Annotated in this window: 55 protein-coding genes (1 of these 55 running past the window's edge); 34 read left to right on the forward strand and 21 right to left on the reverse strand. The window is 67.9% G+C overall.

Annotation, left to right across the window (positions count from 1 at the left end):
• The first annotated feature begins 93 nt into the window (after window positions 1-93).
• From SLQ33_RS01895 to SLQ33_RS01915, 5 genes are read left to right on the forward strand one after another with little or no spacing between them, the layout of a single operon-like run.
• On the forward strand, window positions 94-1566 hold the full coding sequence (locus tag SLQ33_RS01895) for a sugar porter family MFS transporter (RefSeq protein WP_319452074.1): 1473 nt from the start codon (window positions 94-96) through the stop codon (window positions 1564-1566).
• 45 nt (window positions 1567-1611) lie between these two features.
• Window positions 1612-1893, forward strand: a complete 282-nt coding sequence (locus SLQ33_RS01900; protein WP_319452075.1) for a phosphoribosyl-ATP diphosphatase — start codon at window positions 1612-1614, stop codon at window positions 1891-1893.
• 5 nt (window positions 1894-1898) lie between these two features.
• Window positions 1899-2750: an ATP phosphoribosyltransferase gene (hisG, locus tag SLQ33_RS01905; protein WP_319452076.1), complete on the forward strand. Its 852-nt coding sequence runs from the start codon at window positions 1899-1901 to the stop codon at window positions 2748-2750.
• Between the two features lie 54 nt (window positions 2751-2804).
• Complete coding sequence (locus tag SLQ33_RS01910) at window positions 2805-3287, forward strand: DUF4126 family protein (protein ID WP_319452077.1); 483 nt, start codon at window positions 2805-2807, stop codon at window positions 3285-3287.
• The gene (locus SLQ33_RS01915) at window positions 3288-4667 is read left to right on the forward strand and encodes an FAD-containing oxidoreductase (RefSeq protein WP_319452078.1); all 1380 of its coding nucleotides are present in this window, start codon (window positions 3288-3290) and stop codon (window positions 4665-4667) included.
• Here SLQ33_RS01915 and SLQ33_RS01920 read toward each other — a convergent pair.
• From SLQ33_RS01920 to SLQ33_RS01940, 5 genes are read right to left on the reverse strand one after another with little or no spacing between them, the layout of a single operon-like run.
• Entirely contained in the window at window positions 4618-5271 is a 654-nt protein-coding gene (locus SLQ33_RS01920) for a flavodoxin family protein (protein ID WP_319452079.1), read from the reverse strand. The two genes, SLQ33_RS01915 and SLQ33_RS01920, sit on opposite strands and share 50 nt — an antisense overlap.
• Window positions 5268-5777, reverse strand: a complete 510-nt coding sequence (locus SLQ33_RS01925; protein WP_319452080.1) for an SRPBCC family protein — start codon at window positions 5775-5777, stop codon at window positions 5268-5270. The genes SLQ33_RS01920 and SLQ33_RS01925 overlap by 4 nt, the downstream gene beginning before the upstream one ends.
• On the reverse strand, window positions 5774-6091 hold the full coding sequence (locus SLQ33_RS01930; protein WP_319452081.1) for a metalloregulator ArsR/SmtB family transcription factor: 318 nt from the start codon (window positions 6089-6091) through the stop codon (window positions 5774-5776). The genes SLQ33_RS01925 and SLQ33_RS01930 overlap by 4 nt, the downstream gene beginning before the upstream one ends.
• A gap of 49 nt (window positions 6092-6140) precedes the next feature.
• The gene (locus SLQ33_RS01935) at window positions 6141-6923 is read right to left on the reverse strand and encodes a thioesterase family protein (RefSeq protein ID WP_319452082.1); all 783 of its coding nucleotides are present in this window, start codon (window positions 6921-6923) and stop codon (window positions 6141-6143) included.
• Window positions 6920-7771, reverse strand: a complete 852-nt coding sequence (locus SLQ33_RS01940) for a RecB family exonuclease (RefSeq protein ID WP_319452083.1) — start codon at window positions 7769-7771, stop codon at window positions 6920-6922. Before SLQ33_RS01940 ends, SLQ33_RS01935 begins: the two co-directional genes overlap by 4 nt.
• Window positions 7772-7844: 73 nt before the next feature.
• Here SLQ33_RS01940 and SLQ33_RS01945 point away from each other — a divergent pair, with 73 nt between their 5' ends.
• The gene (locus SLQ33_RS01945; protein WP_319452084.1) at window positions 7845-8669 is read left to right on the forward strand and encodes a tRNA (adenine-N1)-methyltransferase; all 825 of its coding nucleotides are present in this window, start codon (window positions 7845-7847) and stop codon (window positions 8667-8669) included.
• A gap of 22 nt (window positions 8670-8691) precedes the next feature.
• Here the strand turns inward: SLQ33_RS01945 and SLQ33_RS01950 are convergent, their stop codons facing one another.
• Both SLQ33_RS01950 and SLQ33_RS01955 read right to left on the reverse strand, forming a co-directional pair.
• Window positions 8692-9219, reverse strand: a complete 528-nt coding sequence (locus SLQ33_RS01950; protein ID WP_319452085.1) for a hypothetical protein — start codon at window positions 9217-9219, stop codon at window positions 8692-8694.
• 7 nt (window positions 9220-9226) lie between these two features.
• A complete protein-coding gene (locus SLQ33_RS01955) occupies window positions 9227-9733 on the reverse strand; it encodes a hypothetical protein (RefSeq protein ID WP_319452086.1) in 507 nt (168 codons plus the stop codon).
• A 147-nt stretch (window positions 9734-9880) separates the two neighbouring features.
• Between SLQ33_RS01955 and arc the strand changes: the two genes are divergently transcribed.
• Window positions 9881-11713: a proteasome ATPase gene (gene arc, locus SLQ33_RS01960; RefSeq protein WP_319452087.1), complete on the forward strand. Its 1833-nt coding sequence runs from the start codon at window positions 9881-9883 to the stop codon at window positions 11711-11713.
• Here arc and SLQ33_RS01965 read toward each other — a convergent pair.
• Both SLQ33_RS01965 and SLQ33_RS01970 read right to left on the reverse strand, forming a co-directional pair.
• Window positions 11710-12870 carry a hypothetical protein gene (locus SLQ33_RS01965; protein WP_319452088.1) on the reverse strand — a complete coding sequence of 387 codons (1161 nt, stop codon included), beginning with the start codon at window positions 12868-12870 and terminating at the stop codon, window positions 11710-11712. The two genes, arc and SLQ33_RS01965, sit on opposite strands and share 4 nt — an antisense overlap.
• A gap of 28 nt (window positions 12871-12898) precedes the next feature.
• Window positions 12899-14041, reverse strand: a complete 1143-nt coding sequence (locus SLQ33_RS01970; protein ID WP_319452089.1) for a hypothetical protein — start codon at window positions 14039-14041, stop codon at window positions 12899-12901.
• An 83-nt stretch (window positions 14042-14124) separates the two neighbouring features.
• Here SLQ33_RS01970 and dop point away from each other — a divergent pair, with 83 nt between their 5' ends.
• The 12 genes from dop (at window position 14125) to SLQ33_RS02030 (ending at window position 29673) form a co-directional block, all read left to right on the forward strand.
• Window positions 14125-15621 carry a depupylase/deamidase Dop gene (gene dop, locus SLQ33_RS01975; RefSeq protein WP_319452090.1) on the forward strand — a complete coding sequence of 499 codons (1497 nt, stop codon included), beginning with the start codon at window positions 14125-14127 and terminating at the stop codon, window positions 15619-15621.
• Between the two features lie 92 nt (window positions 15622-15713).
• On the forward strand, window positions 15714-15908 hold the full coding sequence (locus SLQ33_RS01980; RefSeq protein WP_319452091.1) for a ubiquitin-like protein Pup: 195 nt from the start codon (window positions 15714-15716) through the stop codon (window positions 15906-15908).
• Window positions 15905-16798: a proteasome subunit beta gene (gene prcB / locus SLQ33_RS01985; RefSeq protein WP_319452092.1), complete on the forward strand. Its 894-nt coding sequence runs from the start codon at window positions 15905-15907 to the stop codon at window positions 16796-16798. The genes SLQ33_RS01980 and prcB overlap by 4 nt, the downstream gene beginning before the upstream one ends.
• The gene (gene prcA / locus SLQ33_RS01990; RefSeq protein ID WP_319452093.1) at window positions 16795-17535 is read left to right on the forward strand and encodes a proteasome subunit alpha; all 741 of its coding nucleotides are present in this window, start codon (window positions 16795-16797) and stop codon (window positions 17533-17535) included. Before prcB ends, prcA begins: the two co-directional genes overlap by 4 nt.
• A gap of 188 nt (window positions 17536-17723) precedes the next feature.
• Window positions 17724-20171: an FAD-dependent oxidoreductase gene (locus SLQ33_RS01995; RefSeq protein ID WP_319452094.1), complete on the forward strand. Its 2448-nt coding sequence runs from the start codon at window positions 17724-17726 to the stop codon at window positions 20169-20171.
• Between the two features lie 5 nt (window positions 20172-20176).
• The gene (gene solA / locus SLQ33_RS02000) at window positions 20177-21325 is read left to right on the forward strand and encodes an N-methyl-L-tryptophan oxidase (RefSeq protein WP_319452095.1); all 1149 of its coding nucleotides are present in this window, start codon (window positions 20177-20179) and stop codon (window positions 21323-21325) included.
• Window positions 21322-22473 (forward strand): aromatic ring-hydroxylating dioxygenase subunit alpha, encoded by a 1152-nt coding sequence (locus SLQ33_RS02005; protein ID WP_319452096.1) that lies wholly within the window; start codon window positions 21322-21324, stop codon window positions 22471-22473. The genes solA and SLQ33_RS02005 overlap by 4 nt, the downstream gene beginning before the upstream one ends.
• Before the next feature lie 3 nt (window positions 22474-22476).
• A complete protein-coding gene (locus SLQ33_RS02010) occupies window positions 22477-23958 on the forward strand; it encodes an aldehyde dehydrogenase family protein (protein WP_319452097.1) in 1482 nt (493 codons plus the stop codon).
• 35 nt (window positions 23959-23993) lie between these two features.
• A complete protein-coding gene (locus SLQ33_RS02015) occupies window positions 23994-25532 on the forward strand; it encodes an APC family permease (protein WP_319452098.1) in 1539 nt (512 codons plus the stop codon).
• Window positions 25525-27048 (forward strand): GMC family oxidoreductase, encoded by a 1524-nt coding sequence (locus SLQ33_RS02020; protein WP_319452099.1) that lies wholly within the window; start codon window positions 25525-25527, stop codon window positions 27046-27048. The genes SLQ33_RS02015 and SLQ33_RS02020 overlap by 8 nt, the downstream gene beginning before the upstream one ends.
• Before the next feature lie 52 nt (window positions 27049-27100).
• Window positions 27101-28873 (forward strand): putative nucleotidyltransferase substrate binding domain-containing protein, encoded by a 1773-nt coding sequence (locus SLQ33_RS02025; protein WP_319452100.1) that lies wholly within the window; start codon window positions 27101-27103, stop codon window positions 28871-28873.
• Between the two features lie 11 nt (window positions 28874-28884).
• The gene (locus tag SLQ33_RS02030; RefSeq protein ID WP_319452101.1) at window positions 28885-29673 is read left to right on the forward strand and encodes an IclR family transcriptional regulator; all 789 of its coding nucleotides are present in this window, start codon (window positions 28885-28887) and stop codon (window positions 29671-29673) included.
• On the opposite strand, the gene SLQ33_RS02035 is transcribed toward SLQ33_RS02030, so the two are convergent.
• From SLQ33_RS02035 to SLQ33_RS02045, 3 genes are all read right to left on the reverse strand, one after another.
• The gene (locus tag SLQ33_RS02035; RefSeq protein ID WP_319452102.1) at window positions 29670-29897 is read right to left on the reverse strand and encodes a hypothetical protein; all 228 of its coding nucleotides are present in this window, start codon (window positions 29895-29897) and stop codon (window positions 29670-29672) included. The genes SLQ33_RS02030 and SLQ33_RS02035 overlap by 4 nt on opposite strands.
• Before the next feature lie 64 nt (window positions 29898-29961).
• Window positions 29962-31344 carry an MFS transporter gene (locus tag SLQ33_RS02040; RefSeq protein WP_319452103.1) on the reverse strand — a complete coding sequence of 461 codons (1383 nt, stop codon included), beginning with the start codon at window positions 31342-31344 and terminating at the stop codon, window positions 29962-29964.
• Between the two features lie 33 nt (window positions 31345-31377).
• Window positions 31378-32316, reverse strand: a complete 939-nt coding sequence (locus tag SLQ33_RS02045) for a dihydrodipicolinate synthase family protein (RefSeq protein WP_319452104.1) — start codon at window positions 32314-32316, stop codon at window positions 31378-31380.
• Window positions 32317-32487: 171 nt separating this feature from the next.
• Here SLQ33_RS02045 and SLQ33_RS02050 point away from each other — a divergent pair, with 171 nt between their 5' ends.
• Window positions 32488-33525, forward strand: a complete 1038-nt coding sequence (locus tag SLQ33_RS02050) for a LacI family DNA-binding transcriptional regulator (protein WP_319452105.1) — start codon at window positions 32488-32490, stop codon at window positions 33523-33525.
• Window positions 33526-33539: 14 nt separating this feature from the next.
• On the opposite strand, the gene SLQ33_RS02055 is transcribed toward SLQ33_RS02050, so the two are convergent.
• Window positions 33540-34268 (reverse strand): SDR family NAD(P)-dependent oxidoreductase, encoded by a 729-nt coding sequence (locus SLQ33_RS02055; RefSeq protein WP_319452106.1) that lies wholly within the window; start codon window positions 34266-34268, stop codon window positions 33540-33542.
• Window positions 34269-34322: 54 nt separating this feature from the next.
• Between SLQ33_RS02055 and SLQ33_RS02060 the strand changes: the two genes are divergently transcribed.
• Window positions 34323-34880, forward strand: coding sequence for a helix-turn-helix domain-containing protein (locus SLQ33_RS02060; protein ID WP_319452107.1), 558 nt, complete (start codon window positions 34323-34325; stop codon window positions 34878-34880).
• On the opposite strand, the gene SLQ33_RS02065 is transcribed toward SLQ33_RS02060, so the two are convergent.
• Together SLQ33_RS02065 and SLQ33_RS02070 are read right to left on the reverse strand one after the other, a co-directional pair.
• Window positions 34841-36304: an alpha/beta hydrolase gene (locus SLQ33_RS02065; RefSeq protein WP_319452108.1), complete on the reverse strand. Its 1464-nt coding sequence runs from the start codon at window positions 36302-36304 to the stop codon at window positions 34841-34843. The genes SLQ33_RS02060 and SLQ33_RS02065 overlap by 40 nt on opposite strands.
• Window positions 36301-36576, reverse strand: coding sequence for a hypothetical protein (locus SLQ33_RS02070; RefSeq protein WP_319452109.1), 276 nt, complete (start codon window positions 36574-36576; stop codon window positions 36301-36303). Before SLQ33_RS02070 ends, SLQ33_RS02065 begins: the two co-directional genes overlap by 4 nt.
• 138 nt (window positions 36577-36714) lie before the next feature.
• Between SLQ33_RS02070 and pafA the strand changes: the two genes are divergently transcribed.
• The 7 genes from pafA (at window position 36715) to SLQ33_RS02105 (ending at window position 44893) form a co-directional block, all read left to right on the forward strand.
• The gene (gene pafA / locus SLQ33_RS02075) at window positions 36715-38073 is read left to right on the forward strand and encodes a Pup--protein ligase (RefSeq protein ID WP_319452110.1); all 1359 of its coding nucleotides are present in this window, start codon (window positions 36715-36717) and stop codon (window positions 38071-38073) included.
• Window positions 38074-38108: 35 nt separating this feature from the next.
• Window positions 38109-39101, forward strand: a complete 993-nt coding sequence (locus SLQ33_RS02080; RefSeq protein WP_319452111.1) for a YafY family protein — start codon at window positions 38109-38111, stop codon at window positions 39099-39101.
• Complete coding sequence (locus SLQ33_RS02085; protein ID WP_319452112.1) at window positions 39098-40051, forward strand: YafY family protein; 954 nt, start codon at window positions 39098-39100, stop codon at window positions 40049-40051. The genes SLQ33_RS02080 and SLQ33_RS02085 overlap by 4 nt, the downstream gene beginning before the upstream one ends.
• 31 nt (window positions 40052-40082) lie before the next feature.
• Window positions 40083-40340 carry a Sec-independent protein translocase subunit TatA gene (tatA, locus tag SLQ33_RS02090; protein WP_319452113.1) on the forward strand — a complete coding sequence of 86 codons (258 nt, stop codon included), beginning with the start codon at window positions 40083-40085 and terminating at the stop codon, window positions 40338-40340.
• A gap of 65 nt (window positions 40341-40405) precedes the next feature.
• Window positions 40406-41356: a twin-arginine translocase subunit TatC gene (gene tatC, locus SLQ33_RS02095; RefSeq protein WP_319452114.1), complete on the forward strand. Its 951-nt coding sequence runs from the start codon at window positions 40406-40408 to the stop codon at window positions 41354-41356.
• Window positions 41340-44087, forward strand: coding sequence for an RNA helicase (locus SLQ33_RS02100; RefSeq protein WP_319452115.1), 2748 nt, complete (start codon window positions 41340-41342; stop codon window positions 44085-44087). The genes tatC and SLQ33_RS02100 overlap by 17 nt, the downstream gene beginning before the upstream one ends.
• 38 nt (window positions 44088-44125) lie before the next feature.
• The gene (locus SLQ33_RS02105; RefSeq protein ID WP_319452116.1) at window positions 44126-44893 is read left to right on the forward strand and encodes a DUF4333 domain-containing protein; all 768 of its coding nucleotides are present in this window, start codon (window positions 44126-44128) and stop codon (window positions 44891-44893) included.
• Between the two features lie 3 nt (window positions 44894-44896).
• Here the strand turns inward: SLQ33_RS02105 and SLQ33_RS02110 are convergent, their stop codons facing one another.
• A complete protein-coding gene (locus SLQ33_RS02110; RefSeq protein WP_319452117.1) occupies window positions 44897-45889 on the reverse strand; it encodes a 5'-3' exonuclease in 993 nt (330 codons plus the stop codon).
• Here SLQ33_RS02110 and SLQ33_RS02115 point away from each other — a divergent pair.
• Together SLQ33_RS02115 and SLQ33_RS02120 are read left to right on the forward strand one after the other, a co-directional pair.
• Window positions 45888-46283 carry a VOC family protein gene (locus SLQ33_RS02115; RefSeq protein ID WP_319452118.1) on the forward strand — a complete coding sequence of 132 codons (396 nt, stop codon included), beginning with the start codon at window positions 45888-45890 and terminating at the stop codon, window positions 46281-46283. The genes SLQ33_RS02110 and SLQ33_RS02115 overlap by 2 nt on opposite strands.
• An 11-nt stretch (window positions 46284-46294) precedes the next feature.
• Entirely contained in the window at window positions 46295-47425 is a 1131-nt protein-coding gene (locus SLQ33_RS02120) for a Xaa-Pro peptidase family protein (protein ID WP_319452119.1), read from the forward strand.
• Window positions 47426-47440: 15 nt separating this feature from the next.
• Here the strand turns inward: SLQ33_RS02120 and SLQ33_RS02125 are convergent, their stop codons facing one another.
• The gene (locus SLQ33_RS02125; protein WP_319452120.1) at window positions 47441-47860 is read right to left on the reverse strand and encodes a F420-dependent biliverdin reductase; all 420 of its coding nucleotides are present in this window, start codon (window positions 47858-47860) and stop codon (window positions 47441-47443) included.
• A gap of 35 nt (window positions 47861-47895) precedes the next feature.
• Here SLQ33_RS02125 and SLQ33_RS02130 point away from each other — a divergent pair, with 35 nt between their 5' ends.
• From SLQ33_RS02130 to SLQ33_RS02145, 4 genes are read left to right on the forward strand one after another with little or no spacing between them, the layout of a single operon-like run.
• Window positions 47896-48648, forward strand: coding sequence for an SDR family NAD(P)-dependent oxidoreductase (locus SLQ33_RS02130; RefSeq protein ID WP_319452121.1), 753 nt, complete (start codon window positions 47896-47898; stop codon window positions 48646-48648).
• Window positions 48648-49832 (forward strand): precorrin-6y C5,15-methyltransferase (decarboxylating) subunit CbiE, encoded by a 1185-nt coding sequence (gene cbiE, locus SLQ33_RS02135; protein ID WP_319452122.1) that lies wholly within the window; start codon window positions 48648-48650, stop codon window positions 49830-49832. Before SLQ33_RS02130 ends, cbiE begins: the two co-directional genes overlap by 1 nt.
• The gene (cobM, locus tag SLQ33_RS02140; RefSeq protein WP_319452123.1) at window positions 49829-50584 is read left to right on the forward strand and encodes a precorrin-4 C(11)-methyltransferase; all 756 of its coding nucleotides are present in this window, start codon (window positions 49829-49831) and stop codon (window positions 50582-50584) included. Before cbiE ends, cobM begins: the two co-directional genes overlap by 4 nt.
• Complete coding sequence (locus tag SLQ33_RS02145; protein ID WP_319452124.1) at window positions 50584-51309, forward strand: cobalt-precorrin-6A reductase; 726 nt, start codon at window positions 50584-50586, stop codon at window positions 51307-51309. The genes cobM and SLQ33_RS02145 overlap by 1 nt, the downstream gene beginning before the upstream one ends.
• Here SLQ33_RS02145 and SLQ33_RS02150 read toward each other — a convergent pair.
• From SLQ33_RS02150 to SLQ33_RS02165, 4 genes are all read right to left on the reverse strand, one after another.
• Window positions 51293-52399 (reverse strand): aminoglycoside phosphotransferase family protein, encoded by a 1107-nt coding sequence (locus SLQ33_RS02150; protein WP_319452540.1) that lies wholly within the window; start codon window positions 52397-52399, stop codon window positions 51293-51295. The genes SLQ33_RS02145 and SLQ33_RS02150 overlap by 17 nt on opposite strands.
• 17 nt (window positions 52400-52416) lie before the next feature.
• Entirely contained in the window at window positions 52417-54090 is a 1674-nt protein-coding gene (locus SLQ33_RS02155) for a transposase (protein WP_319452125.1), read from the reverse strand.
• A gap of 343 nt (window positions 54091-54433) precedes the next feature.
• Window positions 54434-55918, reverse strand: coding sequence for a precorrin-2 C(20)-methyltransferase (locus SLQ33_RS02160; protein WP_319452126.1), 1485 nt, complete (start codon window positions 55916-55918; stop codon window positions 54434-54436).
• Window positions 55915-56462, reverse strand: the 3' portion of a protein-coding gene (locus tag SLQ33_RS02165; RefSeq protein WP_319452127.1) for a precorrin-8X methylmutase. Its footprint extends 79 nt past the window's final position; only the last 548 of its 627 coding nucleotides appear in the window; its start codon lies beyond the right edge, outside the window — the gene reads right to left on this strand; its stop codon occupies window positions 55915-55917. Before SLQ33_RS02165 ends, SLQ33_RS02160 begins: the two co-directional genes overlap by 4 nt.

A 56462-nucleotide genomic window follows, 5' to 3' on the forward strand; every position in this document is an offset into this window, starting at 1 on the left:
GATAAACCCGCACTTGGATACGGCCCTATCGGTTGCCTGACTGTGCCAAGGTTGATGTGACTCACATCACGCAGCGCTGCGGAAGGAAGCCACATGGCTGGTCAGGGACCCCCCGTCGACGACTCGTCGTCCGTCATCTCCGACGAGGACTTCTCGTCGGGTGGCACCGCCATCCGAATCGCCTCGGTCGCCGCGTTGGGCGGCCTGCTGTTCGGCTATGACAGCGCCGTCATCAACGGAGCAGTCGACTCGATCCAGGAAGACTTCGGCATTGGCAACGCCGAACTTGGTTTCGCCGTCGCCTCAGCGCTCTTGGGTGCGGCGGTCGGCGCGATGACGGCAGGTTGGATCGCCGACAAGATCGGCCGTATCTCGGTCATGAAGATCGCCGCCGTGCTGTTCCTCCTCAGTGCGATCGGAACGGGCTTCGCCCACGAGGTCTGGACCGTGGTGCTGTTCCGCGTCGTCGGCGGCATCGGGGTCGGCGTGGCCTCCGTCATCGCCCCGGCATACATCGCCGAGACGTCCCCGCCGCGCATCCGTGGCCGACTGGGGTCCCTGCAACAGCTGGCCATCGTGTTGGGCATCTTCGCCTCATTCGCCGTCAACTGGCTCCTGCAATGGGCGGCCGGCGGCCCGAACGAGCCACTGTGGTTCGGTGTCGACGCGTGGCGCTGGATGTTCCTGATGATGGCGATCCCCGCTCTCGTGTACGGGGTGCTGGCGTTCACCATTCCGGAGTCACCGCGGTATCTCGTTGCCAGTCACCGCATTCCAGAGGCCCGCAAGGTGCTCAGCATGCTGCTCGGGGAGAAGAACCTCGAGATCACCATCACCCGCATCCACGACTCGCTGGAGCGGGAGGACAAGCCGTCACTGCGCGATCTGAAGGCGCCGACCGGCGGCATCTACGGAATCGTGTGGGTTGGCCTGGGGCTGTCGATCTTCCAGCAGTTCGTCGGCATCAACGTGATCTTCTACTACTCCAACGTGCTGTGGCAGGCGGTCGGGTACAGCGCTGACGATTCCGCGAAATTCACGGTGATCACGTCGGTCATCAACGTGCTGACGACGTTGATCGCCATCGCGCTGATCGACAAGATCGGGCGCAAGCCACTGCTGCTCATCGGTTCGTCGGGTATGGCGGTCACGCTCCTCACGATGGCGGTCATCTTCGGCAACGCGACGTTGAAGCCCGACGGCACGCCGGACCTGCCCGGCGCGTCCGGGATGATCGCCCTGGTCGCGGCCAACCTGTTCGTCGTCGCATTCGGTATGTCCTGGGGCCCGGTCGTCTGGGTGCTGCTGGGCGAGATGTTCCCGAACCGCATCCGGGCCGCCGCTCTTGGCCTGGCCGCGGCGGGCCAGTGGGCGGCCAACTGGCTGATCACCGTCACATTCCCCGGACTGCGTGAGCACTTGGGCCTTGCGTACGGCTTCTACGGAGTCTGCGCGATCCTGTCGGGCCTGTTCGTGTGGAAGTGGGTCATGGAAACGAAGGGCGTCTCGCTAGAGGACATGCACGGCGAGATCATGAAGCACGAGTTACCCAAGGCCAGCACCTGAGCGGCGGAACCGCGGCGTAACTGCCGTGACTTCGCTCGCGGCGCCGTGACACAATCGCGTCCCGTGAAGACCTTCGACGCGCTGTTCGCCGAACTCAGCGAACGAGCGCGCACCCGACCTGCAGGAAGTGGCACCGTCAAGGCGCTCGACGGCGGCGTGCACGGGCTGGGCAAGAAGGTCCTCGAAGAGGCCGGTGAGGTGTGGATCGCCGCCGAGCACGAGGGCGACGAGGCCTTGGCAGGCGAGATCGGCCAGCTGCTGTACTGGACGCAGGTGCTGATGATCTCGCGTGGGCTCACCCTCGACGACGTGTACGCGAAACTATGAGTGCCATGTTGCGGGTCGCCGTACCGAACAAGGGCGCGCTGAGCGAGTCGGCCGCCGAGATCCTGTCGGAGGCGGGCTACCGCAAGCGCAGGGACCAGAAGGACCTGACGGTCATCGACCCCGTCAACAACGTGGAGTTCTTCTTCCTGCGGCCCAAGGACATCGCGATCTACGTCGGCTCCGGGCAGCTGGACCTCGGCATCACCGGGCGGGACCTCGCCGCCGATTCCGACGCTCCCGTGCGGGAACGCCTGGCGCTGGGCTTCGGCAATTCGACGTTCCGGTACGCGGGTCCGGTCGGCCAACAGTGGTCGGTCGCTGGCCTTGCGGGCAAGCGCATCGCCACCTCCTTTCCCAACCTTGTTCGTAAGGACTTGGCGGCCAAGGGGATCGAGGCGACGGTCATCCGGCTCGACGGCGCCGTCGAGATCTCCGTGCAGTTGGGGGTGGCCGACGTCATCGCCGACGTCGTCGGTTCGGGTCGCACGCTTGGGCTGCACGACCTGGTGGCGTTCGGAGACCCGTTGTGCGACTCGGAGGCCGTGCTGATCGAGCGCGCCGACGCCGACCCGGCGACGGTCGCGTCCCGCGAGCAGCTCGCCGCCCGGGTCCAGGGTGTCGTCTTCGGCCAGCAGTACCTGATGCTGGACTACGACTGCCCTCGCACGGTGCTCGAGCGAGCGACCGAAGTTACCCCTGGACTCGAATCGCCGACGATTGCACCCCTGGCCGACCCCGCCTGGGTCGCCGTCCGCGCACTGGTGCCGCGCCGCGACGTCAACGCGATCATGGACGAGTTGGCCGCCATCGGGGCGAAGGCAATCCTGGCCTCGGACATCAGGTTCTGCCGCTTCTGACCGCCTCCGAGGTGCTAGGTTCCCAGTCATCACTGGACCGCTCGGAAGGTCGTCATGTCGCAAGTCCTCATTCTGCTGCTCGCCCTACTCATCGGTGTGGTCGCAGGGCTGCGCGCACTGACCCCGCCTGCCGTCGTCGCATGGGGTGCCGCGCTCGGCTGGCTGCCGCTGGACGGAACGTGGGCGCAATGGGTCGGGCATCCCATCACCGTGACGGTGCTGACCATCTTGTTGGTGGTCGAACTCGTCACCGATCAGTTGCCGTCCACCCCGCCTCGGACGGTGACGCCGCAGTTCGCCGCCCGGCTGCTCACCGGCGCGTTCGCCGGTGCGGTGATCGGCGCGGCGTCGCACCACACGATCAGTGCGCTTGGTGCGGGCGTCATCGGTGCGGTGTTGGGCACGCTGGGTGGTTTTCAGGCCCGTCGCAAGTTGGTCGCAGCCAACGGCGGACACGACCTGCCTATCGCGTTGAGTGAGGACGCGATCGCGGTGTTGGGCGGGTTTGCCGTCGTCGCACTGGCGTCGGCCGTCTAGATGGGTTCTGAACCAACAAGATTCGACGCGATCATCATCGGCGCGGGCCAGGCGGGCCCGCCGCTGGCTGGTCGGCTGACCGAGGCCGGTCACACCGTCGCCGTGATCGAACGCAAGCTCGTCGGCGGGACCTGCGTCAACTACGGCTGCATCCCCACCAAGACCCTGGTGGCCAGTGCTCACACCGCCCACGTGGCGAGGCGGGCCGCCGACTACGGGGTTGGCACCGGCTCGGTCACCGTCGACATGTCAAAGGTCAAGTCCCGCAAGGACAAAGTCATGCTCGATGACCGCCACGGGGTCGAGGGTTGGCTCGAGGGGATGCCGCGGTGCACCCTGATCCGCGGCCACGCCCGCTTCGAGGGGCCGCACACCGTTCGGGTCGACGATCAGCTGCTGGAGGCCGACAAGATCTTCCTCAACGTGGGCGGCCGCGCCGTCGTCCCCGACATCCCAGGACTCTCGGACGTCGACTTCCTCACCAACGTCGGCATTTTGGACCTCGAGACCCTGCCAGAGCATCTGGTGATCGTCGGTGGCAGTTACATCGCGCTGGAGTTCGCGCAGATGTACCGGCGGTTCGGGGCCAAGGTCAGCGTCGTGGAGAAGGGGCCGCGGCTGACCGCGCGGGAGGACGAGGACGTCTCCGCGACCGTGAAGGAGATCCTCGAGGCCGAGGGTATCGACATCCACGTCGGGGCGACCGACATGCGGGTAGCCAAGCGGGACAACGGTTTCGACCTGTATCCACGCGACGGCGCCGAGCCAATCTCGGGTACTCACCTGCTGGTCGCGACGGGCCGGCGGCCCAACACCGACGACCTGGGGCTGGAGACGGCGGGGGTCGAGACCGACGCTCGAGGCTTCGTCACCGTCGACGACCAGTTGCGCACCACCGTCGAGCACATCTGGGCGATGGGCGACTGCAATGGCAAGGGCGCGTTCACTCACACGTCGTACAACGACTTCGAGATCGTCGCCGCCAACCTGCTCGACGACGACCCGCGCCGGGTCAGCGACCGAGTCACCACGTACGCGCTCTACATCGACCCGCCGCTGGGCCGCGCGGGTATGACGGCCGACGAGGTGCGGGCATCGGGGCGCAAGGCGCTGGTGGGCAAGCGGCCGATGACGCGCGTCGGTCGGGCCGTCGAGAAGGGCGAGACGCAGGGCTTCATGAAGGTGGTCGTCGACGCCGAGACGGAGCAGATCCTCGGCGCGTCGATTCTCGGTGTCGGTGGTGACGAGGTGATTCAGGACATCCTCGACGTCATGACCGCGAAGCTGCCGTATACGGCGATCTCGCGGACCATGCACATCCACCCCACGGTCAGTGAGCTGGTGCCGACGATGCTGCAAGAGTTGAAACCACTGGATTAGCCTGCGCGGCAGCGCGTCCCGCGACGAACTGCCCCGTGACCGTCGCCATCCGGCGGCCGAGGTGCTCACACGTGCGGACGTCGGCCGGATGCACCTCGTCGGGGTTGGCGTCGACGTCGGTCTGCGTGCCCGCACCAAGCCAGAATCCAAGTCTGTTCAGGTCGTGCTCGCTGCCGGTGGCGCTGTTCCAGCCCGCGCCGAGGCCCAGGTTCACCCAGTGCATGTGGTGCTGGGCGGCGAACACCGCCAACGACATCAGCGAAGCGAGTTTGTCGCCGCTCTTGGCGCCGGAGTTGGTGAAGCCCGCGGCGACCTTGTCGCGCCAACTCCCGTTGAGGCAGCGGCGGCCGGTCTGCTCCGCGAATGCCTGAAAGCCCGCCGAGACGTTTCCCATGTAGGTGGCGCAGCCGAAGACGATGCCGTCCACGCGATCGAGCACGTCCCACTCGGTGTCCGTCATCGAGTTCACGGCGATCACCGTCACGTCGGCACCACCCGAGCGGGCACCGGCCGCCACCGCTTCGGCCAGGGTCGCTGTGTGGCCGAAGCCCGAGTGATACGCAATGGCCACCGTGGGTCGGACACCGAAACCGTTGTCGGTCATGAGAATTCCCTTTCGCTCGGTGCGACGCCGCTGATCGCGGTGACGCGCTGCGCCCAGTTGGGCAATGGTTCGCCGGCCAACAGTGCCTCGAGCCGGTCGAGGAACGCGTGTGTGCCCGAACGGAATCCGGTCGCGTTGGGCACGCTCAGCCCGCGGTGGCTGAACCGCAGCAGCGTTCCCGGTCCGTCCGGCTGCAGTTCGTAGCGCACCACCCCTGGTTCGACGATGGGTTGGTTCCATTCGTGTTCGAAGACGTGCGGGGGCTCCCAGACGAGGATCCGGCCGGTCATCCGCTTCCGGTCCGGGGGAAGCGGTGGACCCGATGCCACCGTCTCGATGGAGCCGCCTGTGCGGGGGTCGAGCTTCGTGGGGCCCATCCAGCGGTTGCGATGCGCCGGGTCGGTGATCGCCGCCCACACCGCCTCGACCGCGAACGGCAACCTGCGCTCGAAGACGAGCGTGGCGTGGTCGCCGTCGATGACGAGCCGTCCGTCGTGGTCGCTCACGAGGTCTCCTCGAACGTCGACTTCATGTGCTGCTCCAGGGCATCCAGATGACTCGTCCAGAAGTGGCGGTAGGAGTTGATCCAGTCGTCCATCTCGACGAGCCCGTCGGCCCGGAGCGCGTAGATCCGGCGCTGCGCGTCGGAGCGGACCTCGACGAGCCCTACCTCGCGCAGCACCCGCAGGTGTCGCGACACCGTGGGCTGCGTCAGATCAGGGAGGGTGGCGACCAGTTCGCCCGCGGTGCGTTCACCGCTCCGCAGGGCGTCCAGCAGCGTGCGTCTGCTGGGTTCGGCGACGGCTTCGAAGACGTCCATGCTCCCAATATTGCACCTGAACTATATAGATGCAAGTGCATATTCATGGTCAGCGCCGCAGCACCAGCAGGGTCTGGGCGCAGGTGCCGATGAAGCCCCGACGATCGAACAGGTCGGCGGTGGTGACGCCGATGCCGTCGGGCCCGATCGATGCTTTGGCCCGCAACCCGAAGTCGGTGCCGGTCGGTACCCGATGCAGGTGGACCGTGGTGTCGGTGTTCATGAACAGGAACTCCTCGGGGTCAAGGGCGGCGCCGGCGCCGTTGGCCGAGTCGACAACCAGGGCGAGGCGCTGGACGTCCGTGACGGGTTCGGCGTCGACGAGGGGCACCAGCGGACTGAGCCACACCTCGGCCGACGCTCCCGCAGGCGTGGCCTGCTTGCGCCAACGCACCGTCTCCAGATACCCAGGGGCGCCCACCCAGGCGTGGGGGTTGGGCAGCGATTCCCCTTCGGACAGCGGCCGATGGCGGTCCGACGCGACGTCGGCGGTGTCGCTGGTGGCCAGCAGCCACGCGGTGACACGGGCCACCGGACGCTCGCCGCCGACGGGCGTCAGCTCGGCACACATCAACGCGATGCGGGCACCCGGACGCACGGTCCACGCCCGGACCTTCACCGGCGCAACGGGTATGGCGCCGAGGATGTCGAGCGTCAGGCGGCCGATCCGCAGCGCAGGGGCGGCCAATTCCTCGATGGACTTCGTCATGAGCGCCAACGGTGGTGAGCCGTGCTGAATCTCGGCATCCCAATTGCTGCGGGTGCCGTCGGTGGACTCGAAGACCTCGAAGTCCCCGTCGGCGGGCAGCCGACGGTACAGACAGTCGATCACGCTGCGGGCTCCGCCGACTTCCCGGGCTCCGGCCAACCGGGATACGGCGGGGGAGTGCCACCGAAGACGGGACAGTGCTCGTGGTGTGCACACCAGTCGCACATTCGCGACGGGTGTGGGCGGAAATCGCCTGTGGCCCCGGCGTTCTGGATGGCCCGCCAGATGGCCATCAACGTCTTCTCGAAGCGCAGCAGCTCGTCGAGCTCGGGGGTGTAGTCCAGCACCTGGCCGTCGGCGAGGTACAGCAGGCGTAGCCGCGAAGGCAGTACGTCCCGCGACCGCAGCAGCGCCACCGCGTAGAACTTCATCTGGAACATGGCCTTGGCCTCGGCGAGTTCGCGCGCCGCTGGCGGCGCCTTGCCGGTCTTGTAGTCGACCACCCTGAGCTCACCGGTGGGCGCGACGTCGATGCGGTCGACGAACCCGCGCAGCAGCGTGCCGTCGGACAGCTCGACCTCGACCCGCTGCTCGCACGACTCCGGGTCGAATCGGGTGGGGTCCTCGAGCCGGTAGTAGCCGGTGAGCAGTGCCCTGGCCTCGTCGAGCAGCTGCCTCTGCAGCTCGGGCGCGAACTCGGAGGCGAGCTCGGGATGTTCGGCGACGATGCGCTCCCAGGCCGGGTCGACGAGTGTGACCGCGGTGTCCGCGTCGCGGTCGGCCGCAGGCAGGGCGTAGAGCCGTTCCAGCGCGCCGTGTACGACGGAACCGCGCACCTGCGCGGTCGACGACGGCTCGGGCAGGCGGTCGATGGCCCGGAACCGGTAGAGCAGCGGGCACTGTTTGAAGTCGCTGGCACGCGACGGCGACAAAGCGGGCCGCCGTACGGGCGCTACCGGTTCGTCAGACACGTCTGCAGCCTATGGTCCGGGTCCGACAGCCCCGCGCACCCGCTGCGGCGCGTCTGCTGGCAGGCTGACGTCCGTGCCCATCACCGGTCCGTTCGTCGTCGGTGATCGTGTGCAGCTCACGGACCCCAAGGGGCGGCATTACACGATGGTGCTCGCGGCGGGCGACGAATACCACACCCATCGCGGTGGGATCGCCCACGACGACATCATCGGCCAGCCCGAGGGATGTGTGGTCAAGGCCGCCAACGGCGACTCGTTCCTGGTGCTGCGGCCCTTGCTGATCGACTACGTGCTGTCGATGCCGCGCGGCGCACAGGTGATCTACCCGAAGGACGCGGCGCAGATCGTGCACGAGGGCGACATGTTCCCCGGCGCCAAGGTGCTCGAGGCCGGCGCAGGCTCCGGAGCCCTGACCTGCTCGCTGCTACGCGCGGTCGGGCCCACCGGCTCGGTGACCTCCTATGACGTCCGCGCCGACCACGCCGAACACGCGGTCCGCAACGTCGTCACGTTCTTCGGCGAGCACCCGCCCAACTGGCACCTGCGCGTCGCGGACGTCGCCGACTACGAGGGCGAGCAGGTCGATCGGGCCGTGCTCGACATGCTGGCGCCGTGGGAGGTGCTCGACGCCGTCGCCAACGCGCTCGTCGCAGGCGGCGTGCTCATCGTCTACGTCGCCACGGTGACGCAGCTCTCGCGCACGGTCGAGGCGCTGCGCGAACAGCAGTGCTGGACCGAACCGCGATCATGGGAGTCCCTGCAACGCGGCTGGGACGTCGTTGGGCTGGCGGTGCGTCCGCAGCATTCCATGCGCGGCCACACCGCGTTCCTCATCAGTGCGCGCAAGTTGGCGCCCGGCACGGTGACCCCCGCCCCGGCGCGCCGCAAGCGAACCTGACCGGCGCGGCGCCGGGATGGGCTCAGCCCGGCGGCGTTGGCGCGGGCGCCGAGCCCAACTGCAACAGCTGATCGGCCGTGCGCCGGGTGAGTTGCCAGCCGCTCCTGATCGGACTGAACTCCATCGGGAACGTGAATCGCCTCGCCGGATCGTCCAATGTGCCGATGCTCACCGTGGCGAACACGTTGTTCGGCTCGGCCGACCACTTCAGGTCGGTGGCCGCAACGGTCAGCTGGCGAAAGCCGCCGTCCTGCAGCGCCTGCCCGAAGTTGCCGAGCGCCGCCTGGTCGTCCGGGGTCGCGTACTGCACCAAGCCGAGTTTCTGCTCAGCGGGAATCGAAGTGTCGGCAAGCCGGTACAGCACGTCGGTGAGCGCCTCGGGGGCCGGCAGTGGTGCGGCCGTCGGCGAGGCCGTCAGTCCCGTCGTGCTGGTGGCGCGCGGGCTGGGAACCGCCGCGGGCCGATCGTCGGAAGCGCAGCCAGAAAGCCCGAGCGCCGCCACCAAGGTGATGGTGACGGCGCTCAGAGCTACGGCCGGGCTACGACGCAACGGTGGATCAGCCCACCGAGGAAAGGAGCGCCAACGCGGAGTCCTTCGAGATCTGCCAGCCGCTGGGGCTGGGGCCCTGGATGAACGTCACGGGCTGCGACGCGGTGGCCCCGGTCTGGGCGGTGGCGGTCACGTTCGCAGTGGCGATGGCACCGTTGAGGTCGATGTCGGCGATGGAGAAGGTCAACGGGAAGTAGCCCTTGGCCGCGGCGTCCTTGTACTTGCCATCGGCCAACCGGGATTCGATTCGGCCGAGCCCGCCCTGGATGTACGTGCCCTTGGGGCCCGAGTAGGAACCCCCGCCGGCCAGTCCGTTGAGGGTCTGCACCAGCGGCGCCTGCAGATCGGGAGCGGGTGCCGCCGGCATCGGGATGTCCCAAACCACGGGCTGAATCGCCGGGGCCTGCGACGGCGCGCTCACTGCAATCGACGTCACACCACCCGCTGCAGCGGCTACTACGGCAGCTGCTGCGGCTCCGGTTGCGAAGCCTTTAACGAGGGTCTTCACGGTCACGACTGTCCTTTCGATTGGCCCAACTCAGGTCAAAGGTTAACAAGTGTCCCTGGTGTGTCGAATTGCTACACCGCACACAAAGACTGAATCGCCGGTAGCTTTGAAGTTGTTACTGCACCAACTTTCGGTGTGGGGAGGGAGCGCAACATGAGTGAGTCAGAGCGTTCGGGAGCCTACCCAGAAGATCGCGACACTCCCATGTCCAGCGACGATGCTGCCGAACTAGAAGAACTGCGTCGTGAGGCCGCCCAACTGCGTGAGCAGCTGGAGCAGGCGGTCGGGCCCAACAGCGGATTGCGCAGCGCCCGAGACGTGCACCAGCTCGAAGCCAGGATTGACTCGCTGGCGGCCCGCAACGCGAAGTTGATGGACACCCTCAAGGAAGCTCGCCAGCAATTGCTGGCCCTGCGCGAGGAGGTCGACCGGCTGGGTCAGCCGCCCAGTGGTTACGGCGTGCTGCTGCTGGCCCACGAGGACGACACCGTCGACGTGTTCACCTCCGGTCGCAAGATGCGGCTCACCTGCTCGCCCAACATCGAGGTCGCCGAGCTCAAGCAGGGCCAGACCGTGCGTCTCAACGAGGCGCTGACGGTGGTCGAGGCCGGCAACTACGAATCGGTCGGCGAGATCAGCACGCTGCGCGAGATCCTGTCCGACGGACACCGCGCGCTCGTGGTCGGGCACGCCGACGAGGAACGCATCGTGTGGCTGGCCGAACCGTTGGTCGCCGCGGAGTTCCTGCCTGCCGAAGTGCTCGACCCCCTCGACGACGACCAGCGGCCCCGCAAGCTGCGGCCAGGCGACTCGCTGCTCGTCGACACCAAGGCCGGATACGCGTTCGAGCGCATTCCCAAGGCCGAGGTGGAGGACCTGGTGCTCGAAGAGGTGCCCGACGTCGCCTACCACGACATCGGCGGCCTCACCAGGCAGATCGAGCAGATCCGGGACGCGGTGGAACTGCCCTTCCTGCACAAGGAGCTCTACTACGAGTACTCCTTGCGGCCACCCAAGGGCGTGCTGCTGTACGGCCCGCCCGGGTGCGGCAAGACGCTGATCGCCAAGGCGGTCGCCAACTCGCTCGCCAAGAAGATGGCCGAGATTCGCGGTGAGGACTCACGCGAGGCCAAGTCGTACTTCTTGAACATCAAGGGTCCGGAGCTGCTCAACAAGTTCGTCGGTGAGACCGAACGCCACATCCGGCTGATCTTCCAGCGGGCCAGGGAGAAGGCGTCCGAGGGCACGCCGGTGATCGTGTTCTTCGACGAGATGGACTCCATCTTCCGGACCCGCGGCACCGGTGTCAGCTCCGATGTCGAGACAACCGTTGTGCCACAGCTGCTTTCGGAGATCGACGGCGTCGAGGGGCTCGAGAACGTCATCGTGATTGGTGCCTCCAACCGCGAGGACATGATCGACCCCGCGATCCTGCGTCCGGGCCGGCTGGACGTCAAGATCAAGATCGAGCGTCCGGATGCCGAAGCCGCACAAGACATCTTCAGCAAGTACCTCGTCGAGAAGCTGCCGTTGCACGCCGACGACCTCGGCGAGTTCGGTGGAGACCGTGCGCTGTGCATCAAGACCATGATCGAGAAGATCGTCGACCGTATGTACGCAGAGATCGACGACAACCGGTTCCTGGAGGTCACCTACGCCAACGGGGACAAGGAAGTCATGTACTTCAAGGACTTCAACTCCGGGGCGATGATCCAGAACGTCGTCGACCGCGCCAAGAAGTATGCGATCAAGGCCGTGTTGGAGACCGGTTCGCGAGGGCTGCGCATCCAGCACCTGCTCGACTCGATCGTCGACGAGTTCGCCGAGAACGAGGACCTGCCAAACACCACCAATCCCGATGACTGGGCCAGGATCTCGGGCAAGAAGGGCGAGCGGATCGTGTACATCCGCACGCTCGTCACCGGCAAGAGTTCGAGTGCCAGCCGCGCTATCGATACCGAATCGAACCTGGGGCAGTACCTCTAGGCTCGAGACTCCAGCTCGAGGTAGACGTCGCGGCCGGCGAGGCTCACCGCGACGTCCGCGATTAGCGGCTCGAAGAACCGCTGGCGATACAGCGGGTCGACGCTGGTGCTGACGGTGAAGTACAACCCCGACAGCACCGCGACGAGCAACGACATGTGCACGACCGTCTGGGGGATGGGAATGTGGATGCCGAACCACGTTCCGGCGCAGGGTGGTTGGCCAACCGAGCAGGTTTCCTCCGCCGACCACAACACTGCCACGTCGTAGGGCACGGCAATGATCCCGAGCGCGAGGAAGAACGCGAACAGGCCGGCCGTGAAGAACACCACCTGGATCGCCTGCGCCACCACCATGACCGCGACCACGTTGAACTGCTCGGCGCGTGACAGTGGACTGCGGACCGTGTCGTCGTTGACGCTGTCGGCCAGCGGCGTACCCGCCAGCAGCTTCTTCGGATCGGTCTGTTCGGCTCTGTCGTCGCGCAGCGCCTGCACCTCATCGCGGATGGTGGTGACCACGAAGACCAGTGCAATGAACGCCAGGAAACCGATGACCTGCCAAAGTCTTTGGCGCGACATCCGTGCCGCCAGCTGCCACAGTTCGCCAGTGAAGTAGACCACCACCGTCAGCATGAGCAGCGGCAGCGCGCGGCTCATCAAGGTGCCGAGTGCGCCGAGCTGCACCCAGGCGAACCGGAACGCCCATCCGGCGATGGACCCGAAGCCGATATAGGTCAACCAGATCGCCAGCAGTGTGATCACGACGAACATGGAGGCCTCGGTCGCGGCGTCGCTCGTCCACCCGCTGGCCGTCACCGGCATGACCACGACGAAGACGGCCATTACCAAGAGCGCGGCCGTACGCCTACCCGCTTCGCCGAGCGGGGTTCCGCTGTGGTGTAGCAGGTAGAGCGCGAACGGCGCGGCCACCAGGATCGCGGTGATGATGCCGAGTCGCAGCGCGTAGCCGTAATCCGGTGCGTCGCCGGTGACCTCGGCGAGCAACATCGTCACTGTGGTGAGTGCCCCGACGCCGCTGACCATCGGCGCCGACCGTTCGATGAGGTTGCGCGAACGGACCCGCCTCGTCAGCACCAGGGGCAGGCCGCGAGACAGGAACCACTCGTGGACTTCCCTTATCTCGGGCACGGCTGACATTGTGCTCGAATCAGGCCGCATCGGCGGGTCAGCGCGCCGAAACGATTGCACGATAGCGATTGCGCGCCACCAAAGTGAGCCGCAGGTCATCGACGAGTGGATCGAGGAATTGCGAACGATATTCGCCATCGCCTGCGGCTCTGGCGCTGACATACATGAATGTCAGCGCGCCCAGGAACATGGTGATCTGAATCAGCGCCTGGGGCACTGGGATCGTCATTCCCAGAAACACCCCGTCGCTGGAGCCGTTGCGTGTCCACGCCGCCAGCAATTCGGGGGACAGCAGGATCAGGCCGAGGACGAAGAAGAGCAGCGCTGTCACCACGGCGACCACTACTATCTGCGCGAGTTGCGAGACGGCGAGCACGAACATCACGTTCCCCTGCTCCGTGCGGCGCAGGGGCAGAGTGTCCGCCGGATCCGGCATCGACTCGAACGGTGTGCCGTCCAGGCGCGTACGGCGATCGTCGGTTGGATCGAGCGCATTCATGATCGGCCTGAACCGCTCGACCGTGACGGACACCACGAACAGCGCCGCGATCAGGGCAAGGAACAACAGGGCCAGCCACAAGCGCGGGCGGGAGATCGTCGCCGCCATCAGCCACACGGGGGAGTTGAAGAAGACCAGGAACGTCAACAACAGCACCGGCAATGCGCGGACCATGAGAGAGCCTGCCGCGGCAAGGTGCGACAGCGTCGTCTGTGCGGTCCAGGCCAGGATCGAACCTGCGCCGGATGCGGTCAGTGCCAGGATGATCGCGATCACGACGGCTTCGAAGGCCAAATCGACGAGTACCCGCGGGCTCGGGCCGCCGATGATGCTGCCGGCTGTTGCGGTGGCCACTGCGACGGCCGCCGCGACGGTACGCCCGCGCACCGTTGAAATGCGTGAAACCAACCAGCCGACCGTCGCCGCGATGGGCAGCACCAAGAGGATCAGCCCCAGGACGAACCATTCGGTTCGAGTCGGTTGGCCCTCGATGTTGATGGTGTGCTCGCCCGTGATGAGGACGACCAGAGCGGAATTGGCCATGAAGACGGCGAACGCTGCCAACGCAGGCGCCGATCGCGGCCACAGCCGCCGAACCAGGGCTCCCGGCCGCAGCACCGCCGGCAGTCCGCGGGCGAGGAACCAAGTGTCGGCAGCCCGCCGTTGCGACACGTCAATCATGCAGACCCCTCCCGGTTGGGTGCGGACGTCAGCTGGATGGCACCGTCGCAGGTTACTGCCGGGCGTCCCCTAGTCTTGGTGACATGCAGCGGATCATCGGAACAGAGGTCGAATACGGCATCTCCTCGCCGTCTGATCCAACCGCGAACCCGATCCTGACGTCGACACAGGCGGTGCTGGCCTACGCCGCGGCCGCGGGGATACAGCGTGCGAAGCGCACCCGGTGGGACTACGAGGTCGAATCGCCGCTGCGCGACGCGCGCGGCTTCGACCTGAGCCGCTCCGCCGGACCGCCGCCCGTGGTCGACGCCGACGAGGTCGGCGCCGCCAACATGATTCTGACCAACGGCGCCCGGCTCTACGTCGATCACGCCCATCCGGAGTACGCCGCCCCCGAGGTGACCGACCCGATGGATGCGGTCATCTGGGACAAGGCCGGTGAACGGGTCATGGAGGCGGCCGCCCGCCACGTCGCCAGCGTGCCCGGCGCGGCGAAGCTGCAGCTGTACAAGAACAACGTCGACGGCAAGGGCGCGTCGTACGGGTCGCACGAGAACTACCTGATGTCGCGGCAGACACCCTTCTCGGCGGTCATCGCCGGGCTGACGCCGTTCCTGGTGTCGCGCCAGGTGATCACCGGCTCTGGCCGGGTGGGAATCGGCCCGTCGGGTGACGAGCCCGGCTTCCAGCTGACCCAGCGTGCTGACTACATCGAGGTCGAGGTCGGCCTCGAGACGACGCTCAAGCGGGGCATCATCAACACGCGCGACGAACCCCACGCCGACGCCGACAAGTACCGGCGCCTGCACGTCATCATCGGCGACGCCAACCTCGCCGAGACGTCGACGTATCTGAAGGTGGGGACGACGGCGCTGGTGCTGGACCTCATCGAGGAGGGTTTCGACCTCAGCGACCTGGCGCTGGCGCGGCCGGTGCACGCGGTGCACGTCGTCAGCCGGGACCCGTCGCTGCGTGCAACGGTGGCGATGGCCGACGGACGTGAGTTGACCGCCCTTGCGTTGCAACGCATCTACCTCGACCGCGTGGCGAAGCTGGTCGACAGCCGTGACCCCGATCCCCGTGCCGCCCACGTCGTTCAGACCTGGGCGGAAGTGCTCGACCTGCTCGAGCGCGACCCGATGGAATGTGCGGAACTCCTCGACTGGCCGGCCAAGCTGCGCCTGCTCGAAGGCTTCCGCCAGCGCGAGAACCTCGGCTGGTCGGCGCCGCGTTTGCACCTCGTTGACCTGCAGTATTCCGACGTCCGGTTGGACAAGGGACTGTACAACCGGCTGGTCGCCAGGGGATCGATGAAGCGGCTCGTCACCGAGCAGCAGGTGCTCGACGCCGTGGACAGCCCGCCGACCGACACCCGGGCCTACTTCCGCGGGGAGTGCCTGCGCCGGTTCGGCGCCGACATCGCCGCGGCCAGCTGGGATTCGGTCATCTTCGACCTGGGCGGCGACTCGCTGGTGCGCATCCCGACGCTCGAACCGCTGCGCGGAAGCAAAGCGCACGTCGGGGCGTTGCTCGACTCAGTGCACAGTGCCGCGGAACTCGTCGAACAGCTCACTAACTGACGGGTCGTCGCAGCGAAATCCCCGGGCTGACCGGTAGTGTGGAGTAACCGGCGGAGCCTGTGAGTCCGCTGAAGAGAATGCAGGAGGCAGCGATGGCCCAGGAGCAGACCAAGCGTGGCGGTGGCGGCGGCGATGACGACGACGCAACCGGCAGCACGGCCGCTGGCCAGGAACGTCGCGAGAAGCTGACCGAGGACACCGACGATCTGCTCGACGAGATCGACGACGTGCTCGAAGAGAATGCCGAAGACTTCGTGCGGGCATACGTCCAAAAGGGCGGACAGTGACCTGGCCGAATCGCGACCAACTGGCCTTTCCCCAACCCCTCTCCTCGCTGTCCGGCACGCACTCGTCGGTGGACACGTCCTCGTTCTCTGACTTCCTGCGCAGGCAGGCGCCGCACCTGCTGCCGACCGGCAGTGGTGATTCGATGGGCTCGAATTCTGGATCATCCTTGCCGCACGGCACCACGATCGTCGCGCTGAAGTTTCCCGGCGGGGTGCTGATTGCGGGTGATCGGCGTTCGACGCAGGGCAACATGATCGCCGGGCGCGACGTCCAGAAGGTTTACGTCGCCGACGACTACACGGCCACCGGCATCGCGGGCACGGCCGCCATCGCGGTCGAGTTCGCGCGGCTGTATGCCGTCGAGCTCGAGCACTACGAGAAGCTCGAGGGCGTGCCGCTGACGTTCGCCGGCAAGGTGAACCGGCTTGCGATCATGGTGCGCGGAAACCTCGCCGCCGCGTTGCAGGGTTTCGTGGCACTGCCACTGCTGGTGGGCTACGACGTCGACGACGCCGACCCGCAGGCGGCTGGGCGGATCGTGTCGTTCGACGCCGCGGGTGGCTGGAATCTCGAGGACGAGGGCTATCAGTCGGTGGGCTCTGGTTCGATCTTCGCGAAGTCGTCGATGAAGAAGTTGTACTCGCGGGTGACGGACGCCGACTCAGCCTTGCGGGTGGCCGTCGAGGCGCTGTACGACGCCGCCGACGACGATTCGGCTACCGGCGGACCCGACCTGGTCAGGGGTATCTATCCCACGGCCGTGGTCATCGAGGCAGACGGCGCCGTCGAGATCGGGGAGCCACGCATCGCCGAGCTCGCCCGGGAAGTCATCGAAAGCCGTTCGCGCGCAGACACGTTCGGTCCGGATGACGGGAAGGTGGAGCTGTGAGCTTTCCGTACTTCATCTCGCCCGAACAGGCGATGCGGGAGCGCTCGGAGCTGGCGCGCAAGGGCATCGCAAGGGGCCGCAGCGTGGTGGCGCTGGCCTACTCCGGTGGCGTGCTGTTCGTCGCGGAGAACCCGTCGCGCTCGTTGCAGAAGGTCAGCGAGCTCTACGACCGGGTCGGCTTCGCCGCGGTCGGCCGGTTCAACGAGTTCGACAACCTGCGCCGCGGCGGCATCCAGCTCGCCGACACGCAGGGGTATGCGTACTCGCGGCGCGACGTCACCGGTCGGCAACTGGCCAACCGATACGCCCAGGCGCTCGGCACCATCTTCACGGAGCAGGCCAAGCCATACGAGGTCGAGCTCTGCGTCGCCGAGGTGGCGCACTTCGGGGAGACCAAATCTCCGGAGCTGTACCGGATTACCTACGACGGGTCCATCGCCGACGAGCCCCACTTCGTGGTGATGGGCGGCACTACCGAACCCATCTTGACGGCGCTCAACGATTCGTACACCGAGAACGCCAGCCTCAGTGAAGCGGCCAAGATCGCCGTCCACGCCTTGCAGGCCAGCGGGAACGGCTCGGAGGCACGGTCTTTGGGGCCGGAGACGCTCGAGGTGGCCATCCTCGACGCCAATCGGCCGCGCCGTGCGTTCCGAAGGATCACCGGGTCGGCGCTCGAGGCGCTGCTTCCTTCGGAGGAGCCGGCCGGTTCTTCCGAAGCGACTTCGGCCGACTAGGCCAACCGACTAGGGACCTGTCTCCCAGTCGTTCCTCCGTCGCACGCGGCGGGCTGCCGTACTTCGACATCTTTGCCGTGAATTCCACGGCGTGTTCCGGTTGACGGATCACGCCCATGGGAGGACGATTTGTTGCGATAGGCAGAACACGTTGCGCTATACGCAACAACTCCAGGAGCGGCCACTTCATGCCAAAAGTCGTCATCGTCGGAGCGGGCATTGTCGGCACGTCACTGGCCGACGAACTGACCGCCCGCGGGTGGACCGATGTCACCGTCGTCGACCGCGGTCCACTCTTCGCAACCGGCGGGTCTACTTCGCATGCGCCGGGCCTGGTCTTTCAGACGAACCCGTCGAAGACCATGAGCACCTTCGCCCGCTACACGGTCGAGAAGTTCATGGCGCTGGAACACCCCGATGGCTGGGCGTTCAACCCGGTGGGCGGCCTCGAGGTGGCCACTACCCCCGAGCGCTTGGCCGACCTGCAGCGCAAGGCGGGCTGGGCACAGGCGTGGGGCATCGACGGCCACCTGGTGAGCGCTCAAGAGTGCGTCGACCTTCACCCCCTGCTCGACAAGGACAGCGTCCTTGGTGGATTCCACACGCCCACCGACGGCCTCGCGAAGGCGGTACGCGCAGCCGAAGCGCAGGCCTGGCGGGCCCGTGACCGTGGTGCCCGGTTCCTGCCCCACACCGAAGTACTCGGCATCGTCGACAAGGGCGGCCGGGTCACCGGAGTTCGGACCGTCGAGGGCGTGATCGAGGCCGACGTCGTCGTCTGCGCGGCCGGTTTCTGGGGCGCCCAGTTCGCAAAGCAGGTCGGACTCGTCGTACCGCTGGTACCGATGGCACACCAGTACGCAAGAACCGGACAGGTACCTGCCCTCGTCGGCCGCAACACCGAACTGTCCGAGGCCGGCCTGCCGATCTTGCGTCATCAGGATCAGGACTTGTACTTCCGCGAGCACGTCGACCGAATCGGCATCGGCTACTACGGGCACGACCCAATGCCGGTCGACATGTCGACGCTGATGGACGACACCTCGGGCGAGTCGATGCCGTCGATGCTGCCGTTCACCGACGAGGACTTCGTTCCCGCCTGGCGCGAGTCGATGAAACTCCTTCCCACCTTGGGTGATTCGAAGATCGAGGAGGCCTTCAACGGCATCTTCTCGTTCACTCCCGACGGTTTCTCCATCATGGGCGAGCACCGCGAGCTGAGTGGCTTCTGGGTCGCCGAAGCGGTGTGGGTGACCCACTCCGCAGGCGTCGCGAAGGCCACGGCCGAGTGGATCATCGACGGCACGCCGTCGGTCGACGTGCACGAGTGCGACCTGTACCGGTTCGAGGACATGGCCCGCAGCCCGAAGTTCGTCATGCAGACGAGTTCACAGGCATTCGTCGAGGTGTACGACATCATCCATCCCCACCAGTTCCGCACCGCGTTGCGCGGACTGCGCACCAGCCCGTTCCGCGGCAGGCAGGACGAGCTCGGCGCCTTCTTCTACGAGGGGGGCGGCTGGGAGCGCCCGGCCTGGTACGAGGCGAACGCCGAACTGGCGCAACGGCTGCGCTCCGAGGGACTGGCCTTTCAAGACCGCGACGATTGGTCGGCGCAGTTCTGGTCGCCGATCTCGATCGCCGAGGCACAGTGGACCCGCGAGCGGGTGGCGATGTACGACATGACTCCGCTGACCCGCTACGAGGTGGCGGGTTCGGGTGCTGCGGGGTTCCTGCAGAGGATGACCACCAACAACGTCGACAAGAGTGTCGGCTCGGTGACCTACACGCTGCTGCTCGACGAAACCGGGGGAGTGCGCAGCGATCTGACGGTCGCTCGGCTTGCAGACACCACGTTCCAGGTCGGCGCGAATTCACCGCTGGACTTCGACTGGCTCAGCAGGCATCTGCCCGACGACGGTTCGGTGACGCTTCGCGACATCACCGGCGGCACATGCTGTGTCGGGGTGTGGGGACCGCTGGCCCGCGCCCTCGTACAACCGTTGTGCCCCGCCGACCTCTCCCACGACGCCTTCAAGTACTTCCGGGCACTGCACACCTACCTCGACGCCATCCCGGTCACCATGATGCGTGTCTCGTACGTCGGGGAACTGGGCTGGGAGATCTACACCAGCGCCGAATACGGTGCGGCGCTGTGGGACCTGCTCTTCGACGCGGGTCAGGAGCACGGGGTGATCGCCGCAGGCCGGATCGCGTTCAACAGCCTGCGGATCGAGAAGGGCTACCGCAGCTGGGGCACGGACATGACCGCCGAGCACCTGCCCGCCGCGGCGGGCGTGGACTTCGCGGTCCGGATGAGCAAGGACGACTTCGTCGGAAAGTCCGCCCTCGAAACAGCGGCCGCCCCCGTGAACACGTTGCGCAGCATCGTCTTCGACGATCCCGGCGCCGTCGCGCTCGGCAAGGAGGCCGTCTACGTCGACGGTGCTTGCGTCGGCTACGTCACCAGCGCGGGTTACTCGCCGACGGTCGGGCGCACCATCGCGTACGCGTGGCTGCCCGCCGGCACTGCCGAGGGCGCCGCGGTCTCCGTCGACTACCGCGGAACCCACCACACCGCCGTCGTGCACGCCGAACCCGTCGTCGACCCCGACATGGCCCGGATCAGGAGGTAGGGCGAATGACCTCCACGACAGGCCCATACGACGTGATCGTCATCGGGCTCGGCGGCATGGGTAGCGCCGCCGCATACCACCTCGCCGCGCGCGGGCAGCGCGTGCTGGGCCTGGAGAAGTTCACGCCGGCCCACGACAAGGGCTCCAGCCACGGCGGCTCGCGCATCATCCGCCAGTCCTACTTCGAGGATCCCGCGTACGTGCCCCTGCTGTTGCGCGCCTACGAGTTGTGGGACCAGCTGGCGATCGACTCGGGGAAGGACGTCTACCGGATGACCGGTGGGCTGTTCATCGGACCGCCGGACTGCCTGACGGTCGCGGGCAGCCTGCGGGCCGCCAGGGAATGGGGCCTGGCGCATGAACTGTTCGATGCTGCCGAGCTCCGTTCGCGCTTCCCGAACTTCACCCCGCACCAGGGCGACGTGGCGCTCTACGAAGCCAAGGCCGGGTTCGCACGTCCCGAGCTAACGGTTCAGGCGCACCTCGACCTGGCCGAACTCGCAGGCGCAGAACTGCATTTCGGTGAGTCAGTGCTGGACTGGACGGAGGCGGGCGGCGGCGTCAGCGTCACCACCGAGCGGGGCACCTACACGGCCGAGCAGTTGGTGATCTGCCCGGGAGCTTGGGCCCCGCAACTGCTCGCTGAGTTCGGCATCCCGATCACGATCGAGCGCCAGGTGCTGTACTGGCTCGATCCGGTCGGCGGCGTCGAGCCCTTCCTCGACGGTCCGATCTTCATCGACGAGAATGCCAGGGGCGAGCAGATTTACGGCTTCCCGGCGATCGACGGTCCCTCGGGCGGGGTCAAGGTGGCGTTCTTCCGCAAGGGCATCGTGTGCACCCCGGAGACCATCGACCGTGAGGTCCACGACCGCGAGATCACCGAGATGCGGCTGCGGGTGGCCGAGTTGCTGCCCGCCCTCGACGGCCCGTGCGTGCACTCGGCAACGTGCATGTACTCCAACACCCCCGACGAGCACTTCGTCATCGCGCGACACCCGGACTGCGACAACATCACGGTCGCGTGCGGGTTCTCGGGCCACGGCTTCAAGTTCGTCCCCGTCGTTGGGGAAATCCTCGCCGACCTCGCCATCGACGGCGTGACCGGCCATCCCATCTCATTGTTCGATCCGAAGCGACTGGTGACCACATGACCGGTGCACCCGCCATGCATCCCACCCCGGCCCTGCGCGCCACCCTGCGCGGCGACTACTACGTCAACGACGCCGTCTTCGCCGCGGAGCAGGAACGCATCTTCGAGAACATGTGGTTCTGCGCCGTCCGGTCGTCGGATCTAGAGCTGCCCGGCAAGTTCAAGAAGGTTCAGGTCGGCCGCGAGAGCGTGCTACTCGTGCGCGGCCGCGACGGGCTCCTTCGGGCGTTCCTCAACGTCTGTAGGCACCGCGGCGCCCAGCTGTGCACCGACGCCGAGGGACAGGTGAAGCGCAATCTGCGCTGCCCGTACCACTCCTGGACCTATGCGCTTGACGGCAAACTGGTCGCCGCACCGAACATCGCGGCGCTGACCGACGACGCGGGCGAGCCGATCGACCGGTACCAATTCGGTCTCGTGCCGGTCGCGCTCACCGAGTGGCTTGGCTACGCGTGGGTGTGCCTGTCCGACACGCCACCACCGTTCGAGGACGTGGTCGCCGAGACCACCAGGACGCTCGGGGACCCCGACGCCATCAACCGGTACGGCATCGGCGGACTCGACGTCGGTCATCGCGTCGTCTACGACGTGGCGGCCAACTGGAAGCTCATCGTCGAGAACTTCATGGAGTGCTACCACTGCAGCTCGATCCACCCCGAACTCGTCGGCGTGCTACCGGAGTTCGCCCGCGGAATGGCAGCCCAGGCGAATGTCGGTCTAGGTGCCGAATTCGGTTCGGAGGTCGACGGATTCACCGTCGACGGAGCCGAGGGATTCGAGCGGCTGCCGGGTATCACCGACGAGCAGGACCGCCGCTACTACGCGATCACGGTTAAGCCGACCGTGTTCATCAACCTGGTCCCCGATCACATCATCTTCCACCGCATGTACCCCTTGTCGACCAATCGCACCATCGTCGAGTGCGACTGGCTCTACACCGCCGACGTCGTGTCCTCAGGCCGTGACGTGTCCCACTCCGTTGAGCTCTTCCACCGCGTGAATCAGCAGGACTTCGCGGCCTGCGAGCGAACCCAGCCGTCGATGTCGTCGCGGGCCTACCGCCACGGCGGAGTACTCGTACCCGCCGAACACCACATCGCGGAGTTCCACGAGTGGGTAGTGTCCCGTCTCGGCGAAGTTGAGGGGTGATCCATGAACGGTGAACCGGATCTCTACATCGGCGGGCAGTGGCGCCACGCGTCCGACGGTGGGACCAGGGACGTCATCAACCCCGCCGACGGCAGCGTCGCCGCTGCAGTCGACGAGGCCACCCCCGAAGACGCGCGGGACGCCGTCGCCGCCGCGCGCGCATCGTTCGACGACGGCGCCTGGCCGGCCACTCCCGTCGGTGAACGCGCCGCGCTGCTCGACCGGATCGCCGAGCTGCTTCAGCGCGACAAGGAGCAGCTGGCGACGCTGGAAACCCGGGACACCGGAAAGACGTTGGCCGAAAGCCGGATCGACATCGACGACGTCACGTCGGTCTTCCGGTTCTACGCGAGGCTGGTCGCGGTCGAGTCCGACCGACTCGTCGACGTCGGTGACCCCGCCGTCATCAGTCGGGTCGTGCGCGAACCGATCGGCGTATGCGTGCTCATCGCGCCTTGGAACTACCCGCTGTTGCAGATGTCGTGGAAGATCGCCCCGGCACTGGCCGCCGGATGCACGATGGTGGCCAAGCCCAGCGAGGTCACCCCGCTGTCCACCATCGCCTTCACGCATCTGCTCGAGGAGGCCGGTGTGCCGGCCGGGGTGGTCAACCTCGTGCAGGGCAGCGGTGCGGTGCTCGGGGCCGCCCTCACGGACACTCCCGAGGTCGACTTCATCTCGTTCACCGGAGGGTTGGCCACCGGGCGCACCATCTCCAAGGTGGCCGCCGAGCACGTTACGAAGGTCGCGGTCGAACTCGGCGGAAAGAATCCGCACATCGTGTTCGCCGACGCGGAGTGGGAGAGCTCCGTCGACCAGGTGCTGACCGGAGTCTTCCTGCACTCCGGGCAGGTGTGTTCGGCCGGCACTCGGCTGGTCGTCGAGGAGTCGATCGCTGACGACTTCGTCGCTGCGCTGGTGACCCGTGCCGAGCAGATCCGAATGGGCGACGGAATGGACCCGGCGAGCGAAACCGGCCCACTGGTGTCCGAACAGCACCGCGCGAAGGTGGAAGCCCATGTGGCGTCGGCCATCTCGGAGGGCGCGAAGCTGGTCACCGGCGGGTCGCGGCCCAGTGATCCCGCGCTTGCCAAGGGCAGTTTCTATCTGCCCACGATCTTCGACCGGTGCGACCGGTCGATGGGAATCGTCCAGGAGGAGACCTTCGGACCGATTCTCACGGTGGAGCGTTTCACCACCGAGGCCGAGGCGATCAGCCTCGGCAATGACACGGAATACGGTCTCGCGGCGGGCGTTCGAACGTCCGACCCGGCGCGGGGCGAACGTGTGGTGCGCGCTTTGAGGCACGGCACGGTGTGGCTGAACGACTTTGGCTACTACACCGCCGCGGCGGAGTGGGGCGGATTCGGGAAGTCTGGTAACGGTCGCGAGCTCGGCCCCGCGGGGCTCGCGGAATACCAAGAGCTCAAACACATCTGGCATAACACCGCGCCGAAACCCGCAGGCTGGTTCAAAGGTGAATAACCTGCTGCGGCAAGCACTTCAGAGAGGACGCCTCCATGGCCATCGAAGTAGGTAAATCGGAAGTCGACAGCGGCGGTCTGGACGACTTCGGATACAAGGAATCCCTGGATCGAAGCATCGGCAAGTTCGCCAGCTTCGCGGCGGGGGTCAGCTACATTTCGATCCTGACCGGAACCTTCCAGCTGTTCTACTTCGGCTTCGGCACCGCGGGCCCCGGCTACCTGTGGTCGTGGCCCATCGTGTTCGTCGGTCAGATGGCCGTCGCGCTCTGCTTCATGGAACTCGCCGCGAAGTACCCGGTCGCCGGGGCGGTCTACAACTGGTCGAAGAAGCTGGGCAGCAAGATCGTTGGGTGGTCATCGGGCTGGCTGATGCTCACCGCGTCGATCGTCACCCTATCCGCGGTGGTGCTGGCCCTTCAGCTGAACCTACCCAGGCTGTGGAGTGGGTTCCAGCTCATCGGCGATGGCAGTACCGCAACGGATTTCGCCCTGAACGCCGTCATTCTTGGTGCGGTGATGATCGTGTTCACCACGGTGGTCAACGCGCTCGGCGTCAAGCTGATGGCGATGATCAACAGTGCGGGCGTGTTCATCGAACTGATCGCGGCCGTCCTGATCGCGATCATCCTGGCCGCGAGCACCACCCGGGGCCCTTCAGTGTTCTTCTCCACCAATGGATACGGCGCCGGGGAGAGCGGCGGCTATCTCGGGGCATTCCTGATCGCGTCGCTTGCTTCGGGTTACGTGATGTACGGCTTCGACACCGCCAGCTCGCTCGGAGAGGAGACCGTCGAACCGAGACGCACTGCGCCGAAGGCCATCTTGCGGGCCATCTTGGCGTCCTTCGTCATCGGCGGCGCCATCCTGGTCTTCGCCGTTCTGTCGGCACCCAACCTGGAAGACCCCGCGATCGGCGAGAGCAGCGGCGGCCTGCAGTACATCGTCGAGCAGGTCATGTGGGGCCCGCTGGGCAAGGTCTTCATCGTCTGCATCGTCATCGCAGTCACGGTGTGCTCACTGGCCGTGCACACCGCTGCGATCCGGCTGATGTTCGCGATGGCGCGTGACAACGCACTGCCGTTCGGCGAGAAGCTCGCTCGCGTCAACCCCAAGACCCAGACCCCCATCATCCCGGCGATCGTCATCGGCGGAATTGCGGTGCTGATCCTGGTGATCAACGTGGGCCAGCCGAAGATCTTCACCGTGCTGACCTCGATCGCCATCATCATGATCTACCTCGCGTACCTGATGGTGACCGGTCCGATGCTGAAGAAGCGCCTCCAAGGCGAGTGGCCGCCAAAGGATCTCAAGGAGGGTGGCTACTTCAACATGGGCAAGTGGGGGATGCTAGTCAACATCGTCGCCGTGGTCTGGGGTGTCGGCATGGCGTTGAACCTGGCGTGGCCGCGCGAGGCCGTGTACGGCGAGGGCTGGTACAACGCATGGGGCGCCTTCATCTACATCGGCGTGATCCTCGGGTTCGGGCTGCTCTGGTACGGCATCAAGGGCCGCAACCACATCGGAACCCTGGAGTCGCACGCGGCGACGAAGGTCGAATCAACGGATGGCTGACGCGGGCACCTTCGACTACGTCATCGCGGGCGGCGGGACGGCTGGCTGTGCGCTGGCCGCCCGGCTGACCGAGGACTCCGACGTCACCGTCTGCCTGCTCGAAGCGGGCCCATCGGACGTCGGCGACGACAGCATCCTGGTGCTCTCGGAGTGGATGCACCTGCTGGACTCGGGCTACGACTGGGACTATCCCGTCGAGCCGCAGGAGCGCGGCAACTCGTTCATGCGGCACGCAAGGGCCAAGGTGCTTGGCGGGTGCTCGTCGCACAATTCGTGCATCGCGTTCTGGCCACCCGCGGAGGCGCTCGACGAGTGGGTCGAGCTCGGTGCCACCGGATGGGGCGCCGCCGAGATCCTGCCGCTGGTACGGCGTTTGACCGGAACCGTCGGCCTGCGCGACGTCCCGCCGGACGACCCGTGCGGGGTGGCGGTGCTCGAAGCGGCCGCACTGGCCGGACTGCCGACCGTCGCGTTCAACCGCGGCGAGACGGTGCGCAACGGCGCCGGGTGGTTCCAGATCAACGCGGGTGAGGACGGCATCCGCAACTCGAGTTCGCACGCCTATCTGCACCCGATCCTCGACTCGCGGCCCAACCTCGAGATCCGCACCGGCTGCTGGGTCTCCGAGCTCCTGTTCGACGAATCGAATGCGGCCACCGGGGTGCGCTACCAGCGGCCCGACCTCACCGGCTACGACGTCGTCTCGGCGCGGCGCGAAGTCATCGTCACCGCAGGCGCGATCGACACGCCGAAGTTGCTGATGCTCTCCGGCATCGGGCCTGCGGAGCATCTTCGTGAGTTCGGCATCGACGTGCGGGTGGACTCACCGGGTGTCGGCTCCAACCTCGACGACCACGTGGAGGGCCTGGTGTTCTGGGAGGCGTCGCGACCGATGGTCACCACGTCGACGCAGTGGTGGGAGATCGGCTTGTTCACGTGCGTCGATGAAGGCGTCGCACAACCCGACCTGATGATGCACTACGGCAGCGTGCCGTTCGACATGAACACGCTGCGGCGCGGCTACCCGACCACGGACAACGGATTCTGCTTGACGCCCAACGTGACTCAGGGCAGATCGCGGGGAACCGTCCGGCTGCGCAGCCGCGACTACCGCGACCGCGCCAAGGTCGATCCGCGGTACTTCACCGATCCCGAGGGCTACGACGAGCGGATCATGCTCACCGGCGTGCGACTGGCTCGCACCATCGCCGAGCAGGCGCCGCTGGCACCGTGGATCGAGCGCGAACTCGCGCCAGGACCCGACGCAACGACCGACGACGAACTCCTCGACTACATCCACCAGTGCCACAACACCGTCTACCACCCGGCGGCGACCGCGCGAATGGGCGCAGTCGACGATCCGATGGCGGTGCTGGATCCAGAACTGCGAGTCAAGGGGGTGACGCGGCTACGGGTCGTGGACGCCTCCGCGATGCCAAAGCTGCCCGCGGTGAACCCCAACATCACGGTCATGACGATGGCGGAGAAGTGCGCTGACCTCATTCGAAAAACCTGAAACGCCAGCTGATCTGACGTCGTTCCTGGGCGGGCACACGCCGTTCCAGGGGATGGCCGCCGCCGAACTGGCCGAGTTCGCGGCGGCCGCCACCGTCGTCGACTTCCCGGCTCTCGCGATGGTCGCCGACTACGCCACCCGCGTGCCCGACGACGTCTGGATGGTGCGCTCCGGGCAGGTGACGCTGCAGGCCGCCGACGGTGCCGTCATCGACACCGTCGGTCCTGGCGGCATCTTCGGCTACACCCCGCTGCTCACCGACGGCGGGATGGAATTCACCGCGCGGACAACGGTTCCGAGCAGCCTCGTGCGGCTGCCTGACGGTTTGGTCCGCGCGCAGTTCGCCAAGCCTGCCGGGTTGGCCTTCCTCGCGTCGTCGGCGTGGAACGCCGAGACTGCCGAGCGGCCGACGGTCGCCCCAGCGACCGACAGCAGGCCCGTCGCCGAACTCCTGCACGGTGAGGTGCTGCTGGTCGCGCCCGGCACGTCGGTTCGCGACGCGGTCGTCCAGATGACCGCGCACCAGGTGTCCTACGCGCTGATCCGGCTGCCCAGTGGAGAACTCGGCATCTTCACCGATCGGGATCTGCGCACCCGGGTGGTGGCCGCAGGCCTGCCCGTCGAGGTTTCGATCTCCGAGGTGATGAGCGCGCCCGCGCGCACCGTCACTGCCGACCTGACGGCCGAGAGCGTGCTGATGGAGATGCTCGAGTGCGGGCTGCGCCACATGCCGGTGGTGACAGCGCGCGGCGAGGTGATCGGCGTACTCGAAGACGCCGACCTGCTGGCCGCCTCGGCGCGGCGGAGCTTCATGCTGCGACGCTCGATCGGGATGGCCACCGATGCAACGCAGTTGAGACTGGTCGGCTGCCGCGTCCAGGGCATCGCGGCGGACCTGTTTCGCAACGGGACCAAGGCCTCGGCGACGAGCGCCATCCTGTCGGTCGTCATCGACAGCCTGGTGCGAAAGGCGTTGCAGCTCGCGCTCTCCGAGGTGCCGCGGCCACCCGCCGACGGGTTCGCGTGGTTGCTTCTGGGCAGCGTGGCGAGACGCGAGGCGATGCCGTCGTCAGACGTCGACAGCGCTTTGTCGTGGAAGGACGAGCTGGCCCCGGACAGCGCGGAGCTACGAGCCATCGCGGCGCGCACGCACGAGCTACTCGACGGTTGCGGGCTGCCGTCGGACACCAACGGCGCGGTCGCGTCCAAGCCGAACTTCTCCCGCTCGCAGTCGCAGTGGTTCGCCGCGGCCGAGAGTTGGCTCGACGACCCACTGCGTGACCGCGGGCTGATCCTGTCGTCGCTGATGATCGACGCCAGGGTGGTCTGGGGTGAGCCGTCGCTCAACTCCGTTGCGGCGGCGTACCGCCGGATGCGTCAGGACCATCCGAACGCGTTGCGGCTGCAGTTGCTCAACGCGCTTGCCGGGCGGGTCAGGGCTTGGTCGCTGCGCGACGTGCTTTCGCGACGCGGCGGCACGTTCGATCTGAAGGCCCATGCCGTGACCCCGATCGTCAACCTGGCGCGCTGGGGCGGCCTGACCGCCGACGTGGCATCGGCGACAACGCCCGAGCGACTGCGCGCCGCAGCAGAAGCCGGCGCGATCACAGAACGCGACGCCAACACCCTCGTCGACGTATTCGTCATGGTGCAGCGGCTACGGATGACCCATCAGGTCGACCAGCTGTCCGCCGGACACACGCCCGCCGACGTCGTCACGATGTCCGAACTGTCCCCGCTCAACCGCAGTCTGCTCAACGAAGGGCTCCGGGAGATCGCTGCGGTCCAGCGCCGGATCCGCAACCTCGCGAATTGGCCCATATAGGGTCGGAGGTGATGACGACGAGCGCGGACGGCAGGAGCGCGGCGGTGCAGTCGGTGGACCGCGCGCTGCTCGTGCTGGAGCTGCTGGGGCGGCAGGGGCAGACGGGCGTGACGGAGCTCGCCGCCGAACTGGGAGTGCACAAGTCGACGGTGTCCCGGCTGATCGCCGCCCTCGAAGCGCGCGGCTTCGTCGAACAGGTATCGGAGCGTGGCCCCTACCGGCTCGGGCACTCGATCGCCCGCCTGGCCCGGGCGAGCAGCGGCGAACCCGATCTGGCCAGGGTCGGCCAGGACGTCTGCGACGGGCTCGCGACGGACGTGGCCGAGACCGTGAACGTGGCGATCCTCGACGGCGACCGCATCGTCAACGTCGCCGAGGCGATCGGTCCCGCCGAGATAACCCTGCGAACCTGGGTGGGGCAGAGCTGCCCCGCACACGCGACGTCGAGCGGCAAGGCGCTGCTCGCGTGGAGACCTGCATCCGACGTCCGGGCCCGGCTGGGCGATCCGCTGCAGTCGTTCACCGACCGCACCGTGGTCGACCTCGCCGCGTTGGAACATGAACTGGCGGGGGTGCGGCAGCGCGGCTGGGCCAGTGTCAGTGAGGAACTCGAAGTCGGGCTCAATGCCGTCGCGGCACCGATCCGCGATGCAGGAGCGGAAGTCGTTGCGGCGCTCAGTGTCTCGGGTCCGTCCTACCGGCTCTCCATGGAACAGTTCGAGGAGTTCGCCAAGGTGACCATCGTCGCTGCCGACGTCATCAGCAGGCGCCTTGGCTGGGTGGACCGGGACGTGCGCTAGGCCTCGATCGGTTCGTCGTCGTCCCTGCCGGTGACGATCTCCTTGACCTTCTCGGCGGACACGGTGGCGATGTCGATCGAGCTCGCGACGATGCCCTCGACACCGCCGGAGACGTCGCCCTTGACGATGTGGCCTGCGCTTTCGACGATGTCGGCCGACCTCTCGATCGCGTTGATGGCGATGTCCTTCACCGATTCGATCGCGTCCTTGCTGTTGAAGCCCATGACGTCTCCTGTCTGCGGTTACTTTCGCCCGACCTTAGCCCTCAGTGGCGCGTCGCCCCACCACTCAGGGTGAGAGTTCTTCGAGGATTCGACCCTTGGTTTCGATTCCAAAGAGCGCGGTCGTGAGGCCGCCGATGATGGCGACGACGGCGAAAACCGCGAACACGTACTGGATTCCGACTCCGGCGACGATGAATCCGACCAGCAGGGGACCAACGGATGATCCTGCGCGCAACCAGGCGCTGCCGAATCCGGTGCCAACCGCGCGTAGCCGGGTGGGGTAGAGCTCGGCGGAGTACAGGTAGAGCGAGAACGCGACGGTCTGCAAGATGGCGTACGCAAGGGTGGCCCCGACGAGGATCTGGACTGCGGAGGTGGCGCCCAGCAGGGTCAGCGCGACCAGCGGAACCACGGCGAGCAGGAACGCGGCGGCGTACCAGCGCTTGCGGCCTACCTTGTCGATGAGCAACGCACATGCGACCGAGGCGGCGACACCGACGGCGGAGGTGGTCCAGCCGTAGGCGAGGCTCGTCTGCAGCGGCAGGTGGAAGACCTGCTTGTAGAGGGTGGGTAGCCAGGTGATCATGCCGTTGTTGATCATGTAGACGCTGACCCACAGCACCCAGATCATCAGGGTGCGTTTGAGGTAGATGCCCTTGAAGAGTTCCCGCCAATCGGATGTGGCGGTGGCCTTGGGGTCAATCGGTCGAATCACGGGGTCGGCAAGGGGTTTGCCCTCCTTGACCGCCTCGTTCTCGAGCATCGTGACGACGAGGTCGGCCTTCTCGATGCGACCCTTGGATGCCAGCCAGCGGGGCGACTCGGGCATCAGGACTCGCAACGGGATCATCAAGATGGCGGGAATCAGTCCAACGATGAACAGTGCCCGCCAACCGAATTCGGGGACGAGGAAGTAGCCGGCGATTCCGGCGAACATCAAACCGATGGGGAAGATCAGTTCGTACAGCAGGAAGAAGCGGCCGCGCTTCTTCGCGCCGATGAACTCGTTGATGTAGGCCGAGGCGACCGGCACTTCGCCGCCGGTGCCGACGCCCTGTAGGAACCTGAAGATCATGATGGAGGTCCCGCTCCAGGCGAACAGGCAGGCGATGTCCATGGAGACGAAGAGCAGGATCGTGATGAGCAGCGTGGGTAGCCGTCCGATCCGTTCGGCCAGCCAACCGAAGCCCAGCGCGCCGACGAACTGACCGACGTACCCCGCCGACAGGATGAGTCCGACTTCGGTGGGGCTGAGGTCCCACAGGTCGACGAGTTGCGGCATCGCGAACGCGATGACCAGCACGGTGTACGCGTCGAAGAAGGTGGCCGAGCCGATGACGACGCGAATCCACAACAGCCGGCGGGTGATCGGGATCCGTTCGAGGCGGGCAACGAGTTGGGCGTTTGCGGTGGCGGCTGCGTCGGGCTCGTCGGTGTAGGTCTTCATGTGACGGTCTCTTCCTCATTCTGCCCGGACGGGTCAGGCGTTGGCGGTCACCGAGGTCAGCCCCGCCGAGTGCAGGGCGGCGGCGATCTCGGCGCCGGCACCCTCGGCGAGCGGGAGTAGCGGAGAGCGCACGGTGGCGTGGTCGAGAATGCCGCGGGCGACTAGCCCCCACTTGAGTGCGACGGTCCCTTCCATGTGGGAGCCGCGGTGATAGACGGTGCGGGTCACCGGAAGCAGCCGATCGTGGATGGCGCGGGCCGCGGCGTAGTCCTTGACCTTGCCGGCAGCGATGAGCTCGATCAGCGGTTCTGGCGCCAGGCCGCCGTAACCGACCAGGGCGCCGTCGACGTCGAACATCGTGTGCAGGAGGTATTCGTCGTGGCAGGTGAGTATCTGCAGGTCGGGATGCTCGCGGCGCAACACCGGGATCTCGGTGTCCCAGCGGCGCATGTTCCGTACCCCGTTCTTCGTGGCGAACACGCCGGGCTGGGCGGCGATCTCCAATTGGGTGTCGAGGTTGTAGGTCGCCTTGGTGACGTCCGGGTATTGGAACAGGATCAGCGGCAGGCCCGAACCCTCGTGGATCTGGCGGTAGCGATCCTGCGGGGCTCCCGGCTGGTAGCCGAATCGCAGCCAGCCGTGTGAGGGGTAGACCAAGCCGGCCGCAGCGCCTGCGGCGACCGCGCGCTGCGCCTCGAGGATGGAAACCTGGGTGCCCTCCCCGGTGATGCCGGCGATGATCGGGATGCGGTGGTCCGCGGCCTCGGCGAAGGCGGTGATGACGGCGGTCTGTTCGTCTTGGGTGAGGAAGGTGCCTTCGCCAGCGTGGCCCAGTACGACGAGGCCTTTGACGCCGTCGATGCTGGCTAGCCACGAGCCGAGGCGGCTGATGGCGTCGAAGTCGACGGATCCGTCGCGGGTGAACGGGGTGACGGGGGCCGGAACGAGTCCGCGCAGGTCAAGGGTGGTCATTGGGGCTCGTCCTTTGAGTCGAAGATCGTCGGAACGCTGGATGAGAACGTTCCCGGGAACGTTCTCAGTATGGCTAGAATGGTCGGCGTGTGTCAAGGGTCACTTCACGGTGGTTCTGTGCCCCGATCGGCGCAGGCATGATCTATGCACGACGTGAGAATGCAGAGGGTGATGGAGTCAGACCACGGAGCTGCCAACAGCCAGTCGGTGACCTTGCGAGAAGTCGCGAAGGCGGCTGGTGTCAGCGTGTCGACGGCCAGCCGAGTTCTCGATGACCGGGTACCGCCATCGCAGACCGCCACGGCGGTACGTGTCCGAGAAGTGGCCGTCGCTCTGGGCTACCGGCGCAATACCTTTGCCTCCAGTTTGCGGCGCGGGCAAGCGACGACGATCGGCGTGTTGGTGCCACGACTACGTGACACCGTGATGGCGCTGATGTTCGAGGCGATCGGTCGGGCCGCCGAACGACGCGGCTACTTCGCGATCGTTGCGACGGCAGGCGACGATCCCGCAGAGGAGCAGAAGGCGGCCCACACGCTGCTGGATCGCAATGTCGACGGCTTGATCATTGCCTCGAGTCGCCGCGACGATCCGCTGCCCCGTGAATTGCGGGACCAACACGTGCCCCACGCCCTGGTGTTGCGCACCGACGGGATCAGTCCTTCTTCGGTCGGCGATGACGAATTGGGCGGTTACCTCGCCGCTCGCCATCTGCTCGATCTCGGCCACACCGACATCGCCGTGCTGCCCGGTCCGCTGTTCACGTCGACGGCAACCGGCCGCCTGGCCGGTGCCGTCAAGGCGCTGACCGATGCCGGGCACGCGCCGAACCCCGAGCTAGTCATCGAGACGGGCTTCGGCATCGAAGACGGGATGGAAGCCGGCCGACGCCTCTTTGCGGCGCCCGCCCGGCCCACGGCCGTGTTCGCCGCCAACGACAACCTCGCGATTGGCGTCATGGCCGCCGCCCATCAACACTCCCTGAGCGTCGGCGACGACATAGCGCTCGTCGGCTACAACGACATCCCCTTGGCGGGCTTGCTCCCCGTCCCCTTGACGTCGGTCCGGACGCCCTTCGATCAGATTGCCGCCACGGCAATCGACCTCATGCTCCAACCGCATCCGGAAGCGGAACCCGTCAAACGTGCGCTGCCGACGTTGATTCCCCGAAAGTCCTCGGGGACAACGCGATCCAGTTCCGCTAAGTAAGGTGCGGCCGTCGTTCACGCCGCCAATGCGTTGACGATCACCTCCGGCTCGGTGCGATCGCGCAACAGCCGCCAGAGCGTGTCGGCCAGCTCGTCGGGGTTCAGCGTCGCCACCGCCACGTCGCCGAAGAGGTCGGGCTGCGCGAGCAGCTCGTGGTGGATGTCACCGCGCTCGATCAGACCCCCGATGGTCAGCGTGCCCGCGTAGACACCCGTCGGCGCCAGTGCCGCGTGCAGGGTCAGCGCGTAGGTGCGCAGTGCCGCGGAGGCGAGTGCCAGGCCACCTAGCGGCGGCATGGGGACGACGCTGCTCAGCCCGCCTGCGAACAGCAACCCGCCGCTGCCGCGCTCGGTGAGCTCGGGCAGCAGGGTCGACGCGAAGTCGACCGCAGGCACCACGCCGGCCAGCGCGGTCTCGGCGCCTGCGGCGTCCAACGCGGTGATGTCGGTGGGCCGCATGGCCGCAGCAGGCCCGTAGTAGCCGACGTCGATCCGGCCGAAGTGCGCGCGGGCGGCCTCGATCGTGGCGTGCAGACCGTCGCGATCGGCGGCGTCCGCGACGTACGCGGCGGCCTCGATGCCCGCGTCGCGCAGGGAGCTCAGGTACTGGTCGTGACGTGCGGCCGACCGGGAGACGAGGGCGACGGCGTAACCCTCCGAGCCGAACCGGTGGGCCACCGACATGCCGAGTCCGGGACCGACGCCGAGGACGAGGAGGACGGGCCGAGCAGAAGTTGAGGTCATACTCAACTTAGTAGCACAAGATGAGGGATGGCTCAACTTCGCTAGACTCCAGGCATGTCATCGCCCATGCGCGCCGACGCGCTTCGCAACCGCGACAGGCTGGTGTCCGCGGCGACGGCGCTGTTCGCGGAGCGCGGGCTCGACGCACCGCTGGACGAGGTGGCCCGTCGAGCAGGCGTCAGCATCGGCACGCTGTACAACCACTTCCCGAACCGGGGGGCGTTGCTCGACGCGGTGCTGCCAGACCGGCTGGCCGAGGTCGACGAGCTGGCGAACACTGCGCTGGCCGACGCCGATCCGTGGCGCGGGTTCACCGTGTTTCTTGACGGCGTCTTCGTCATCCAGGCCCGCGACCGCGCCATGAACGAGGCGATCGCACGAAGTCCGGTGGGCAACGTCGACGTGGCCGCCGATTGCGGTCGGGCCGGTGGGGTAGTGGACGCGGTGGCCCAGCGCGCCCGCGACGCCGGGGTGCTGCGGCCCGACTTCGGGCCGAGCGACCTGGCCACGCTGATCTGGGCGATGTCGAAGGTGATCTCGATGTCCGGTGGCGACGATGCGGTGTGGCGGCGTCACCTCGCATTCGTGCTCGACGGGCTGCGCGCGATCTGAAGGTCGCCTGCGATGACCGCCAGTAGGTTGCGCCAGGCATCCGAATCCGTGCGGTTGATGACGTCGGTGTGGGCAGCGGGCCCGGCCATCAGCCGCCCGTCGTCATAGCGGCCCGTGGCGAGCCGAACGACTCCGGGCATGTCGTCGGGATCGGCGCCGTGTGGACCGCCGGGGATGCCCTGCACCAGTTGTAACGGGTCGGCCGGTGCCGTCATCGCGAACCGCACCACGTCGGGATTGCGGTTGTGCCAGTCACCGGGGTCGTCGACGCCGAAACCGGCGCCAGCCGCCGCCACGTACACGGTGCGGTCGGCGGTCAACCCCAGCGCCTCCGCCGTGCCAAGGATCGCGCCGCCGTATGAGTGGCCGACGTACGTCACCGGAATGTCGCGGCCCGTGGCATCGACCACGCGGTCCACGTCGTGGCTGAACGCGACGAGGCGCGGCGCCATGTCGATGGCGAATCGCGGATCGGCCGCCTCGGCGAGCGCCACCGCCACGTGTTCGTCCTGCGGAAACGGCCCGCCGAGAAAGGTGATCGCGGCGACCTCGCCGTGTGTCGCGGCCACGAACTGGCGGGCCGTCCTGGTGTTCGCCGCAGATCCCTCGATGGTGGTGTTCATGCCGGGGACCAGGACGGCCACGCTCTTCGCGGCGTGCAGGTCACCGTTGAGTTCGATCAGCACGCCCCGATTGGGGTCGAACGCGAGGAGCTGGCGGTCCACCCGCCGGCCGGTGCCCACCGGGTCGTCCACCTCACCGAGTAGCGACTGGTAGAAGTCGATGCGCCGCTTGGCATTTCGGTCGTCGGGAGCTTCGTCAAGGATCGCTTGCGCGATGGCGGTTCGGTTCACCGCGATACGCACGTCCCACGAGGTCTCCGCGCCCGGGCGATGGACGTCGGTCCACTCGAACGACTCCTCGAGGTCGCGTGCCGCGTCGTCGTCCGCCGCCCCGAGCCGATCGAGCGCCGCGCTCACCGTTCGGGACAGCTCGGATGCGCGGAGCTCCAGCAGTTCGCGCGCGACGTCGGCATCGCCGCCGGACACCAGGATCAGCAGCGGCGTCGGCTCGGCGTCGGGTGAGACCGAGCCGTCGTCGGCGACGTGAAAGCCCTCCCGCCGCGCGGCGTTCACCAGGTCCACGACGTCGCGTCGCGCCGCCGCGAGCTGGTCGGCCCCGTCGCGAGCGGCAACGGCCGCCATGACGAGCGCGCGCGCCACTTCGTCACCACGCAAGCAGAACGCGTGCGCCCGGGCCCTGGCCTCGTCGGCTGCGGCGCCGGTCCAGGCGTCGGGAACCGCGGCCGCCGCCGCCCGCACGTGCGCATGCAACAGCCGTGCGCTGCGGTCCCACGCATCGGCCAGCGCGCGCAGTTCCTCGGGGCGCCACGCCTGCGCCTGCGGCACCGACGGACGTGTCACGGCAGCGGCAGGCCGCTGACGTTGCGCAATTCGGCGCGCTCGAAATCGGCGGCGGACCTCCGCGCGGCTTGCGCCCAGGCCCGCATGTCGGCGACGACGCTGGTCACGCGAGCCGATACGCCTGCCGAGCTGGCCGAACCGCTCGTGGCGGCGCCGACGAGGGCAGTGGGGTCGATTGTGGGCCAGGCGAGCTCGGCGAGCTGACTCGCCGTCCGGTCGAGCCGGTCAGCGCTCGCGCGCAACGCGCCAAGCGCTATCGAGGTTTCTCCCATGCCTCATGCTGGCAAGTGCCGGCCGTCGGCCGCGCAATCCATTCACAGGGGCCGACCTCCGCCGTCATGGCCGTACCGTTACGGACCAGGTACCCAGTGTCAATACAGAGGTGCTTGCCACCCCGTAAGCTCGGTGACGTGCAACGACGAATCATGGGCATCGAGACGGAATTCGGCGTGACCTGCACGTTTCACGGCCACCGTCGGCTCAGCCCCGACGAGGTTGCCCGCTACCTGTTCCGGCGCGTCGTGTCGTGGGGGCGCAGTTCCAACGTCTTCCTGCGCAACGGCGCCCGGCTGTACCTCGACGTCGGTTCGCACCCGGAGTACGCGACGGCCGAGTGCGACAGCCTGGTGCAGTTGGTTACGCACGACCGGGCCGGGGAGCGCGTCCTCGAAGACCTTCTGATCGACGCCGAGCAGCGGCTCGCCGATGAGGGCATCGGCGGCGACATCTACCTCTTCAAGAACAACACCGACTCGGCGGGCAACTCGTACGGATGCCACGAGAACTACCTCATCGTGCGCGCGGGCGAGTTCTCGCGGATCTCCGACGTGCTGCTGCCGTTCCTGGTCACCCGCCAGTTGATCTGCGGTGCGGGCAAGGTGCTTCAGACCCCGAAGGCGGCCGCGTTCTGCCTCTCCCAGCGCGCCGAGCACATCTGGGAGGGCGTCTCGAGCGCGACCACCCGCAGCAGGCCGATCATCAATACCCGCGACGAGCCGCACGCCGACGCCGAGAAGTACCGGCGGCTGCACGTCATCGTCGGCGACTCCAACATGTGCGAGTCCACCACGATGCTCAAGGTGGGCACCGCGGCCCTCGTCCTCGAGATGATCGAGGCGGGCGTGCCCTTTCGGGACTTTTCGCTGGACAACCCGATTCGCGCCATCCGCGAGGTCAGCCACGACCTCACCGGCCGTCGTCCGGTTCGGCTCGCGGGCGGAAGGCAGGCCAGCGCGCTGGACATCCAGCGCGAGTACTACAGCCGCGCCGTCGAGCACCTTCAGACCCGCGAGCCCAACGCGCAGATCGAGCAGGTCGTCGATCTGTGGGGCCGCCAGCTCGACGCCGTGGAGGCACAGGACTTCGCCAAGGTCGACACCGAGATCGACTGGGTGATCAAGCGCAAGCTCTTCCAGCGCTATCAGGACCGCTACGACATGGAGCTCTCCGATCCGAAGATCGCGCAACTCGACCTCGCCTATCACGACATCAAGCGCGGCCGCGGCGTGTTCGATCTGTTGCAGCGCAAGGGTTTGGCGGCCCGCATCACCACCGACGAGGAGATCGAGGCCGCCGTCAACGAGCCGCCCCAGACCACGCGGGCCAAGCTGCGTGGCGAGTTCATCAGCGCCGCTCAGGCCGCGGGCCGCGACTTCACCGTTGACTGGGTTCACCTCAAGCTCAACGACCAGGCGCAGCGCACGGTGCTGTGCAAGGACCCGTTCCGTTCGGTCGACGAACGCGTCAAACGACTGATCGCGAGCATGTGACCGGGCCTTAGCTCCCGTCGAATAGGGTTGGTCAGGTGGGGATCTCCAAAGTCGAGCGCTTGATGAACCTCGTCATCGCGCTGCTGTCCACCCGTGGCTATCTCACCGCAGAACGCATCCGCGACACGGTCTCCGGGTACGCCGACAGCCCCAGCGACGAGGCGTTCTCGCGGATGTTCGAGCGCGACAAGAACGAGTTGCGCGATCTCGGCATCCCGCTGGAGACGGGCAAGGTCTCGTCGTTCGACACCACCGAGGGCTACCGCATCAACCGCGAGGCGTACGCGCTTCCGCCGGTCGAGTTGACGGCCGAGGAGGCCGCCGCCGTCGCCGTGGCTACCCAGCTGTGGGAATCGCCGGAGATGGTCACCGCCACCCAGAGCGCGCTGCTGAAGCTGAGGGCGGCGGGGGTCGACGTCGACGCGCCCGAATCGGGGGTCACGATCTCCACCGCGACGCTGCCGGGCATGCGCGGCTCCGAGGAGGTGCTTGGCGTGCTGCTCGCCGCCATCGACGCAGGACAAGCGGTCGGCTTCCCTCACCGGTCGTCGCGCAGCGAGCCCTACCGCAACCGCACCGTCGAGCCGTGGGGCGTCGTCACGTACCGGGGCCGGTGGTATCTGGTCGGCCACGACCGTGACCGCGACGCCACTCGCACCTTCCGGCTGTCGCGCATCGGCGCGGACGTCAAGGCCGTTGGGCCGCGCTTAGCGGTCAGTCGGCCCGACGACGTGAACCTGCGCGACGTCGTGCACCGCGCCGTCGCGGAGTGGCCGTCGGGACCGGCGGCCCGCGTGTGGGTCGGCGAGGGCCGGGCCACCGCGTTGCGCAGGCAGGCGACGGCCACGGAGCCGCGAACCCTCGGCGGGCGCGCGGGCGACGAGCTCACCCTCGACATCGGGATGGCCGGCCGGCTGGCCCGCGAAGTGGCGAGCCACGGCGCCGATGCCGTCGTGCTGGAGCCGACGTCACTGCGCGATGACGTGCTGGCGCGGTTGCGGGCGCAGGCCGGGGTCGGATCCCTATGAGCAACGTTTCGACCCGGTTGGTGCGGCTGCTCAACATGGTGCCGTACTTCCAGGCCAATCCGCGGATCACGCGCGCCGAAGCCGCGACGGCGCTCGGCGTGACCGAGAAGCAACTGCACTCCGATCTCGACCAGCTGTGGCTGTGCGGCCTGCCAGGCTATAGCCCCGGCGACCTCATCGACTTCGAATTCTCTGGCGACACAATCGAAGTCACGTTCTCGGCGGGCATGGACCATCCGCTGCGGCTGACCTCTCCTGAGGCGACGGGGATCCTGGTGGCGTTGCGGGCGCTGCTGGACGTGCCGGGCATGGTCGATCCCGAGGCGGCGCGCAGCGCGATCGCGAAGATCGAGTCGGCGGCTGGCGAGGTGGCAGGCGCGCTGACCTCGGACGAGCCGACCCCGATGCCGAGCCAGGCCGCCGCGGTGCGCGCGGCCGTGCGCGACGGTCGCGCCCTGGCCATCGAGTACTACTCGGCGTCTCACGACACGTTGTCGCACCGGGTCGTCGACCCGATCCGCGTCGTGCTGGTGGCCGACCGCACCTATCTCGAAGCCTGGTGCCGGTCCGCCGAGGACGTCCGGCTGTTCCGGTTCGACCGCATCGTCGACGCCGCGGTGCTCGACGAGCCTTCGCGGCCGCCCGAGCCCGCGGTCGCATCGGGTACCGACACGTCGCTGTTCGACGCCGACCCTGCGCTGCCTGCGGCGACCCTGCTCATCGACCGTTCGGCGGCCTGGATGTTCGACTACTACCCGCTGCGGGTGGTGCGAGAACTTGCCGACGGCGCCTGCGAGGCGGCGATGACGTACGCGTCCGAGGAGTGGATGGCGCGGTTCGTGCTTGGCTTCGGTGCGGGAGTGCGGGTGCTGGAACCGCAGGCACTTGCCGACCGGGTCCGCGATTCGGCGGCCAAGGCGTTGGCTGCCTACGGCGTCGGTGGCGAGTAGACTCGGCGACGACTCGTAGGAGGTGGCCAAATTGGGTGGTCTACAACCATGGCATTGGTTGATCGTCATCGCGGCGTTCATCCTGCTCTTCGGAGCCAAGAAGTTGCCCGATGCGGCGCGCTCCCTTGGCAAGTCGATGCGAATCTTCAAGTCGGAGATCAAGGAGATGCAATCCGACGGCAAGCCGGAGGACGCGGCCCCGGCCGCCACCCCGATCACGTCGGAGCGCGTCGAGCCCGCGCCGGCTGCGACCACCGCCGACCAGGCCACCGACACCCGTCCGGCCTGACCCAGGCCGGCTCTGCGACCGCGACCTCGACGTCGCGTCGCTAGGTCCTGTCGTCAGACACACCTGTGCAGACCCCACGAATCCTCACCAGGCTCGACCCTCGGCGTCGTCGCGCGGCGGCGAACCCCGACGGCACGATGTCGTTGGTCGACCATCTCCACGAGCTCCGCAACCGGCTGCTGATCGCCGTGGCCGCGGTCGTCGTGACGACCATCTTCGGATTCATCTGGTACAGCCACGGCTTCTTCGGCGTCCGCAGCCTCGGTGACTGGCTGCGGGAGCCGTACTGCGCGCTGCCCGCGTCCGCGCGTGCGGACATCGCTCCTGACGGAGCGTGCCGGCTGCTCGCGACGGGCCCGTTCGACCAGTTCATGCTGCGCCTGAAGGTCGGCCTCGCGGCGGGCCTGGTGCTGGCCTGCCCGGTGTGGCTGCACCAGCTGTGGGCGTTCATCACGCCGGGGCTCTACAAGAAGGAACGCCGGTTCGCGTCGGTGTTCGTGGCGTTGGGCGCGATGCTGTTCATCACGGGTGCGGTGCTGGCCTACGTGGTGCTGTCCAAGGCGTTGAGCTTCTTGCTCACGGTCGGCAGCGACGTGCAGGTGACGGCGCTGTCCGGTGATCAGTACTTCGGATTCCTGATCAACCTGCTGCTGGTGTTCGGCATCAGCTTCGAATTCCCGCTGCTGATCATCATGCTGAACATGGTCGGCATGTTGCCGTACGCCAAGCTCAAGAGTTGGCGGCGCGGGTTGATCTTCGGGTTGTTCGTGTTCGCGGCGTTCGCGACACCGGGCTCCGACCCGTTCTCGATGCTGGCCTTGGCCCTTGCGTTGACGTTGCTGCTCGAATTCGCCATCCAGATCGCACGCGTCCACGACAAGCGAAAGGCCCGTCGCGAAGCGCTCGACTCGGTGTCCGAAGACGAAGCCGCCCCCATCGGCGCGGTCGAGCCCATCGAGGCGCCGAGCGCCGTGCCAACGCCTTCACAGCTGATCGTCGATGACCAAGCCACCTGAGCCAACTCCCGAACTGAGCGCCTTCGCCGCCCAGCTGCCATTCACCCTCGACGACTTCCAGCTACGCGCCTGTCGCGCGCTCGAGCAGGGCCACGGCGTGCTGGTCTGCGCACCGACCGGCGCGGGTAAGACGGTGGTGGGTGAGTTCGCGGTGCACCTGGCGCTGGCCGCGGGCCGAAAGTGCTTCTACACCACGCCGATCAAGGCGCTGAGCAACCAGAAGCACAACGATCTCGTCGAGCGGTACGGCGCTGAGCGCATCGGACTGCTCACCGGTGACCAGTCGATCAACGGACATGCGCCCATCGTCGTGATGACCACCGAAGTGCTCCGCAACATGCTGTACGCGGATTCGACTGCACTGCATGGGCTTTCCCACGTCGTGATGGACGAGGTGCACTTCCTCGCCGACCGGATGCGCGGCGCCGTGTGGGAGGAGGTGATCCTGCACCTGCCCGAGGAGGTGCGGCTGGTCAGCCTCTCGGCGACGGTGAGCAACGCCGAGGAGTTCGGCGGGTGGATCCAGACCGTGCGCGGTGACACCACCGTCGTCGTCGACGAGCACCGCCCGGTCCCGCTGTGGCAGCACATGATGGTCGGCAAGCGCGTCTTCGACCTCTTCGAGGGAAACCGGGCGGTGTCCGTCCAGCCGAAGGTCGACCAGGAGCTGCTTCGCCATATCGCCAACCGGCGCGAGGCCGACCGAATGACCGATTGGCAGCCGCGCGGCCGGGGGCGTCAAGGCCACCGGGCCCGACCGACGTTCTACCGGCCCCCTTCCAGGGCCGACGTGATCGGCACACTCGACAAGGACGGGCTACTACCGGCGATCACCTTCGTCTTCTCCCGCGCCGGTTGCGACGCCGCGGTCAAGCAGTGCCTGCGGTCTCCGTTGCGGCTCACCACGGACGCGGAGCGGACCCGCATCGCCGAGGTGGTCGACCGGCGCTGCGCCGAGCTCGCCGACGCCGACCTGGTCGTGCTCGGTTTCCACGAATGGCGCGACGGGCTGTTGCGCGGGTTGGCCGCCCACCACGCCGGGCTGTTGCCGGTGTTTCGCCACACCGTCGAGGAGCTCTTCACGGCCGGTCTAGTGAAGGCCGTATTCGCCACGGAGACACTGGCTTTGGGCATCAACATGCCCGCTCGCACGGTGGTGCTGGAGCGGCTCGTCAAGTTCAACGGGGAGCAGCACGCGCCGTTGACGCCGGGGGAGTACACCCAGCTGACGGGCCGGGCGGGGCGGCGCGGCATCGACGTCGAAGGACACGCAGTCGTGCTCTGGCACCCCGACGTGGAACCCTCCGACGTGGCGGGACTCGCCTCGACACGCACCTTCCCGCTGCGCAGTTCGTTCGCACCGTCGTACAACATGACGATCAATCTGGTCCAGCAGATGGGTCCCGAGCAGGCCCATGCGCTGCTCGAGCGGTCGTTCGCGCAGTACCAGGCCGACAGGTCCGTCGTTGGGTTGGTCCGCGGCGTCGAACGCGGAAAGCGGATGCTCGGCGAGCTCGCCGCGGAGTTCGGCGGTAGTGACGCACCGATCATCGAGTACGCACGGCTGCGGGCCGCGATATCCGCCAGGGAACGCGCTCAGTCGCGTGCGTCTCGGCTGGACCGGCGCAAGTCCACCAACGATGCGCTGGTGGCGCTCCGCCGCGGCGACATCATCACGATCGGGCATGGCCGCCGCGTCGGCCTGGCCGTCGTGCTCGAACCGGCTGCCGACCAGGACGACCCGCGGCCGCTGGTACTCACCGAGCATCGGTGGGCGGGCCGCATCTCGTCGGCCGACTATTCGGGAGCCTCCGCGCGAATCGGCGCGATGTCGCTGCCCAAGCGGGTCGAGCACCGGCAGCCGAGGGTGCGCCGCGACATGGCCTCCGCGCTGCGCTCGGCCGCGACCGGACTGGACGTGCCGTCGAACAAGGGCAGGCGCGGCGCAGCCGGTGAACCGGACGTCGATCCCGAACTGTCCGCGCTGCGCGAGCAGATGAAAAACCATCCGTCGCATCACGACCCGGACAGGGAGGCCCGCGTCCGAGCCGCCGAGCGCTACCTGCGCATCGAACGCGACAACGGCGAGCTCGAGCGGAAGATCGCGGCCGCGACCAACTCGCTCGCGCGCACGTTCGACCGCATCGTGACCCTGCTCGACGGTCGCGGCTTCATCGAACAACGAGACGGCGAACCGAAGGTCACCGAACACGGCACGTTGCTGGCGCGGATCTACAGCGAGAGCGATCTGCTGGTCGCCGAATGTCTTCGCGACGAAGCCTGGGCCGGTTTGGATTCCGCGGAGCTGGCCGCCGTGGTGTCGTCGGTGGTGTTCGAGTCGCGCGGCGACACGCCGGGGGCGCCTGCGGGCATCGAGTTCGGCACGCCGCGTTTGCGGGCCGCGCTGCTACGCACCCAGCGGCGGTGGGCCGACATCCACGCCGACGAACGGCGCCATCAGGTTTCGGCAAGCCGCGAGCCCGACGTCGGCTTCGTCGCGGCCATCCACCGCTGGGCGACCACCGGAGACCTGTCCTCGGCGCTGGCCGCCTCCGACACCGCGGGGAGCGGATCTCCGCTGTCTGCCGGGGATTTCGTGCGATGGTGCCGCCAGGTACTCGACCTGCTCGATCAGGTCCGCAACGCGGCGCCGACACCTGCCTTGCGGACGACGGCGAAACGTGCCATCGGCGACATTCGACGCGGCGTCGTGGCTGTTGATGCAGGGTAGGGTGTGTTCAACGCTTTCGATATCACCAAGGAGAGACGATGAGCGGACCGCAGGGATCTGATCCGACGCAGCCGTGGCCAGGGTCGCAGCCGCCGAGCGATCCGCCCGCGCCTGCGTGGCAGCAGCCGCCCGCTCCCGATCAGCCCACCACCGAGGTGCCCGCGTGGGGGCAGCAGCCTCCCGCGTACACGCCTCCGCAGCAATACCCCGGCTATCAGCAGCCCGCGCAGCCCGGCTATCCGCCTCCGGGGCAGTACCCCGGCGGCGACCAGTACGGGCAGCAGCCCACCGCATACGGGCCGACGTCCTATCCGCAGAGCGCCCCGCCGCAGTACGGGCAACCGACGCAATACGGCCAGCCCCCGCAACCCGGCCAGTACGGGCAGCAGTACTCGCCGTATCAGCAGCCGGGCGCCGAAGGGCAGCAGTTCTCGCCGTACTCGGCGACGGGTACCGAGGCGGGTTCGAAGAAGTCGCTTGGCATCATCCTCGGGGTGGTCGGCGTCCTGGTCGCCGTCGCGGTGATCGCGGTGGGAATCATGGGGTTCTGGAAGCCCGGCTGGTGGGTCGAGACCCAGTTGGACGTCAATGCGGCGCAGAGCGGGGTCACGCAGATCCTCAGCGACGAGGCCAACGGCTACGGCGCCAAGAACGTCGAAGACGTCAAGTGCAACGACGGTAAGAACCCGACCGTGGAAAAGGGCGGGAACTTCACCTGCGAGGTCAGCATCGACGGAACCAAGCGCGAGGTCACGGTGACGTTCCAGGACAACGACGGCACCTACGAGGTCGGCCGACCCAAGTAACGCTCAACCGGGCAACCCGTCGAGCGCCTTCTGCAGGCGCGCGATCGACGACGTGACACCGAACTCACCGGCCAGCTCGGCCACCTTGCGTGGGTGCTTGGCGGACAGCGGCAGCGCATCCGTGGGTGTCGAGAAGTCGACCTTCGCGTCGGTGGCCACCCGCACCACCGGGCCCGCCCTTTCGATGTAGTCCGTCGCGGACAGCAACTTCGTCCGATATGCCTTCGACATCGTGGACTTCGGGTCGTGCGCCGCGGCCAGCACCTGCTCAAGCGATCCGTGCTGAGCCAGCAGCGTCGCCGCCGTCTTCTCGCCAACGCCCGGCACGCCTGGCAGCCCGTCGGACGGATCGCCGCGCAGCAGCGCCAGTTCCACGTAGGCGGGGCCGGCGCGCTCGACCGGCACACCGTACTTGTCGGCCACCTCGACCGGTCCCCACTCGATGGCCTTTGCGAGCCCCTGACCCAGGTAGAGCACTCGCACCGGCACCGGTTCGTCGCGAACCAGTTGCAGCAGATCGCGGTCGCCGCTGACCACCACCACCGGGTCGCGCCGTTCCTGGGTGGCCAGCGTGCCGAGCACGTCGTCGGCCTCGCATTGCGGCGCTCCCGCCGTGGCGATGCCGAACGCGTCGAGCAGCGCCATGATCATGTCGACCTGCGGCGTGAGCTCGTCGGGGACCTCCTCGACGTCCACTTCACCCGCGGGCGCCACCTGCTCGACGCGGTGCGACTTGTACGACGGGATCAGGTCCACCCGCCACTGCGGACGCCAGTCGTCGTCGCGGCACACCACCAGCCGTGACGGGCCCTCGCGGGCGATCACGGTGGCGACCGCGTCGATGAAACCGCGAACCGCGTTGACCTGCCTGCCGTCCGGCGCCTTGATCGACGACGGCACTCCGAAGAACGAGCGGAACCACATACTGGCGCCGTCCAGCAGCACCAACGGACCGGACGAGGACATGCCCGCCATCCTGCCAGTAGCCTTGGTCATGGCATTCAGCGTCGACCGCATCGACCACGTCGTGCTCAACTGCCGCGACGTCGACGCCACCGTGGCCTGGTACGTCAGGGTGCTCGGCATGGTGCGCACCGAATTCGGGGACGGCCGGATCGCCCTGACGTTCGGCAATCAGAAGCTCAACGTCCGCCCGACCGGCGCGCCGAATTGGGTGACGGCGGCCTTCGATGCGCCAGGCACGCTGGACCTCTGCTTCATCGCCGACGCCGAGCCTGACGACATCGGCGCCCACCTGCGCGCGTGCGGCGTCGAGATCACCGAAGGACCGGTTGGCAAGACTGGCGCGTTGGGCCCAATGACGTCGCACTACTGCCGCGATCCCGACGGCAACCTGGTCGAGGTCGCCGCGTATCCACGCCCCGATTAGCCTCTAGCTTCATGAGTTCCGGTCGATTCGCCGCCGACGTGTACGCGCAACGACTGAAGTCGGCAGGTGAGGCGGCACAGCACGCCGGGCTGGCCGGCCTCGTCATCACGCCCGGCTATGACCTGCGCTATCTGGTCGGGTCGCGCGCCCAGACGTTCGAGCGGCTCACCGCGCTGGTGCTGCCCAGCGGAGGTGAACCGACCGTCGTCGTGCCGCGCCTCGAACTCGCGTCGCTGCGGGAGTCTGCAGTGCCCGAACTGGGCCTGGCCGTGCGGGACTGGGTCGACGGCGATGACCCGTACCGACTGGTCGCCGACGTCCTGGGTTCCGGCCCGCCGATCGCAACCGCGGTCACCGACTCGATGCCCGCGCTGCACCTGCTGCCGCTGGCCGACGTGTTCGGCGTGGTCCCAGTGCTCGCCACCGACGTGCTGCGCCGACTACGGATGATCAAGGACGCCGCGGAGATCGACGCGCTGCGCAAGGCCGGGGCGGCCATCGACCGTGTGCACGCCCGAGTGCCCGAGTTCCTGGTGCCGGGCCGGACCGAGGACGACGTGGCCGCCGACATCGCGCGAGCCATTGTCGCGGAAGGACATTCGGAGGTGGCGTTCATCATCGTCGGCTCCGGGCCCAACGGGGCCGACCCGCATCACGAGTGCTCGACGCGTGAGCTCGCGGTGGGCGACGTCGTGGTGGTGGACATCGGCGGCCCGTACGAACCCGGGTACAACTCGGACTCGACTCGCACCTACAGCATCGGTGAGCCAGAACCCGAAGTGGCGCAACAGTACTCGGTGCTGCAACGGGCGCAACGAGCGGCGGTCGACGCGGTCCGGCCCGGCGTGACCGCCGAACAGGTCGACGCCGCGGCACGCGACGTGCTCGCCGCCGAGGGGCTGGCGGATCGGTTCGTGCACCGCACCGGGCACGGCATCGGGCTGTCGGTGCACGAGGAGCCCTACATCGTGGCGGGTAACGCCCTCCCGCTAGAAGAGGGCATGGCGTTCAGCGTCGAACCGGGTATCTACTTTCCCGGACACTGGGGCGCGAGGATCGAGGACATCGTCATCGTCACGTCCGACGGCGCGATGCCCGTCAACAACCGGCCGCACGAACTGGTGGTGGTACCGGCGAAGTAGCCGCGCAACCCGTGGTCAGCGGCCCTTGTGGGAGTGATCGAGCAGCTCCGAGGAGCCGAGGACGCGCTCGATGCGAACTTCGATGACGACCCGGCGCGGGTTGACCCGCGGGGTGCGGTACCGCTGGGCGTAGCGCAGTTCGGCGTCGCGGACCGCGTCCGAATCCTTGCTGACGGTCGACTTGCCCTCCAAGGACAACCAGCGCGCCCCGTCGACCTGGCTCAGCACGGCCACGCCACGCTCGGCGGCGTTCACCGCTTTCTGTGACCCGCCCGTGGTGATGACTCTGGCCAGGTGCGTGATGGGGTCGAACGTGAATCCGACCGCGACGACGTGCGGAGTGTTGTCGGAGCGAAGGGTGGTCAACATGGCGAGGTGGCGTTCGGTCAGAAACGCCAGCGCCTCGTTGGTGAGCCGAGTGGTTGCCTTCGCCATCGGTGACAAACCTAGCGCAGGACATAATCACAGCCATGAAGGACACGTCGGACAACGGTCCTGTAGTGATATTCGGCGGCCGAAGCGAAATCGGCGTCGAGCTGGCGACGCGGCTGGCGCGCGGGGCCACCGTGGTGCTGGCGGCGCGCCGCGCCGAGCAACTGGTCGATCAGGTGGCCGCGGTGACGGCCGCGGGCGCCGTGGCGGTTCACACGCGGGAGTTCGACGCCGACGACCTGGCGTCGCATGCGCCGCTGGTCGCTTCGATCGTCGCCGAGCACGGCCCCGTCGACACCGCCGTGCTGGCCTTCGGGATCCTCGGCGACCAGGCCCGCGCCGAGGTGGACGCCGCGCATGCTGCGGCCGTCGTGCACACCGACTTCACTGCTCAGGTGAGCCTGCTGACGGTGCTGGCCACGACGATGCGCGCGGCGGGTCGCGGTTCCATCGTCGCCTTCTCGTCGGTGGCGGGGGCCAGGGTGCGGCGGGCCAACTACGTGTACGGGTCGGCCAAGGCGGGGCTGGACGGGTTCACCGCGGGCCTGGACGACGCGCTGAACGGCTCCGGCGTCCACCTGCTGGTCGTGCGTCCAGGCTTCGTCGTCGGTCGCATGACCGAGGGCATGACGCCTGCGCCGCTGTCGAGCACGCCAGCGCAGGTCGCCGATGCCGCGGCCCTGGCGCTGCGCAGGCGGCGGCGCCAGGTGTGGGTTCCGCGCTCGCTGGCCCTGCTGGTGTTCGGGTTCGCGATGATGCCGCGTTCGGTGTGGCGCAGGATGCCCCGATAGTGGGCCGCATCGTGGTCGTCGGCATCGGCGCCGACGGGATGGCCGGATTGGCGCCGCCAGCCCACGCCGAATTGGCCCGGGCCGCAGTCATTTACGGATCACCGCGCCAGCTCGACCTCTTGGACGCCTCGGTCGGAGCGGAGCGGCGCCGATGGTCGTCGCCGATGCTGCCCGCCCTGCCCACGCTCTTCGACGACGTCGAAGGGGACGTCCACGTGGTGGCCAGCGGAGACCCGCTGCTTCACGGGGTCGGAGCCACGCTCATCAGAGTCTTCGGCGCCGACCGCGTGACGGTGTTGCCACACGTGTCGTCGGTGACGCTGGCGTGTGCCCGACTGGGCTGGGCGGTGCACGACGCGGAGGTGATCAGCGTCGTCACCGCGGATCCGGCTACCGCGGTGCGCCGCGGCGGGCGCGCAGTGGTGCTGTCGCGTGACGCAACCACGCCGGCGAGGCTGGCGCGGCTGCTCGCGGATACCGGGCGCGGCGAGTCGGAGCTCACGGTGCTCGAACAACTCGGAGGGCCTGCCGAGCGGCGCCGTGACGCGACCGCGCAGGCCTGGGCGGCGGACCCGCCGGACGACGTCGACGCCCTCAACGTGGTGGCGGTGCGCTATCTGCCCGACGAGCGCGTGCTGACGGCGCTGCGCGACGACGTGCTTTCACACGACGGCCAGCTCACCAAGCAGTCGATTCGGGCCGTCACGCTGGCGGCGTTGGCGCCGCGGCCAGGGGAAGTGCTCTGGGACGTCGGTGCGGGCTCCGGGAGCATCGCCGTCGAGTGGTGCCGTAGCGGATCGGGTTGTACCGCAGTGGCCTTCGAGCGCGACGAGGCGCGGCGCGCACGCGTGACGGCCAATGCCGTCGCGTTCGGCGTGCCGGTCGAGGTGCGCGGGGACGCGCCCGCATCGTTCGAGGGCGCTCGGGCGCCGTCGGTGGTGTTCATCGGCGGCGGGCTCACGCAGCCGGGCCTGCTCGACGAGTGTCTACAGCGGTTGCCGGCCGGCGGCCGGCTGGTCGCCAACGCCGTGACGGTCGAGTCGGAAGCCCTACTGGTACAACGTTATTCGGAGTTGGGTGGAGAGTTGCGCAAGTTTCAGCACTATCGTGGCGAACCGGTCGGCTCGTTCACCGGTTGGCGGCCCGCGATGCCGGTCACTCAGTGGTCGATGAGCACGTCGTGACGGTCTACTTCATCGGCGCAGGCCCAGGGGCGGCCGACCTGATCACGGTGCGCGGGCAGCGGTTGTTGCAGCGCTGCCCCGTGTGCCTGTACGCGGGGTCGATCATGCCGGACGACCTGCTGGCGCTCTGCCCGCCCGACGCGAAGGTGATCGACACGGGACCGCTGACGCTGGAGCAGATCGTGACCGAGCTGGCCGACGCCCACGCCGCAGGACTCGACGTCGCCCGGTTGCACTCTGGCGACCCGTCGATCTACAGCGCGCTGGCCGAGCAGTGCCGCCGGCTCGACGCCCTCGAGGTCGACTACGAGATCGTGCCAGGCGTGCCCGCGTTCGCTGCGGCCGCCGCGGTGCTGGGCCGAGAGTTGACGGTGCCCGGGGTGGCGCAGACGGTGACGTTGACCCGGGTGGCCACCCTGTCCACTGCGATGCCGCCGGGGGAGGACCTGCGCGCGCTTTCGGCGCCGGGTGCCACCCTGGTGCTGCACCTGGCGGCCGCGCAGGTGGATGCGATGGTGCCCGAGCTGCTGGCCGGGGGTTATCGCCCCGAAACACCTTGTGCGGTAGTGGCCTTCGCCAGCTGGCCACAGGAGACCGTGGTCAGGTGCACGCTCGGCGAGTTGGCCGAAGCGGTGCGCGCGGCGGGGATCAGCCGCACGGCCGTGATCGTCGTCGGCGACGTGCTGGCGGCCGAGGGCTTCACGGACAGCTACCTCTACTCGGCGGACCGGCGCCGCGGAAGTCGGCACTAGTGCGCCTGCTCCTCTTGGGCGGCACCGCGGAGGCGCGGGCCCTTGCCGCCCGACTGCACCCGCACGTCGAGGTGATCAGTTCGTTGGCCGGACGAGTGCCCGACCCGGCGCTTCCGGTTGGGCAGGTGCGTATTGGTGGGTTCGGCGGGGTCGACGGACTGGTGAATTGGCTTCAGGAGGAACGCATCGACGCCGTCGTCGACGCCACCCACCCGTTTGCGGCCACCATTACCGCCAATGCAGCGCTGGCGTGCCGCCGGCTCGGCCTGCCGAGCGTGGTGCTGGCCCGCCCGCCCTGGCCGCACGGCAACGCCACCGTCGTCGCGTCGGACGTGCAGGCCGCGGAAGTCGTTGGTGCAGGAGGTTATTCGCGCGTCTTCCTGACCACCGGGCGGTCGGGAAGCGCCGCCTTCGTCGGGGTCGACGCCTGGTTCTTGATCAGGGCGGTGACCCCACCGGATGCCGCCGCGTTGCCGTCGCGGCACGAACTCGTGCTCTCGAGGGGCCCCTACCGCTACGACGACGAACTGCGGCTGCTGCAAGAGCATCGCATCGACGCGTTGGTGACGAAGAACAGCGGCGGGGACATGACACGCGCCAAGCTCGACGCCGCCGCCGCGCTCGGAGTGGCGGTCGTCATGGTGGACCGTCCAGCGCTCCCGGACGGCGTGTCCACGGTGGCGACCGTCGAGGACGCCGAGGCGTGGGTCAGCTCGCGCGGATGAGGTCCAGGCTGCCCAGGTCGCGGATGGCCTGGCAGCCCCGTTCGAGCATGACCCGCATCATCTCGTCGCCGCGCTCGGTGGTGCTGGCGAAGGCGCAACCCAACGTGGTGATCAGCGGGGCCTGCAGCATGCCGAGCCGGTAGTCGCGCCAACAGGTTTCGCGGTCGTAGTCGGTGATGCCGTAGCCCAGCAGTTCGTCGTGGTACGCGGTCACCAGTTGCTCGTCGAGCTCGGCCCGCTGGCCGGGGAGCAAGCTGGTCGCAGTGAAGTACGCCAGGTCGCGTGCGGGCAGCCCGGCGCCGAGCGTCTGCCAGTCCACGACCGTGATGGCGGTCCGTTCGGGCGTGAACAGCAGATTGTCGAGCCGGTAGTCGCCGTGCATCAGCGAGAAGCGGCCGGGTTCGGCGAGCAGCCACGGCGTCACCAGAGCCATTGACTCGGTGGCCGTTTCGCGGTCCTCCGCGGTCATGTCGCCGCCAAGCCGGTCGAGCGTGATCTGTGTGGCCATGACTGCGACGTCGCCGAGCCCCTTGGCCGCGTCGGCGTTGGGCATCGACATCGCCAGCCCCGGGAAGTTCGCCCACTTCGGGTCGCACCACGTCGGGCCGTGCAGACCCGCGATCGCGCGTGCGGCGAGCTCGGCCTCGACGGCATCGCAGCCACCGATCTGGTCGCCCTGCACGGCCGGGGCCATGTCGGCGAGCAGCAGCACGATGTCGCCGCCGTCGTCGGAGATGTCGCAGTAGAAGCTCTTCGGAATCGGCACCTTCACCAGGTCGGCGACGTGGGTGTAGAAGGCGTGCTCGGAGCGGTAGCCGAGGGCCACCCGCTCACGCACCGTCTCGTCCTGCGACGGCAGTTTTACCGCGAAGCTGCTGGGTAGTCCGGCGTCGTCGGCCGCGTAGCTCACCGTCAGCCGGTAGGTGGCGCCGGTCTGGCCGGTCCCGATCGGTTCGGTGTCGACGGCTCGGACGTCGGTGTCCAGCACCGCACCCAACCACTGTGGCGTGATGTCCGTCGGGCTCCGCGGGATCGACACGGCCGCTGTGACGTCCTCCACGGCATGAATGTCGTGGATTCCACCTGCCATGTCGGCTGTCTCGTTGCTCATGTGGGCAACGCCGTGGGCCGGCTGGTGGTGGAAGTTCGCGCCGAACGGCTCTGTCGCGTCGCGGCCTTGGCTTTGCGCCGGGCGTTGATGCGCGCCACGGACCTCCGCGTGGGCGGGTGTCTGCGGCCTCGCCGTTTCGATACTGCCGGGGCTGGATCTCGGCGCCCGTCGATGTCCTGACGGTGCAGCCAGCCCAGGTTGGCTGTCTGCAGATCCAGCCGATCGGAACCATCAGCGTCTACCCGGACGTGCAGTCCGAGGTACGCCGAGAACACGTCCCGATGCTCTCTGATCCCGCACTCGCAGCGGTGGACCCGTTGCGAGAGCGGCTTTTTCCTGCGTTCCCCGCACAGGCAGGTTTGGGACAGGGCGGTGGTGTTGGGGTTGTACTCGTAGAGACGTTCGGCGCCGGCGCTTTCAGCCTTGCGTCGAATCGTCTCCACCAGCAACCCCGGTGCCCGGTCCCGCACACTGCGAGGGAAATTCTTCTGCCAAGCCACGTAGTCGAGCTTCTCACAGGCAATGTCACCGCCATACTCGAACAGCCGGTTGGCCAGCGCCCCGTGCAACGTTCGACGGTGCTCGGCGCGCCGGCGGTGCAACTCAGCCACCCTGGTCACGGTCTGCTCGGCGTTGTTGGCGCGTTGCCAGGCGCAGCGGCCACGCAGGTGGGTGCCGTCGCGGTTGAAGCAGCCCGGCGAACCGGCGCGGTGCTGGCGGTCCAGGCGACGCTGGGCGCGCCGCAGCCCAGCGGTGTCCAGTCGAAGCCCCCCGGCCAGCGGTTGCACCCACCCCGACCAGCTGCCATCGCGGTGTTCGACCGCGACCGCGATCTCGCTGGGGCCGAGGTCGAATGACACCCGTCCATCGCCGACCGGGTGACGCCGGGTCGGGCGGCCGTCGACGACGAGCTGCATGCGGTAGGTGTCTCGGCCGCTGATGACGGTGCGCACGATCCGCGCCGACAACACCTTGCCGGCGGCGATGAGCGCTTCGATCTCGGCGAGCTCGGCCTGCTGTTCCTTACCGCGGCGCCCCGCCTGAGCGGGCACGGCGATCGGGATTACGAACCCCGCACCCCACTGCAACCCCGTCAGAGCGCCATTTGGATCGAGTTTCGGGCGTAGCGCACCGTTGCCGTCCTTGGACGAAAGTGAATGCAGCCCACGCGATGCCGGCTTGAACCGCGGCTTGCCTTTGCGGCCCACGTGCCACTGTTTGACCGCGTCGAACGCCCGCGCCCCCAGATTCTGGGTCTCCTGGGCGGGCAGATGCTCGCGCACCCACGATCTACGCAGTGACGATGCGAACGACTGCGCCGCATTCACATCGAAGTCGTGTGCCTGCTCCACCCCGCGAAAGGCTGCGCTGCGGGTCTGGCGTTGCGCCGGCGTTCCGCACGGCAACGACCGGGCGGCCTGCCAGGCGGGATCGGCCTTCACCGCGCGGCTACGCGCCAGGAACTCACCCATCACTGCGTTGTGCACCCGTGTGCCTGTGTGAAACCGGGCCCGGATACCCCTGCGCTGCGCGGGATCCGGGCGCAGTGGCCACGACCGTACATGGGTGGGCGCATCCTTCGGCCGCTTGCGCGCACGCGGCATGCGTTCCGTCTTCGGCAGCTCGGCGGCCGGTGGCGGCTGGGTGAGGCACACAGTGCGCGTCTGCACATCCCAACGGTAAGTCCGACCTATGACATCTCCGAGCTATCGGCGCGCCCGCCACAGCGTGTCCCCGCTTGACCCGTATCTGGTGTCCGCCACCAATACCGGCGCAACGTATCCACCGCCGAGACGCTCACCTTCTGCGAGCAGACCATCGGCACCGTCCGCAAAGAGCTCGTCGAATTCGACCGCGAAACCGACCACGCCAACGCCCGGCGACAAAAAACGTTGTGGGTCGACCCCCGGACTGAAGTCCGAGGATTGCGCCCAAGACTCCGGTTATGAGCGGCGCCAGTAGTGGGCGCACCGACAGCTGTCAACGATTTTCGACAGCAGTCGGGCCGGGTGCTCAGCCGGGGTAGCGGCGCGGCGTGAAGACGCGGTCGCCGACCGCCGTGCGCTGCCATTGCGTCTGTGACGACCCCACGATGAGCAGGCAGCGCATGTCGACGTCGGCGGGGTCGAGGTCGGCCAGCCGGACCACCTTGACGGACTCCCGCGGGCCGGACACGTCGCGGCCGATCACGACGGGTGTGCCCGGGTCGCGGCGCTCCAAGAGCAGGTCCCGCATCGCGGCCACCTGCCACGTGCGGCTCTTGGACGCCGGGTTGTAGATCGCCAGCGCCAGATCGGCCTCCGCGGCGGCCGAGAGCCTGGCCGCGATGACGTCCCACGGCTTCAGTCGATCGGATAGCGAGATCACCGCGTAGTCATGGCCCAGCGGAGCGCCGACCCGGCTCGCGACGGCCTGAGCCGCGGTCATCGCGGGGATCACCCGGACGTCGACGTCAGGCCAGTCGCAGGCCTCCTCGAGCACGGCCGTCGCCATCGCGAAGACCCCCGGATCGCCCGAGGACACCACCGCCACGGCGCGGCCCTGCCGGGCCAGCGTGCAGGCGAGCTTGGCGCGCTGAGGCTCGTCGGTGTTGTCGCTGGGATGGCAAACCTGACCGTTGCGGGTGCTCACCCGGTCCAGGTAGGGGCCGTATCCGATGAGGTCGGTGGCGGTGTTCAGTTCGCGACGCGCCTGCGGGGTCAGCCAGTCGACGTCGCCGGGGCCGAGCCCGACCACCGCGACGCTGCCGACCGGGGTCGGGCGGGTCGCCATGCCCGGCACCATCGTCAACGAGAAGTACGGCACCGTCGCCTCTTCGACGTCGGCGGCGGGCAGCACCCGCTGCGCCGGAGTGCTGGCTCGCTCCACGTAGAAGGCCCCGTCCAGGCGCCCCGCGGCGGAAAGTGCCTCTCGCACTGCGGGATACGACCGGCCCAGCTTCATGATCACCGCGGCGTCGGTGTCGGCCAGCCTGCGGCGTAGCTCGTCGGCGGGCAGCGTGCCCGGCAGGATCGTCAGGACCTCGTCGCCCTGAACCAGCGGCGTCCCAGTCGCCGCGGAGGCGGCGCTCACGGACGTCACGCCAGGGACGATGGCGGCGTCGAACCGCTGGGTGAGCCGGGTGTGCATGTGCATGTAGGAGCTGTAGAACAGCGGATCGCCCTCGGCGAGCAGGGCAACGTTGCGGCCCGCATCGAGGTGCGCCGCGATGCGGTCGGCGGCCTCGGCGTAGAAGTCCTCCATCGCCCCGGAATATCCGCCGGGATGGTCGGTGGTCTCGGTGGTCACCGGATACACCAGGTGTTCCTCGAGCTGGCCCGGCCGCAGATAGGGCTCGGCGATGGTGCGCGCGATGCTGTGGCCGTGTCTGGCGCTGTGGTAGGCCACCACGTCCGCCTCGCCGATCACGCGCGCGGCCTTGACCGTCACCAGTTCCGGGTCGCCAGGACCTAGTCCGACGCCCCAGAGCGTGCCCTTGGCGGTTCCTGCTGCCGTCATTCGTGGTCGCTCGCAATGGCGTTGACCGCGGCGGCGGCCATCGCGCTGCCACCGCGTCTGCCGGTGACGACGAGGTACGCGATGCCCCGCGGTCGGTCGATCAGCTCCTGCTTGGACTGTGCCGAGCCGACGAACCCCACCGGCCCGCCGAGCACCGCCGCGGGAGCCGGGACGCCCTCGTCGACGAGCTCGAGCAGGCGGAACAGCGCGGTCGGTGCATTGCCGATCGCCACGACGGCACCGGCCAGCCGGTCGGCCCACAACTCCACCGCCGCCGCCGACCGCGTGGTCGCGCGCCGCTCGGCCAGTTCGGCGGCCCTCGCGTCGGCGACCAGCGACACCACGTCGTTGGCGGCGGGCAGCCGGGAACGGGTGATGCCCGCGGCCACCATCGACGAGTCGCACAGCACCGCAGCGCCGGCGTCGAGGGCGGCGCGCGTCGCGGTGACGACGTCGTCGGTGTAGGCGACGTGCTCGGCGACGTCGACCTGGCCGCAGGTGTGAATCAGGCGCACCACGACCCGCGACACGTCGACCGGGAAGC

This window comes from Mycobacterium sp. RTGN6 (assembly GCF_033804605.1).
Taxonomy (GTDB): domain Bacteria; phylum Actinomycetota; class Actinomycetes; order Mycobacteriales; family Mycobacteriaceae; genus Mycobacterium.

Excerpts from the sequence above, each read along its gene's own strand:
- SLQ33_RS01895 (WP_319452074.1), top strand. The coding sequence starts at position 94 with ATGGCTGGTCAGGGACCCCCCGTCGACGACTCGTCGTCCGTCATCTCC.
- hisG (WP_319452076.1), top strand. The coding sequence starts at position 1,899 with ATGTTGCGGGTCGCCGTACCGAACAAGGGCGCGCTGAGCGAGTCGGCC.
- SLQ33_RS01910 (WP_319452077.1), top strand. The coding sequence starts at position 2,805 with ATGTCGCAAGTCCTCATTCTGCTGCTCGCCCTACTCATCGGTGTGGTC.
- SLQ33_RS01915 (WP_319452078.1), top strand. The coding sequence starts at position 3,288 with ATGGGTTCTGAACCAACAAGATTCGACGCGATCATCATCGGCGCGGGC.
- SLQ33_RS01920 (WP_319452079.1), bottom strand. The coding sequence starts at position 5,271 with ATGACCGACAACGGTTTCGGTGTCCGACCCACGGTGGCCATTGCGTAT.
- SLQ33_RS01930 (WP_319452081.1), bottom strand. The coding sequence starts at position 6,091 with ATGGACGTCTTCGAAGCCGTCGCCGAACCCAGCAGACGCACGCTGCTG.
- arc (WP_319452087.1), top strand. The coding sequence starts at position 9,881 with ATGAGTGAGTCAGAGCGTTCGGGAGCCTACCCAGAAGATCGCGACACT.
- SLQ33_RS01965 (WP_319452088.1), bottom strand. The coding sequence starts at position 12,870 with ATGTCAGCCGTGCCCGAGATAAGGGAAGTCCACGAGTGGTTCCTGTCT.
- SLQ33_RS01970 (WP_319452089.1), bottom strand. The coding sequence starts at position 14,041 with ATGATTGACGTGTCGCAACGGCGGGCTGCCGACACTTGGTTCCTCGCC.
- dop (WP_319452090.1), top strand. The coding sequence starts at position 14,125 with ATGCAGCGGATCATCGGAACAGAGGTCGAATACGGCATCTCCTCGCCG.
- SLQ33_RS01980 (WP_319452091.1), top strand. The coding sequence starts at position 15,714 with ATGGCCCAGGAGCAGACCAAGCGTGGCGGTGGCGGCGGCGATGACGAC.
- SLQ33_RS01995 (WP_319452094.1), top strand. The coding sequence starts at position 17,724 with ATGCCAAAAGTCGTCATCGTCGGAGCGGGCATTGTCGGCACGTCACTG.
- solA (WP_319452095.1), top strand. The coding sequence starts at position 20,177 with ATGACCTCCACGACAGGCCCATACGACGTGATCGTCATCGGGCTCGGC.
- SLQ33_RS02005 (WP_319452096.1), top strand. The coding sequence starts at position 21,322 with ATGACCGGTGCACCCGCCATGCATCCCACCCCGGCCCTGCGCGCCACC.
- SLQ33_RS02010 (WP_319452097.1), top strand. The coding sequence starts at position 22,477 with ATGAACGGTGAACCGGATCTCTACATCGGCGGGCAGTGGCGCCACGCG.
- SLQ33_RS02015 (WP_319452098.1), top strand. The coding sequence starts at position 23,994 with ATGGCCATCGAAGTAGGTAAATCGGAAGTCGACAGCGGCGGTCTGGAC.
- SLQ33_RS02020 (WP_319452099.1), top strand. The coding sequence starts at position 25,525 with ATGGCTGACGCGGGCACCTTCGACTACGTCATCGCGGGCGGCGGGACG.
- SLQ33_RS02025 (WP_319452100.1), top strand. The coding sequence starts at position 27,101 with ATGGCCGCCGCCGAACTGGCCGAGTTCGCGGCGGCCGCCACCGTCGTC.
- SLQ33_RS02030 (WP_319452101.1), top strand. The coding sequence starts at position 28,885 with ATGACGACGAGCGCGGACGGCAGGAGCGCGGCGGTGCAGTCGGTGGAC.
- SLQ33_RS02035 (WP_319452102.1), bottom strand. The coding sequence starts at position 29,897 with ATGGGCTTCAACAGCAAGGACGCGATCGAATCGGTGAAGGACATCGCC.
- SLQ33_RS02040 (WP_319452103.1), bottom strand. The coding sequence starts at position 31,344 with ATGAAGACCTACACCGACGAGCCCGACGCAGCCGCCACCGCAAACGCC.
- SLQ33_RS02045 (WP_319452104.1), bottom strand. The coding sequence starts at position 32,316 with ATGACCACCCTTGACCTGCGCGGACTCGTTCCGGCCCCCGTCACCCCG.
- SLQ33_RS02050 (WP_319452105.1), top strand. The coding sequence starts at position 32,488 with ATGGAGTCAGACCACGGAGCTGCCAACAGCCAGTCGGTGACCTTGCGA.
- SLQ33_RS02055 (WP_319452106.1), bottom strand. The coding sequence starts at position 34,268 with ATGACCTCAACTTCTGCTCGGCCCGTCCTCCTCGTCCTCGGCGTCGGT.
- SLQ33_RS02060 (WP_319452107.1), top strand. The coding sequence starts at position 34,323 with ATGTCATCGCCCATGCGCGCCGACGCGCTTCGCAACCGCGACAGGCTG.
- SLQ33_RS02070 (WP_319452109.1), bottom strand. The coding sequence starts at position 36,576 with ATGGGAGAAACCTCGATAGCGCTTGGCGCGTTGCGCGCGAGCGCTGAC.
- SLQ33_RS02085 (WP_319452112.1), top strand. The coding sequence starts at position 39,098 with ATGAGCAACGTTTCGACCCGGTTGGTGCGGCTGCTCAACATGGTGCCG.
- SLQ33_RS02100 (WP_319452115.1), top strand. The coding sequence starts at position 41,340 with ATGACCAAGCCACCTGAGCCAACTCCCGAACTGAGCGCCTTCGCCGCC.
- SLQ33_RS02105 (WP_319452116.1), top strand. The coding sequence starts at position 44,126 with ATGAGCGGACCGCAGGGATCTGATCCGACGCAGCCGTGGCCAGGGTCG.
- SLQ33_RS02115 (WP_319452118.1), top strand. The coding sequence starts at position 45,888 with ATGGCATTCAGCGTCGACCGCATCGACCACGTCGTGCTCAACTGCCGC.
- SLQ33_RS02110 (WP_319452117.1), bottom strand. The coding sequence starts at position 45,889 with ATGACCAAGGCTACTGGCAGGATGGCGGGCATGTCCTCGTCCGGTCCG.
- SLQ33_RS02120 (WP_319452119.1), top strand. The coding sequence starts at position 46,295 with ATGAGTTCCGGTCGATTCGCCGCCGACGTGTACGCGCAACGACTGAAG.
- SLQ33_RS02125 (WP_319452120.1), bottom strand. The coding sequence starts at position 47,860 with ATGGCGAAGGCAACCACTCGGCTCACCAACGAGGCGCTGGCGTTTCTG.
- SLQ33_RS02130 (WP_319452121.1), top strand. The coding sequence starts at position 47,896 with ATGAAGGACACGTCGGACAACGGTCCTGTAGTGATATTCGGCGGCCGA.
- SLQ33_RS02150 (WP_319452540.1), bottom strand. The coding sequence starts at position 52,399 with ATGGCAGGTGGAATCCACGACATTCATGCCGTGGAGGACGTCACAGCG.
- SLQ33_RS02160 (WP_319452126.1), bottom strand. The coding sequence starts at position 55,918 with ATGACGGCAGCAGGAACCGCCAAGGGCACGCTCTGGGGCGTCGGACTA.